Consider the following 57,671-nt stretch of genomic DNA (forward strand, 5'->3'; position numbering starts at 1 on the left):
GAATTGCAGCTGGTCAATGGCGCACTGCAGTTCCTCAATGGCGATCCGGCCACCGGCTTTAGCTACGATGCCAACACCGGGATCATCAGCTGGACGGAAACCGCGCCAGGCGAAGGTGGCACCATCACCGTGACCGCCACGCAAACCGATTTAGCCGGCAACACCTCCGGCCCTGGTAGCGATACCGCCACCGTTGCCGATGAAACCGCGCCTACTGTCGCGATTACCGGTATAACGAACGATACAGGCATAGCTGGTGACTTTAATACCAATGACAACACTCTGATTTTCTTCGGTACTGTTGAAATGGAACCTGGAAATGTACTCGTCGTCAATATTGAAGGGACTGAATATACAGTTGGTAACGGTCTAGTTATTGATGCACAAGGCAACTGGAGTGTTGACTTGCAAGGTACTGTCCTGGCCGATGGAACCTATACCGTCACAGCCACAGTTACTGATGCTGCAGGCAATAGTGCTCAAGCTACTCAAGATGTGGTTGTTGAGAACAATGCTCCTGTTATTCAAAACCCAACTAACAGTACAGTATCAGAAGAAGGTCTAGCAGATGGTCTAATCGATAACACTGGGGACGACGACACCACTGATAACGTTCAGGCTACAGGCTCAGTCACTATCACCGATGCCGATGGCGATGCAGTCACTGTTGAACTAACGGGACCAGCCGGAATATACTCTGGTGGTGTAGAGCTGCAATGGTCATGGGATAACGGAACACTAACAGGTTACGTCGGTACGATTGGCGAAAGTGACTATGTTGCTGTTATGACAGTGGCACTTACATCACCTACCAATGCCAGCCCTGATGTGTGGAATTATACCGTTAATATTCTTGCGCCTATCGACCACCCAGATACGACCGAAGAAGATGATTTACCAATCACCATAGGTATCAACGTCGATGATGGTAATGGTGGCACGTCATCAAGTAGCTTTACTGTAACAGTTGAAGATGATGCACCTGAAGTAACAGATGCTGCGCCTGTAGTAGTGAGTGACGATAACATTCCTGACACACTGACAGGTGAGTTCTCGTTTACAGGATCAAACAGCAACCACAACTCCCTTGATTTTGACGGTTTTACCGTCACCGCACGTGGTTTTACCTCTGCAACAGACTCGACATTAGTTGCTGCGCAGGTAAATAGAAGTAGCAGCGGAATCGGGGTGAACAGTGTCGATTCGCCTTACCACAATATCTCTAACGAAGTGGATTTCCGCGAATTTGCAGATGGTTCATCAGCGTCAGAAGAAATCGTCATCACTCTAGACCCTGGCACCGTAGCTTATGGCATCAAGATGGAATTCTCTGCCATGTTTGGTGGCGAGTTAGAAGTGGGAGTAGTCGACTTCTACCGTGATGGTCAATTGATAGCTAGCCAAACCTTTAGCTCCGATGCATCAGACGGCGACTATGCAGCCTTATTTGAAGTATTAGAAGGCGGCTTTGATCAATTAGTTATTAGAGCAACAGATAATGGTCTTAATGACGATGATGACAATAGTGATTTCACCATCACCTCTATCGAGTTCCTCGGGGTAACCGATCAAGCTATTGGCTATGCTTCTGGTAATGTCGATGTAGAGTGGGGCGCAGACGGATTTGGCTCACTAGCATTTGCAGGTAGTGATGAAAATGCCTTAACCACTGCAAGCGGTGAGGCGATTATTATCACCCAAACAGATAATACCTTGTTGGGTCAAACCGCCGGTGGTGACTTAATCTTTAAAGTAGAATTTACCCCTGCAACAGGCCAATGGGAGTTCTTCCAGTACCAAGCAATGTCAGCCCCATCTGATGGCGCTATTGACTTTAATGTGGTTGCTACTGATGGTGATGGCGATAATAGCCTTGGCCACTTCTCTGTAACACCAAAAGTGGATGCTATGCCTGTTACCACTGACGGAACAGCAGATGGCATTGAAGATACAGCATTGATACTTCAATGGAGTGACTTTAATGTCACTGACAGCGATACAGCCAAAGCAGACATGTCAATTAAGGCTGTCAACTTACCACTGGCAGCAAATGGTACGTTGCAGTATTACAATGGCTCAACATGGCAATCAGTTACGGTAGGCATGCTACTAACATCAGTGATGTTTGATGATGGTCATGTGCGCTTTATGCCTGCAGAAGACCAAGCTGACGGCACGCTAGGTGGTCTTGGCAATCGCGGCGATGCACTAGCAAGCTTTGATTATGTAGCAACAGATGGTACTTCAGACAGCAACCAGTCTTCAATGACCATCAATATTGATGCTCGAGCCGATAGCCCACTCCTCAATGCATCAGCTGGCGATCTAGTATGGATTGATAAAGCACCTATTGATACGACCGTACCTGGCAATGTTCAAGCTGGAGACACAGTATTTGGTGTCAATGTCGACAATGTGCATTCTGGACGCGCAGTATCTGTAAGTGGCTCAACAGACAACAACTTTATCTCCAATAGTGATGTCAATGATACCTCTGTGCTAGAAGCTGGCAGCGGCGATGATATATTAATTGGCGGCAACTTAGCAGATAACTTACTTGGCGGCGCTGGCAATGATATTTTTGTTGGTGGCGGTCAGAATGACTCAATATATGGTGGTGCGGGTACCGATACCGCGTTCTACACAGGTAACTTTGCCGACTACACCATTACCAATCATTACGACCATGCTGTGACGCCATACCTGCTTATTAACGATAGCCGTAATATTGATGCAAGCTCGGTCAATACAGCTGATTTAGAAGCCGGAGACCATTTGTATGAAGTTGAACGTCTGGTATTTGCTGATGGTATTTATCAAGTCAATCCAGATGGTTCAGTTACGCAAGTGCAAACCAAAGAGATAGCATTAGATATTTCCGCGGACTTAGCTGATACCGATGGTAGTGAATCACTCTCTGATATCACAATCACTGATATTCCTGCCGGTCTGGTACTTTCAGCCGGTAGCTATGATGTTGCAACCAACACCTGGACATTGACTCAAGCAGAGTTAGTCGGACTGAAACTGCAAGTGCCTGAAGACTACTCTGGTGCTCAAGAGTTTACCATGAACATCAGTGTTACCAGCACTGAAGGCAGCAATGGTAACGCCACGACTACAACTACGGGTGTCGGAATTTCGATTCGTGCCTACGAATATGAAGATGGCACCGATGGCGACAATGTCATTGATGGTGGAGATGGCAACGATTTAATTGTTGGCGACACCACAGGTATACAGATTGTTCAAGGTGAAAATTACAATATCGCCTTTATCGTCGATACCTCGGGCAGTATGGGCAGCAGCAACGTCAGTACAGCAAAAACTGAGCTGGCCACTGTGTTCAGCACCCTTAAAGCCAGTGTAGGTCAAGGCTCGTCAGGGATTGTAAATATTCTACTTGTCGACTTTGACACTGGAACAAAAGCTAATGTTGCCGTTAATCTTGCTGACAGTAACGCTCTGACCGTTCTCGGTAATATTCTGGATACCATGAGCAGTGGCGGCCGGACTAACTATGAATCAGCCTTTGAAACGGCAATCGATTGGTTTAACAATGGTTCAGCATCGACCAATGATGGAACTAACCTGACTTACTTCATTACAGATGGTAAGCCAAATAACCATACTATTGACAAAGATCTTGATGAAGTCATGGTATACAACGGACCAGGTCAAGGTAACAACGTCTATTTGAATGAGCTAATCGCTGGCTACCAACCAGGTCAGGAATTGAAGTACAACAATCGCACCATCGTAGATGAGTATGGCAATATCAATTATTGGTATCGCGATGATGGCGAGTGGGAAAGTTATCAAGTGGGTACACTACGCACTGATGTTAATGGTGATTACTTTGTGTCATATATTACCAGCGACTCAGGCTCTACTTCAGAAGCGCAAGCCGCGTTTACGGTATTGAGTAACTTATCTGAGGTAGAAGCGCTTGGACTAGGTTCGGGCATTGATCTTGATGATCTTAACCCTTATGACTCCGACGGTAATGCGCTGAGCAATATTAATGTCTCTGATTTAGCCGCTATCATCCTTGGTTCTGAACAACTTCTGGTTCAGGGTGATGATACGGTAGATGGTGGTGACGGTAATGACATTATCTTTGGTGACTTAGTCGAGTTCTCTGCCGACAATGTTGACGGTCAGGGTTATGCAGCGCTACAAAAATATGTGGCATTGCAGCTATCCGTAACGCCAGAGTCTCTATCTGTTAAAGATGTCCATGACTATGTCCTTGCTAACCCGGATGAGTTTGATATATCGCGTACCGATGATGGTGGCGATACATTATCGGGTGGCGACGGTAGCGATATGCTATTTGGTCAAGGTGGTAGCGATACACTTATTGGTGGTGACGGAGCTGATACCATAATTGGTGGATTAGGCGACGATACTCTAACAGGTGGTGAATTAGGCGTAGCCGATACCGATGTTGATACCTTTATTTGGCATGAAGGAGACACGGGTGAAGATCGCATTACTGACTTTGATTTAAGCAACGATAAGCTAGATTTAAGCGACCTGCTCCAAGGCGAGAATACCGGCAACCTTGCGGATTATCTCAGCTTTGAAACGGTCGGGAATACCACCACAATTAAGATCGACGCTAACAACGATGGCAGTATTGACCAGGAAATTGTATTGGATGGTGTGAACTTAGAAACCGCTTATGGCAATAGTGACGCAGCTATTATTAATGGCTTATTGGGCAATAACGGTGATGGTCCATTAATAGTTGATGGTGTTGCCACAAATAACGCTCAACAAGCATTTTCTGCAACTGAGAACAATCCATCAAGTAATGATAATGACGATAACATCCAGCATATGATTCCGTAGAAAATATGCTATTTGAACAATGGCCTGTAGCAATACAGGCCATTTTGATTAATAATTCAGTTACAAATATATAATAAAATCTTAAGGATAAGTTTTTAAGATGACCGCGTCAGCGTCTCAAAAAACTGAACAATGGACAATTTCGGCATCACAACGTGTGAATGTTGACCCCTTGTTAGACAGTCTAGTGCTTTTGACTGAATATTTCGGCAGCCCCTGTTCGAGTGAATCTCTTGCAGCGGGTTTACCGTTGTCCGGCACCGTCCTTTCGCCAGACTTAGTTCCACAAGCTGCCGGCCGCGCCGGACTTACAGCCAAACTAACCCGTAAAGGGTTAGACCAAATATCAGGGATTTTTTTACCTTGCATTTTACTGCTTAAAGATCAAAAAGCCTGCTTATTACGTGAATTGGATATCGACAATGACCGGGCTGTGGTACAAATGCCAGAAACCGGTGGCGAAGAAATTCTGTCACTCGAAGAGTTAGAAGCCCTGTATGTCGGTTACCTGTTTTTAGTTAAACAGCAATACCGTGGCGATATGGGTTTTGATTTACATCAGCACGATACTCAGAGCCACTGGCTGCTACAAACGTTAAAAGATTCAGCCCCCATATACCGCGATGCACTCATCGCCTCGGTACTCGTCAACTTGTTTGCACTGGTATCGCCGCTGTTCATTATGAATGTGTACGACAAAGTGGTACCCAACCTAGCCTTCGAATCACTTTGGGTGTTAGCTATCGGTGCTGGCATCGCTTACATATTCGACTTAATCATGAGACAGCTTAGGGCATACCTCATCGATGTGGCTGGCAAAAAAGTTGATATCATTGTTTCATCCCGATTGTTCGCCAAAGCCATTGGTATCCCACTAGCAAAACGCTCCCCTAGCGTTGGCGGCATGGCTCGGCAACTTGGCGAATTTGATAGTATTCGTGAAATTCTTACCTCTGCCACTATCACTACCTTAGTCGATTTGCCGTTTGCGGCATTTTTCATGTTAGTAATCTATGTTGTTGCCGGTGATTTAGCGCTTATACCTTTAGTGGGCAGTATCATCATTATCGCCTACACCTTAGCCGTGCAGCCTCGACTCAAAGCAGCAATAGAAGAAAGTAACAAATACGCCAGTTTAAAACATGGTCACTTAATTGAATCACTGGCATCACTTGAATCAATCAAATCGAGTGGCGCAGAAGGATTAGTGCAAAAAAGTTGGCAACACATGATCGGCCACACCGCAAACTGGCAGCTCAAGTCTAAAAAGCTATCAACTTCCGTCAACAACATTGCCAATTTTACCGTACAACTATCTGTTGTCTGTGTCGTAATTTTAGGGGTTTATCGGGTAGCGGATAATGAAATATCTATGGGTGGCATCATTGCTGCGGTTATTTTATCGAGCCGAGCTATTTCACCTATGGCGCAACTTGCCGGGTTAATGACCCGCGGTAATCATACTGCCAGCGCCTTAAGGCAGCTTGATCAAATCATGACTGAAGAGGATGAATTCGAAAACAAAGGTCACTTGGTCAGCAAGCAACGTTTAAAAGGTCAGTTGAACGCCGATCATATCGGCTTTAATTACCCAGGCACAGAAAAGCCGGTTTTACATCCGCTGAGTATTAAGATTGAACCCGGCGAGCGTGTTGCCATTATTGGTCGTAACGGTTCGGGAAAAAGTACCTTAGCCAAGCTCTTGGTCGGCTTATTCCAACCGACTAAAGGCAGTTTACGTTATGACGGCTTAGATTCAGCGCAAATACATCCAACCGATCTTAGGCGCAATTTCGGCTATCTCCCGCAGGATATCACCCTATTTCACGGCTCTATTCGAGATAACATTTTATTTGGGACGCGACAGGTCACTGAGCACCAACTTATCCGCGCCGTACAACTGTCTGGTGTTTATCAATTTACCGATATAGAAACCGAAGGATTAGATACTCAAGTTGGCGAAGGTGGCCAGTCATTGTCACGTGGTCAACGACAGACTGTTGCACTAGCTAGGGCGACATTAAACGATCCGCCAGTATTGCTGATGGATGAGCCTACAGCCAGTTTAGATGCCCGCGCAGAAAAGCAATTCATTCATGCAATGAAAAATGTCAGCAAAGACCGAACGCTACTGCTGATCACCCATAAAATGCACCTGCTTAACTTGGTTGATCGCATTATCGTACTTGATCGTGGCCATTTGGTCGCTGATGGTCCTAAAGCTGAGGTACTCGACAAACTCTCCAAAGGATTAATTTCTGGAGGAAAAAGTCATGAGTAAGCATCTCACTACCCACGATTTAGATATGGTTGATGATATCTATGGTGCGATGATGACTGACGCCCCAACCAGTCATAGGCTGATTATATGGGCGCTATTTGCTATGGCTATTTGCTTTACAATTTGGGCCTATTTAGCTGAGCTTGACCAAGTCACCACAGGTATGGGCAAAGTTATCCCCTCGTCTCAAGTGCAAGTCATTCAAAGCCTAGATGGTGGCATCATGCAAGAATTGTATGTGCAAGAAGGCATGTTAGTCACTAAAGGGCAGCCTCTAGTGCGCATTGATGATACCCGCTTCCGTTCTGATTTTGCGCAACAAGAGCAAGAAGTAGATAGCTTGCGGGCAAACGTGATTCGCCTGCGTGCAGAACTCAATAGCATCACCATTTCTGACATGGCGGCTGACTGGCGGCAGCAGGTCAAGATAGCCAAAATACCACTGCAATTCCCCAGCGCCTTGATTCAAGATCAACCGGATCTCACCCGCCGTCAATCTGAAGAATACGCTGGCAGACTGGATAACCTCAGTAACCAATTAGAGATTTTAGCTAGACAAATTCAGCAACGTCAGCAGGAAACTCAAGAATTAGCGTCTAAAATAAGTACTTTGACCACCAGTTTTCAACTTGTGTCACGTGAACTTGAACTTACCCGCCCGTTGGCGGAAAAGGGTATCGTGCCGGAAGTTGAATTGCTCAAACTAGAAAGAACCGTAAACGATATAAGAGGAGAACTTGCCACACTGCGTCTACTAAGACCGAAAGTTAAAGCATCTCAAGATGAAGCGATATTAAAACGTAGAGAAGCTGTATTTGTATTTGCAGCAGAAGCACGTACGCAACTTAATGACATGCAAACTAAACTGTCTCGAATGAGCGAAGCTCAGGTAGGCGCACAAGATAAGGTTAGCAAAGCTGAAATAGTGTCGCCTGTTAACGGCACAATAAAAACTGTTCATATCAATACACTTGGCGGCGTTGTGCAACCAGGTGTCGATATTATTGAAATTGTGCCCTCAGAAGACCAGCTGCTAATTGAAACTAAAATCATACCTAAAGATATTGCTTTTTTACATCCTGGCTTACCCGCCGTGGTCAAGGTTACGGCCTATGACTTCACCCGATATGGGGGATTAGACGGCGTTGTGGAGCACATTAGTGCCGATACAACACAGGACGAAGAGGGAAACAGTTTCTATCTTGTAAGGGTTAGAACTGAATTATCAAGTTTGACGAAAGACGATGGAACCCAGATGCCAATTATACCGGGAATGTTAACTTCGGTAGATGTCATTACTGGGCAGAGATCTGTTCTGGAGTACATACTTAATCCAATTTTAAGAGCCAAAGATACGGCTCTTCGTGAGCGCTAAACTCACGGATCTAACCAGGGGGGTTAACCATGAACATGAAAACTGTTCAACAACTAAAAGGAAGTGCTATTGCGCTGGCGATAAGCGCGCTGATGATACCAACAACCGCATCCAGTCAAACACTGGAGCAAGCTGTTGCCCATACACTCGACACCAATCCTGAAATTCGTATTGCTTTTAATCGATTTAAAGCACGTGAAGAACAGGTCAACCAAGCCATTGCGGGTTATATGCCTACCGTTGATATTTCAGCAGGTTATGGTTGGGAGCAAACCAATAGTCCATCCACTCGCCGTAAAGCCAATCAAGGTGATGTCGACGAGGATGGTGTAATTGAGCTTGAAAGAGGCGAAGCCGGTTTTAGTATCAAACAGATGCTATTTGACGGTTTTTATACTGCCAGTGAAGTTGATCGATATAGCTTCGAAGCCAGTGCTGAGCAGTGGGCACTGTTTGCTGCGGCTGAAGATATGGCGCTCGATGTTGCTAAGGTCTACGTCAACTACATTCGTACCGAACAGGTGTTAAAGCTTGCCGAGAAAAACCTTAATAGCCATAAAGAGATTTATGATCAAATCAAGCAACGCACTGACTCAGGTCTAGGTTCTATTGCCGACTTGTCGCAAATTACCGGCCGTTTAGCCCGTGCAAACGCCAACCTCATTTCAGCAAAAAATAACTTTTTTGATGCCAAGGCGCAATTTGTTCGCATTGTTGAACAACAGCCAGAAGCACTCATTGTGCCTGTGCCTGATGATGAAATGCTACCGGTCGATCTCGATAGCAGCGTCACCCTAGCGCAGGACAATCACCCCATTTTGAAGTCTGCTTCTAGTGATATTATGGCGGCGCAAAATGAGCGTTCTTCAGCGCAATCTAACTACTATCCAACAGTAACCTTAGAGCTGGACGGTAATTGGAACAATAACCTCGACGGCGAAGATGGCTACTCACAGTTTGCATCACAGAATGTTGGCGGTCATAGCAATGACCTCGTCGCGATGGTGCGACTCAAGTACAACTTGTTTGCCGGTGGTAAAGACTTAGCCAGAGAGAAAGAAGCGGCTTATAAGGTCGGAGAAGCTAAAGAGATCCGTCAACGGGCCCATCGCCAAGTTGTTGAAGGTGTTAACTTAGCTTGGAACGCCTATGAGTTATTGGCTCCACAAAAGGCCTTTATTCGTGATCATGTGGTTGCAGCAAAAGACACCCAAGTTGCATATAGCCAACAATTTAATTTAGGCCAACGCACTTTGCTTGATTTACTTGATACCGAAAACGAACTCTTTGAAGCACGCAAGGACTACCTAGAAACCGAGTACGATGAGATTATTGCAGAGTACCGAATCTTGAACGCTACCGGGCGTTTACTTGAATCATTACGTGTCACCGCGCCTGATGTTTGGGCTGGCGAGCGTAATTATGAAGGAGGAGTGCCACAATGAAGACGTTAACCACCTTACTCATAGGTATGACCATCATCAGCGGTTGCTCAATGCGAGACGTGGTCACGATGGACCAATCAACCTCTCAAGTACATGACCTTAATGATAACGATCGTGACGGTGTCATTGTGGCTCGAGAGCGCTGTAACGATACAGTCATGGGTGCCACCATTGATAATTATGGCTGCGGTAAAGTTGCCCCCATCAACGAGCGTCATGAGCTGAAAATCTTGTTCGCGAATGACTCGTATTTTATTGATGACCAATATTACGACCAAGTTGAGCAAATTGCGGTATTTATGCGTCAATACCCCAATACTAAGGTGACCATTGAAGGTCATTGTAGTAAAACGGGGTCATATGATCATAACCTAGCCTTATCTCAAAATAGGGCCAACGCGGTGATTGCAGCGCTGTCAGAGCGATTTGATATCGCATCAGATAGACTCACCGCTATTGGATATAGCTATGATCGACCAGTTGATCCTACCCATACCCCCATGGCACACAAGCGTAATCGCCGCGTGATTGCCGAGGTGACCGGTACGGATACAAGTGCAGATATGAAATGGCATATTTATACCGTTGATGAAGAAGTGAAATAATGAAAATAGTCGGAGAACATGAAAACTAGATTGCGCCTATATAGTCAGTCAAAGAAAGTTTGCCAGCTGAGCTTAGTGGCACTGACTTTAGGCATATCATGTCTTTATGCTTCTCCGACACAAGAACTTGATGCCAGTCATATCATAACAACGTTAGAGTCTCGTTATGGTGAACGCGCGGGTAAACGTGTTAATGCCTGGTTCAACGTTTTAGAAGAAGCAAAAACACTGAGCGAAATCGATAAGGTCACTAAAGTGAATAACTTTTTTAACCTTTTTCGCTTTGTGGATGACATCAAACTCTGGGGAGAAGCCAACTATTGGGCTACTCCTATGGAGTTTATTGGCGTCAATGGCGGTGATTGTGAAGACTTCTCCATTGCAAAATACTTCACTTTGCTGCAACTGGGTCTACCTGAAGATAAGTTACGCATCACTATGGTTAAGGCCACCAGTGTTAATCAATACCATATGGTATTGGCGTACTACGAAACTCCTGGGGCCATCCCTTTAGTTTTAGACAATTTAGATAGAAAAATTAAGCCGGCAACACAGCGCACTGATCTCATTCCAGTGTACAGTTTCAACGGTCGACAGTTATGGCTTAACAAAGAAAAAGGACGAGGTGTTCTAGCGGGCTCTTCAAAGCGGCTCGCTAAATGGAACGAACTCAAAGACAGATTAGGCGTAGAGCGCTTGCGTATGCCTATATTAAGATTGGAGTAGTTAGGAAATGACACTGTTTCGACAGATATACTCGTTGTTGTTTGGTTTGTTCTTAGTGGTTGTTGCGAGCTTAGGTTACGTGCAATTTACCGAGACCCAAAACTTCCTTACTAAGCAAATGGAATCTGATTTAAATAACACCAGCCATAGCTTAGGCATTATGCTCGTCCCTGACTTAGAAGCCGGAGATATTGTTGGCGCTGAGACACTGATTAATGTCATTTTTGAAGGTGGCTATTATCAGCAAGTTAAGCTGACCTGGTTAGTCGATGGCAAACAGCAAGTTTGGCAAAATCCAATAGAAATCGACGGCGTACCGCAATGGTTTATTGATTTAGGCTTTTTCAAAACCATTAAAAAAGAAAGCGTGATTACCTCTGGCTGGATCCAGTTAGCCCGCCTTGAAATTACAGCGCACCCTGGTTTTGGCTACCATGAGCTATGGCGTACCATGAGCAACGCGATTATGGTGTTCGCTATTTTGTTTTTACTTGCCATTGTACTCGCCCGAGTTGGGTTATCGTGGATACTTAAACCCCTACATGATATCGCTGAACACGCAAAGGATATTGCGCAACGCAAATTTGGCCCTGAACTCGATATCCCAAAAACCTCTGAATTAAAATCTGTGGTGACCGCCTTTAATAGCATGTCACAACAGCTTAAGCAGGTCTTTAGTTCACTAGATGAAGAAGTCACCGAGCTGCGTAAGAAAAACTTGGTAGACCAAGTGTCTGGATTGCCGAACCGCCAATACATGATGGGCCAAATAAACAGCTGGTTAAGCGAGCCTTCAAACGGTGCTTTGCTACTGGCTAAGTTTGATTGGCTGGAAGAAGTGCACAGTAAGTATGGCTACCAAGTGCGTGATGAGACCATTCGCTTACTGTCTGAGAAAATGACCCAACACTTAGATGGCGTCGCACCCTCTATCATTGCCCGAATTGCGGCCTATGAGTTTGCTTTCCTGCTACCCAGTGCAGAGCATGAACAGACCAGCAAATATCTACAGAGTCTTATTCGCACCGTAAATCAAGAGATGTCGAAAGCTGGCTGCAAGCCAAATGAGAATTTTGCCATTGGTCTGGCAGAGCGTTTAGGACAAATGACCGTATCTGACATTTTGGCACAAACCGATAATGCCCAACAAAAAGCTATCCAAGAAAACAAAGTATTCCATTGGTTTGAGACCAATGAAAAACAACTGTTTACCCGCGAGCAATGGCGCGAGCATTTGGGTAAGGCCATCTCGACCAAAAAATTCCAATTCAAATGGCAACCGGTACAATTTAATGGCAACAGAGGCGTGGTTCAGCGTGAACTCTATTGCCAGGTAACGATTGGCGATAAAGTTATCCATGCCGGCCAGTTTATGCCCTATGTTGAATTGCTGTCATTAGGCTCAATGTTAGATAGAAGTTTAATTGAAACCGTAAATGAAAAGCACCTGTTAGACCGTAATTATGAGCCCATCGCCATTAATTTGACCTTCCAAAGTCTAAGTGACCTGAGCTTCCATGACTGGTTGAAACAGTTCTTGCGCACTACGCCATTGGCTGAGCGAATGTGCTTTGACATACCCGAAGCCGGTATCTATAGCGACCCTGAAGCCTGTGAGGCCTTGTGTGCCATTATCCGTGACAGCGGCGCCCACTTTGGTATCGATCATTTCGGTCGCCAATTTGGCTCAATGGCATACCTGCAGTCACTTAGGCCGACATACGTCAAGCTGGATCAATCTTTCGCGTATTATGACGAAAGCCAACACAGCAGTGAGCTATGCCGAGCACTTGTGAACGTTGCCAGAGGACTCGACATCCAAATCATCGTCACTGGTATCCAAGAAGAGCAGCAGCTTAAACGATTTGAGCCATTAAAAACCGATGCTTATATGGGCTTTATCACCCCACCAGAGAAAATCGAGTTATAGCAATAAGCTAGGCATCGCGTGAGCAGTCATCGTGATGCCGAGCCAACAAGGCAGCAAGCAAGATAGTCGCTAAGGACGACTTGAGCACTTATACCAATCAGTATAAGAATTTGATCGACTCAGCGCGATTGTTGGCAAACGAGTTCAAAGCGAATAGCTGATGCAGTGTTAACGAGCTGAACCGTAGAACCACTATGCTCTTCACTCGTTGCAAGCCGCATGGATGCGGTGAATGTCATTAATGCACGACTATAAGGATATAGGAGGTAGAGTAACGCTGGAGCAGTTACCGAGGAGCATTTAATGACTTTGTCTCAGAACCGCGAAACTCTCGCTCGGTGACTCAATGTTTATACTGATTGGTATGATATTGAAACTCGGCATTATAGCTTGGATACAAAAAAGCCCTTCGAATTATCGAAGGGCTTTTTCATCACTATCTTTAAGAAGTGGTCGGTGATAGAGGATTCGAACCTCTGACCCTCTGGTCCCAAACCAGATGCGCTACCGGGCTGCGCTAATCACCGAACATAGGGGGAAAAGTGGGGTGACTGATGGGACTTGAACCCACGACAACCGGAATCACAATCCGGGGCTCTACCAACTGAGCTACAATCACCACTGTGTACTTTTCTTGCTAACAAGCTCTTTTCCAACTGGTGCACCCAGAAGGATTCGAACCCTCGGCCTCACCCTCCGGAGGGGTGCGCTCTATCCAGCTGAGCTATGGGTGCCTGCCTTGTTAGCGCCGCATATAGTAGGGATAAATTAACGGCGCGTCTATAGTAAAGCTAACTTTTTTTGCTCATTTGCTCAAGTTTTAGCTAATTGATCTAAATATAATCATGAAACAGTCAAAATAATGACTTGGATCTGATTTTTTTTCATGCTATTTATACCTATTAACCCCAAATCCTAGTCTAAAAAATAATTATAGCGATTGGCGGAGCCATGTTTAGGGATGACAGACACCCACACTCAGAGATTGAGGTGGGGCGATTACACAAAAGGATTGCTCGCTTAAAGGCACTTGCACTTAAGTATAAGCGCGCAGAAATAACCCAAAATGCTCTATTAGAGATATCGAACCTAGCAGCTAAGGTCAATTCGACCGAGCAGTTTTACTCCGGTATTCATAATACATTGAGCAAGCTTTTGCCTGCCGATAATTTTTTTGTGGCCATTGTTAACCCACAAACCCAGCGCATCGAACTGCCCTTTTTTATTGACGAAAAAGATTCGCACCCTAGCCTCATCTATCCCGACGAAGATATGTCACGCACGCTCTATAGCGGCCTGACTGGCTACGTACTCAAAACGGGCCGGCCACTTCTGTGCGATGAGATAAAGTTCAATCAGTTGGTTGCTGATAAACAGATCATGAGCCGAGGCACGGCTTGCCATCAATGGCTGGGTGTACCTATCTTTAATGGCAGTGAAACAGCGGGTGTGTTGGTAGTCCAAAGTTACCGCGAAGCCATTAGTTACGGTGAAATAGAAGTTGAGCTAATGATTTTCATTAGCCAGCACATTGCCGGTGTATTTGAACGTATTCAACACCAACAACAACTAGAGCAAGCCATTGAGCACCGCACTAAAGAGCTCAGTGTTGCTTATGACAAACTTAAGCAGGAAGTGTTTGAGCGCCGCCGCGCTGAACGCCTGCAAAAATCACTCTTTGAAATCGCTAACCTCTCCAACACGCGATTAAAGGTCGATGATTTCTACGCCGAGCTGCACCGGGTGATCAGTCACCTATTGCCAGCCAATAACTGTTATATCGCATTAATAGATGAGAGCGGACGTCATATCGACTTCCCGTTTTATGTATCACAGCTCAGCGCGACCCCGCCACAAAAGCGACCATTGTCAGATGGGTTAACCGAATACATTCTCAAGAATAAACGGCCTATGCTGCTCGACAGCAAAGATATCAGAACCTTGATTGAGGCCAATGAACTTTATGCTGAAGCACCGTTTTTAAATAAAACTGAAACCATCCACCAATGGATAGGGGTGCCACTGTTTATTCAAGGTATCGTTCGTGGTGCCTTAACGATTTACAGCTTCAGTATGTCGCAAAATTATCAGGCTAAAGATGTTGAGCTACTGACCTTTGTCTCACAACATATCGCCGCGGCAATTGAGCGTAAGTTATCAGCCGAGTCACTGCGCCGCAGCTATGAAGAGTTAGAAGATAAAGTCGCGCATCGTACCCAAGCTTTGGCCATGCTTAACCAAGATTTAGAAAAAGAGATAGCGCAGCGTTGCAAAGTTGAGCAGCAATTGGTCCATGATGCTAGTCACGATACGTTAACTGGCCTGCCTAACCGCGCCATGTTTATGGAGCGACTCAACCAGGCCATAAAACATGTTAGACGCCACGGACTTGACCGTTTTGCACTACTGTTTATCGATTTAGATCGCTTTAAGTTGATTAACGACACCTTAGGCCACCTCCAAGGTGACCGCTTTTTAATTGAAACCGCAAAACGATTACAGCAATGCATTCGAGACAACGACACCTTAGGTCGCATTGGCGGTGATGAGTTTGTGATATTGCTCGACAGCATTAATGAAGTCGAAGATGCCAAAGAAGTGGCCGAGCGAGTATTAACCAGTTTGTCGCGACCCTATGAAATTGGCGATCAAAGCTTTACCTCTGGTGCCAGTATCGGTATCGCTTTTAGCGGCAAACAGAAAACCGATACCAGTGAGTCATTATTACGTGATGCTGATGCCGCAATGTATCAAGCTAAGTCTAAAGGTAAAGGCTGTTATATCATCTTTGATGAGCAGTCCCATACTCAGTTAATCAAAGACGTTGAGCTCGAGATTGAACTGCGCCAAGCTATCGCCGAAGACAAACTGGCCATTCAATATTTCCCAATAATGGATTTGACCAACGAGAACGTCATCGCCATTGAACCCACACTCTATTGGTTGCATCCTCAGCTAGGCAAAATCAAACAAGCCCAACTAAATAACATTGCCGAGCACTGTAATCTAACCAAAGAGCTTGATTTATATTTACTAGAGCAGCTCAATAAAGAGTACCCACAACTGCAAGCCAGCCCACTGGCCGATACTGGCTTGCATTTGACCATCGCTAGCCAACACCTCAAACATAAACATGCGGTACGTAAGCTAAAAAACCGTCTCAAGCAATGCCTGTTTAAGCCTGAAAATGTGTGGTTATTTTTCGATGAGAAAGAGTTTGTTCTTGATACTGAAAACCATATCAATGCGTTCGATCTATTGAAAAAGCTCAACATGAATCTGGCCCTTTGTGCTTATGGCACTGCCCATAGCGCACTAAGCAGCTTAACCTTCTTGCCGCTACGCGGTCTAAAGCTTGATTCTAGCTATGTTTCTCATCTAGAGCATGAACAACATCAACGCTTGCTTAAAGCCCATAATCTCAGTGCTCAAGCGCTTGAGCTGACCTTATTTGTTGAAGGGGTGAGCAGCGATATACAGCGCCAGCAACTGCTCAATTTAGGGGTAAAAGAGGGGCAAGGCCCGGCACTTGGCCGAGCTTTTGATATCAATGGGCTGGATAAAAAAAAATTTTTGCAAGAGATATGCGCCTAACCCACCGGCCATAAGCCCGCAATTCATCGCTAGCCACAGCCAGATGGATCGCTAAGCAGAAGGTTACTTTTTAAACATATCACGCAAGTTGGCAATATTAGCCTTACCGGCTTGCACACGTTGCTGCTCACTTTGCTGGGGTTTACGGTTTTCCCAAATCAAGTCGTCCTGGGGCAACTCCATTAAAAAGCGGCTTGGCTCGCAGCGCATCACCTCGCCAAATTGACGCCGCTCGCGACAAACAATAAACCACAACTCTTTTTGTGCTCGGGTGATACCTACGTAAGCGAGGCGCCGCTCTTCTTCAACATTATCTTCATCGATACTGCTTTGGTGCGGCAATATACGCTCTTCAGTTCCCACCATAAACACATAGGGGAACTCCAACCCTTTAGAGGCATGCAAAGTCATCAATTGCACCTGATCGCCTGCTTCATCTTCACTATTGCGCTCCATCATGTCGCGCAAAGTCAGTCGCGTTACCACCTCAGGCAAAGTCATGCCTTCATCAAGCTCATCACCCTCTAACATCTCAGTCACCCAGCGATACAGCTCGGAGATATTTTTCATCCGCATTTCAGCGGCTTTGGCGCTGGTACTGGTCTCGTAGAGGTAATCTTCGTAATTAATATTTCGGATCAGATGCTTAACGGCTTCAACGGGCTCGCCACGGCTTGCATGCTCGCCAGTATCCACAATAAATTTGCCAAATTGATACAGCGACGACATGGCAGCGGGCGGCAAATGATGATTAAGCTCACTATCAAAAATGGCTTCAAACAAAGAGATCTGTTTTTGATTAGCAAAGTTGCCCACGCGCTCTAAAGTAGCTGGGCCTATGCCCCGTTTAGGTAAGTTCACCACTCGCAAAAATGCATTGTCATCATCAGGGTTTACCACTAAACGCAGGTAAGCCATGATGTCTTTAATTTCAGCGCGACCAAAAAATGAGGTACCGCCACTTAACTTGTAAGGAATACGGTTGGTCATCAACGCCCTTTCCAACAGGCGTGATTGATGGTTGCCTCGGTACAGAATCGCGTAATCACCAAATGAGGTTTTACCCACAAACTTGTGCCGAATCATCTCCGCAATGACTCGCTCAGCTTCCTGCTCTTCATTTGCCGCCATCAACACCCGCAGCGGCTCACCGTAGGCCAGCTCACTGAACAATGATTTATCGTAAACATGAGGGTTATTGGCAATCAAAATGTTAGCGGCCCGCAAGATTCGCTGACTTGAACGGTAGTTTTGCTCCAACTTAATCAAACGCAGGGCAGGAAAGTCTTTGCCCAATAGCACTAAGTTCTGCGGCTTAGCCCCACGCCAAGAGTAAATGGATTGATCGTCATCGCCCACAACGGTAAAGCGTGCTCGCTCGCCCACTAGCAACTTCACCAATTCATATTGACTGGTGTTTGTATCTTGATACTCATCCACCAGCAAATATTGAATGCGTGTTTGCCAGCGCTGTCGCACTTCAAGGTTATGCCGCAGCAACAGTGTTGGCAGTAAAATGAGATCATCAAAATCGAGCGCATTGTAGGCTTTCATATGCTGGGCATAGCGCTGATATAACAAAGCAAATAGCTGCGACTGCTCATCTTTAGCCGTCTTACGCGCTTGCTCCGGAATCATCAAATCACCTTTCCAATTGGAAATGGCGGTCATTAACGCACTCAACAGATCTTTATCACCGTCTAGCTCATTTTCGGTCAGCTCTTTTAACAGTGCCAACGTATCTTGGTCATCGAATAAGGAAAAACCTGGTTTCAAGCCAACCACTTTGTACTCGCGCTTGATGATCTCTAAGCCTAAGGTATGAAAGGTTGATATCCATAAGCCCCGCGCTTCTTTACGCCCCATCGACTGCGCCACACGCTCTTTCATTTCACGTGCAGCTTTATTGGTAAAGGTGACCGCGGCAATATTGCGCGGTTTATAACCACACTTTTGCACCAAATAAGCAATTTTATTGATGATCACACGGGTCTTGCCACTACCTGCACCAGCAAGTACTAAACAAGGGCCACTGACATAGTGTACCGCGTCATTTTGTCCGGGATTGAGCTTCATGGATACGTTATAACCAAGATAATCTAGAAAGGCTGTAAAGCAGGAATCATAGCAGAAACCACAGTGCAAACGAAAAGGTTCTATTGATTAACTGCAACTACACCAATTGTGGCTATATTTATTAACTGCGATCTCAAAAACTTAGCAAGCTAATTCTAAAATGATGCAAATTATTACTTGCGAGTGACTATACACATGACTACACTATGAATGAACGTTCATTCATTCGTGGGTGATTTATGTACAACAAACAAGACCGTATATTGCGTGCGGCAGAGAAGATCATCGCAAACGGTGGTATTCAGGGCCTGTCAATGCAGCATGTTGCCAACGAGGCCGGTGTGGCTGCTGGTACGATTTATCGCTACTTCAAAGATAAAAATGAGCTCATATTAACACTACGCCGAGATGTGTTAGCCCAAGTTGCTGAAGCGATCTTAGAGGATCATGACCAAGGTAATTTAGAGCAACGCTTTAAGCGTATTTGGATGAAAATGTACCACTACGGTAAACAGCGTACGCCTGCCAACCTCAGCTATGAACAGTATGCTCACTTGCCTGAAAGCAATACGGATGAAATTCGTCAGATTGAATTACAACTGTTTGCGCCATTGCTGCACCTTTTTGAAGAGGGGCTCAAACAGGGCAGTATTCAGCCGCTGCATCCACGCGCGCTGTATGCCTTGTCAATGGAGCCGGCGATGACCTTAGCCCGCGCTATCAGACGTGGACTCATCGAATACCAAACTGAAGAGATCGACTTGGCCTGCGAATTATGCTGGCAAAGCATCCAAGTAAAAACTGAACAACACGCTAAAGGAGCGGTTCGGACATGAAAAAATGGACAATGGTAATGCTAGTGATCGCCGTACTGGCATTTGGCTCTGTGATAGGTTTTAACCTTTTTGTTAAAGGCAAAATTGCTGACGCTATTGCAAACATGCCCGAGCCAGTATCGCCGGTGACTGCGATTGAAGTGCAATCAAGTCATTGGCAACCCACGATTAATGCAATTGGTTTTGTAGAACCTAACCAAGGGGTGACAATCTCCAATGAGTTAGCAGGCGTAGTGTCAGCCATTCGATTTGAAAACGGTACACAAGTCGAAGCCGGACAAATGCTGATTGAACTCGACTCCAAAGTCGAAAAGGCCAATTTAAAAAGTAAGCAAGTGCAGCTGCCCGCTGCCGAAGCAGACTTTAAAAGGCTCACCAAGTTATACAAGCAAAACTCGGTATCTAAACAAGATTTAGACAATAGTGAGTCTAAGTACTTAGCGCTTTTAGCCGACAGTGAAAGCCTAAGTGCCACTATCGGGCGTCGTGAAATTAAGGCTCCATTCTCGGGTTTAGTCGGTATTCGCAACGTTAACTTAGGTGAATATCTGCAAACTGGTACTGAAATCGTGCGTTTAGAAGATATTAGTACCATGAAGATTCGCTTCACTATTCCGCAAACCCAGCTATCCCGCATTGCGACTGGGCAAAAAGTGCATGTGTATGTTGATGCCTACCCCACCGAGCCATTTGAAGGGGTGATTTCTGCCATTGAGCCTGCAGTGTTCTACCAAAGCGGCTTGATTCAAGTGCAGGCCCAAATTCCCAATACTGACGCCAAATTACGCAGTGGCATGTTTGCCAAAGTGGATATCCTACTACCCGAGCTAGCAGAGCAAGTGGTATTGCCGCAAACAGCCATCAGCTTTACTTTATATGGCGACTCTGTATACATCATTGAAGATAAAGAAGAAAATAGCGAAACAGTTAAACGTGTACAACAAGTGAATGTCACTGTAGTTGAACGTGATGAGCTCAATGCACTGGTGACTGGTGGCGTTAAAGCCGGAGATGTCATCGTGACATCTGGGCAGGTTCGCCTCAGTAATAACAGTAAAGTCGATGTGACGGAGGATGATGCACTCACTCCCCCAGCCACACTGCCGCAATTATAACGGGGGGTTTGGCAATGCGCTTTACTGATGTCTTTATTCGTCGCCCTGTATTGGCAGCTTCAATCAGCTTCCTCATTGTGCTACTCGGGGCGTATGCGCTGAAAAGCATGCAGGTGCGAGAATACCCTGAAATGACCAATACCGTGGTCACGGTGACTACCAGTTATTACGGGGCTGATTCCAATCTCATTCAAGGCTTTATCACTCAGCCATTAGAACAAGCTCTCGCACAGGCAGATAATGTTGATTTCATGACATCGGAGAGCTTCTTAGGTAGCTCAAAAATTACTGTCTACATGAAGCTCAACACCGATCCCAATGGCGCCTTGGCCGACATTCTCGCTAAGGTCAACTCGGTACGCTCGCAGCTGCCTAAAGAAGCTGAAGATCCTACAGTCGAGATGTCTACTGGGTCGCAAACTTCGGTGCTGTATATCTCGTTTTATAGCGACCAAATTAACTCAAGTCAGATCACCGATTACCTTGAGCGCGTAGTGAAACCTGAGCTATTTACGATTGATGGTGTCGCCAAGGTCAACCTCTATGGCGGCATAAAATACGCAATGCGAATTTGGCTTGATCCAGCACGTATGGGGGCATTTAATCTATCCTCTACCGATGTCATGAATGTGTTGCAAGCCAACAACTATCAGTCTGCGGTAGGCCAAGCCAATAACACTTTCACTTTGTTTAACGGTACCGCGGATACACAAGTCGCCACCGTTGCTGAACTGGAAAAGTTAGTGGTTGGCAGTAAGGACGGGCTAGTGATTCGCCTTGGCGATATCGCTACGGTAAGTTTGGAGAAAAGCCATGATGTTTATCGTGCCTTGGCCGATGGCCAGGAGGCGGTTGTTGTTGGCCTCGATGTGACTCCGACAGCCAATCCGCTGATTGTGGCAGCCGATGCTCGCGCCATGATGCCGCAAATATCACGCGACTTGCCAGTTTCGATGAAAGCCCGCGTGCTATATGACTCTTCTCTTGCCATTGATGAGTCTATTGATGAAGTGATCAAAACCATTGGTGAAGCGGCGCTCATTGTAATCGTGGTGATCACCCTGTTCTTAGGCTCGTTTAGAGCAGTTTTAATCCCTATTGTCACTATTCCTTTGTCATTGATTGGCGTGGCGGTGATCATGCAAATGTTTGGCTTTACCCTTAACTTGATGACATTACTGGCAATGGTACTGGCTATCGGTTTGGTTGTGGATGATGCCATTGTGGTAGTAGAAAATGTCGACCGCCATATTAAACTGGGTGAAACACCGTTTAGGGCGGCGATTATCGGTACACGAGAGATCGCGGTACCCGTTATTTCGATGACGATTACCTTAGCGGCAGTTTACGCCCCCATCGCCCTTATGGGGGGGATTACTGGGTCACTATTTAAAGAGTTCGCCCTAACCTTAGCCGGGGCGGTATTTATCTCAGGTATTGTCGCATTAACCTTATCACCAATGATGTGCTCTAAAATCCTCAAAGCCCACAGCCAGCCAAATCGATTTGAACAAGCTGTTGAGCGATTTTTAGCAGGCCTAACCAATCGCTACAATCGGATGTTATCTGCTGTTTTAGAAAAGCGTCCGGTGATTATTGGTTTTGCGGTAATCGTATTTATCTCTTTACCTATCATGTTTAGCTTTATCCCGTCGGAGCTTGCGCCCAACGAAGATAAGAGCGTGGTCATGATGATGGGCACCGCGCCATCCAGCGCCAATTTAGATTATATTCAGTCGAATATGACCTTAGTCACCAATATGATCAGCGAGCAACCAGAAGCCGCTGCATCATTAGCATTTGTTGGGGTCCCTAACGCCAACCAGGCATTTGGTATTGCGCCATTAGTGCCATGGAGCGAGCGTGACAAGAGCCAAAAAGAGATGCAAAAGTTCTTTGGTGAACAGGTTAAAACCATTCCGGGAATGGCGGTAACCACGTTCCAAATGCCAGAGCTGCCTGGGGCATCAAGTGGCCTACCAATCCAGTTTGTGATCACCAGTTCGGCATCATTTGAGAGCTTATTCCAAATTGGTTCCAGCGTGCTGGAAAAAGTGCAGCAAAGTCCACTGTTTGTTTACTCTGAAATTAACCTCAAGTTTGATTCAGGGGCGATGAAAATCCATATCAAACGCGATGTTGCAGGCGCTTATGGCATCACGATGCAGGATATCGGTTTAACCTTAACCACCATGATGAGTGACGGCTATGTTAACCGCATTAACCTCGATGGCCGCTCCTATGAGGTGATTCCGCAAGTGGAGCGCAAATACCGCGCTAACCCAGAATCACTAGCAGGTTATTACCTTACTGCTGCCGACGGCCGCTCTATCCCCTTAGCAAGTTTGGTCGATATCGAGATGGTTTCTGAGCCAAGATCACTACCGCACTTCAACCAAATGAATGCGGTGACCGTGGGCGGTGTGGCGACTCCTGGGGTTGCTATCGGTGATGCGATCGCTTTTCTTAAAAACATTGGCGATAACGACTTACCTAAGGGCTATAGCTACGACTTTCTTGGTGAAGCACGTCAGTATGTTACTGAAGGTTCGGCATTATATGCCACCTTTGGCCTCGCCTTGGCCATCATCTTTTTGGTATTGGCTAGCCAATTTGAAAGCCTAAAAGACCCACTAGTGATCTTAGTGTCAGTGCCTTTGGCGATTAGTGGCGCCTTGATTGCGCTAGGGTGGACCCACGTTATGGGGCTATCGTCGATGAACATCTATACGCAGGTAGGATTAATCACCTTAGTGGGGCTGATCACTAAGCACGGTATCTTAATGTGTGAGGTGGCTAAAGAAGAGCAGCTACACAATGGTTTGAGTCGCACTGAAGCCATTAAACATGCGGCGACAATTCGATTGCGCCCCATTTTAATGACTACCGCAGCAATGATTGCCGGTCTGATTCCGCTGCTATTTGCGGTGGGTGCAGGCGCAGTAGCGCGATTCAATATTGGCCTAGTTATCGTCTCAGGGCTGGCTATTGGTACCGTGTTTACCTTGTTTGTACTGCCGGTGATATACACTTACTTGGCAGAAAAACATCAACCCCTGCCCGTATTTGATGAAACATTAAAGGCAGATCCTGCGCTAGCAGAGCAACCATCGCAAGCTTAATTGGCCAAGCCAAGCAAACACCACTTAGTTCGCACTAAGCGGTGTTTATTTTGGCAATCGTCAATGGCTCAGGTACAATCTACCACCATTGAGCATTTTGCACTGAAGCGGAAACCAACATGATCAACCCAAAAAAAATCGAAGAAGTTGCCAAGCAATTAAGTGATAACCTGCCAGCAGGTTTAAAGCAATTTGCTGGGGAGTTTGAGGATAAAAGCAAGCAGGTGCTGCAAAGCCAATTAATGAAATTGGATGTGGTTTCACGAGAGGAGTTTGAAGTTCAGCAGCATGTATTACTGAAGACCCGTGAAAAGCTCGAAGCACTGCAAGCTCAGGTTGAGGCCTTAGAGGCCAAATTAAACCAAGACCAATAATAAATAAAAGAGCACCGATTAAGGTGCTCTTTTATTTTGCCTCATCTAAACCTTTTGGCGGTTGTTATGATGGACAAATAACACCACGCAACTGGCAAGCAATACCAAATCTTTGACAATAAACTGACCGCTTGAGGTTAGCATCCAAAAACCGCTGTCAGTGCTATAGGCCGGCAGACTAATAATAAAGGTTTGAGTCGCAATGAAGGTCAGCGCCGCCATCAACAACCCCAGATAATAGATAGGCGTTGAAATGCGTGCCATCATTAAAGCCACCACAGCAATAAGCTCGATTACCCCAATAAAGTAAGAGCCATGTAGCACACTAAAATAATCATAAATCCAGCTAAACAATACGCTGGTGCGCATCAAACCTTCGATGCCATCGGCTTCAATTTGGGTAAATTTCATCCCGCCAATCCAGGTCAGCACTAACACGACTCCAAGCCAATTTAGCCGCAATGCCCACTGCTGTAATGTATCATTAGCGCTGTAGTACGCTGCTAAATACAAGGCCACAGCGGCAATCCCTAGGTACTTAATCAAACCTTGGCCTGCACCAATAGCTGGAAAACTACCTAAGCTGTCAATCCATACAGGATGAGTCACCAACATCAGCATGGGAACCAAAGCCAGCGCCGCATACCCATATAGCAAGCGGATGCGCCAACGTTTGGCGGGCAATAGTAGGACGGCAACCAATAACAACTGCAGTACACCAACGGCGCTACCTAGCCAGCCAATCTCAGGCAGATTAAGGTGACCTAACTGCTTGATGTAATAACTGGCATCATCACCGGTAAAGCGATTAAATGCGGTAATAAATAGAAAAATGGTTAATAAGTAGCGCGCAATCTCGCTACCTGTGTTTACGCTAAAAGTTTTCATTCGGTTCTCCTGATCTGGCTCAAGAGACCTGTGGCAAGTCAGATTACTTTCAACCAACCTACTAAAAACCTATTTTTCCATTCACATTGCCATGTTGTTGCCACAATTGATCAGCGTCTCGCCACCCTATGAATATGCTAATTTGCTGTAATAGCGACGATAAACAACAAGGAAATGTCATGTTTAAATCGCTCAATATGCAACAAAGCCCTATCAATAGTAAATTACTACTCATTGCAGTTATCGCCCTGCTGTCATTTATCCCCCTAGGCATACTGATGGATATCACTTCCGATCGCCAAGCATTGCAACAACAAGTGATTGACGATATTGGCAATAGCTGGGGCCACGCTCAACGTGTTGCCGGCCCTGTACTGGTGATGCCTTATACCTATGAGATTGTGAATAATAGTGTCGACAATAATGGGGATATTAAACAGGTTCGCAGCCACTTTAATAGTGAACTCGTCATCCTGCCAAAGCAGCTTGATCTTGATATTGCCGTCCAACACGACTTACTTTCACGTGGGATTTTCGAATCGTTAGTCTACAAAGGCAACATTAGCGGCAAAGCGCAATTTGATCTCAGCAATCTCACCGTGGCCAACCTAATACGGTTTGACTATCGCAATGCGCGGATAGTTTTTGCCGTTTCAGCTAACCAAGCCATTGATAAAGTCAGCCGCTTTGATTTAATCGCAGTAAACTCAGCGACGCAGCAGCCCACATTGGGAGAGTTAATGCCCGGCACCGGCCTGAGTGAACAACCTGGCTTGCAATCAGGCTTTCATCGTCTAGTTGACCTCAGCGACAAACACACGCAACTAGATACTGATTTTGCGATACAGTTACGTGGCTCTCAAGCTATCAGCGCCCTACCACTTGGCCAACAAACCCAACTGACTTTTGCCGCTGACTGGCCACACCCAAGCTTTAAAGGTTTACTGCCTACCTCACGCCACATTGATAACCAAGGTTTTAAAGCAACATGGCAAGTCAGTCACTTAACCCGTAATTACCCGCAGCAATTTAGCACTCAATCCCAGCAGAATTTAACGGAAGTAGAAGCCTATGCACAGCTGTTTCAACCTGTGACTCACTACGGACAAATACATCGCGCGGTGAAATATGGGTTACTGTTTATCTTGTTATCTTGTATCACCTTACTAATTTTTGAATTGAGCTTAAAACGCAATGTTAGCCTGATCCAATACTTGATGATCACCTGTGCTATGACACTGTTTTATCTATTACTCCTGTCTCTTTCAGAGCATTTACCATTTAGCTTGGCCTATGGTCTAGCGACTTTAGTTCCTATCATTTCGGTGAGCCTCTATATGGGCAGTATTATGGCCAGTAAACGTCATGGCGCCATCATGGCGGCGTTGCTCAGTTGTTTATATGCTTTGCTGTACGGCGTGCTCAAGCTCGAAGACTATGCACTGCTAATGGGCAGCGCTCTACTCGTGGTGGTGATGCTGGTATTAATGTTTATTACTCGTCATGTCCCAGAAACCGAGCAAAAAGCTCTTTTATGAGTAAAGATTAATGGATAATTCATGCTCTTAATATGGCGCGTGCTTAGCTCACGCGCTAGCCTACTATTTTTTACACTGAGGCTCAGCTTTGTCATCAACTCCTAGTGCTCGTCGTTACTGGCTACTAATGTGGTCGCTACTGCTTTCTTTGCCCGCGGTTATTTGGTTCAGCGGTATCAATCTGTTTGCCACAATGCCGCTAGACTCCCTCCTAGCACAAGGGCTTTATTGGCTTACCTCTACCGGGACCGCCCCCTATGGCGTCCTGACCGTATTGGCAATCTATGCCCTTAGTTACCGATGTTTACCTAAAAAGCACTTTACAGCGCTCGTGCTCAGTGTCGCCGTCGCGATGGTCTCATCACTGACGCTCAACCAATTTTTGAAACCATTTTTCAGCGAAGCGCGACCTAATGCAGTCCTGCTGCAAGACCAAGGTTTGCTCAATACCAAGCAGTTTTATATGCAGGAAAAAGCTGACCGCCAACAGCAAATTACAGTTGCCACTGAGCAATACTTACAACAGACCGATGCCATTGAGCTGTCAGACAATATCAAACAGCACTGGTTACATGAGGTCGGCTTTGCCTTCCCCTCTGGGCACACCTTATTTGCGGTGTCACTGAGTTTGGTGGTGAGCTACTTTTTTGTGATAGCCGGACAATGGTGGCTACCCAGCATACTCATTGTTTGGACCTGGCTGATGGGCATTAGCCGCATGGTTCTTGGCATGCATTGGTCTCAAGATGTGTTGGCCTCATCCATCATCGGTGGTTTGATCGCCCTGTTCAGTCTATATTGGGTGCTAAGGTGGCAAACACATTGGACTCGACGCTACCCTGCTACCCATAAAACATTTGATAGCGAGCTACCTAAATGAATGCTTCACAGCTTGATAGTATCGACATCCAAATACTGCGGCTCATGCAACAACACGGCAAACTGGCCAACCAAGAGTTAGCACAGCTAGTGGGCTTATCCGCTTCGCCCTGCTCTCGCCGTGTCAAAGCCATGGAAGAAAGTGGCATTATTGCTGGCTATAGCACCATTCTGAATCCGCAGGCTTTTAAGCTTAATCTCACAGCCTACGTGCAAGTGAAACTAGAGAAACATGCGCAGTCAATTTTAGAGGCCTTTGAGCGGGAAATGTTGAGCTATGACGAAGTCCTTGAATGCTGTCTATTAACCGGCAGCGATGCAGATTATCAGCTCAAAGTATTGGTGGTAGATATGGAAGCTTATAAACGCTTTCTACTAGAGAAACTGACCACTAACCATGATATTGCCGGAGTTCATTCCAGCTTTGTACTGAAACAAGTGAAGAGTCACAGCGCAATTCCATTGCCATAAAGTCTGCGTTAAGCCACAAATTCAGCAGTTAGGCGCTGTTTTTACTCCCCGATAAAATTGCGCCTATTGTTCACCATACAGAACCAGAGCAAGAAATAACGACCAAACGCCAGATATACGCAAAAATTCACTATCAAACTCCTTACTCACCCATTATGTTTGCGAATAAACACAAACTAATAGCAATAAACAAGCGTTGACCTTAGTAATTTTCACTCTATGATGCCTGCTCTTCATGTTAAAGAGACCCGTTACAATGAGCAGTCATCAGCAAACTCACTTTAGTTCTCGAATCGGCTTTATTATGGCCGCAGCAGGCTCTGCTGTGGGTGTGGGCAATATTTGGGGCTTTCCTACTCAGGCGGCTACCCACGGTGGAGGCGCTTTCCTACTCGTCTATCTGATTCTAATCGTGCTGCTGGGTTACCCTATGTTAATGGCTGAGCTAATGATTGGTCGCCACGGCCAAACCAACCCCGCCGACGCGATGGCTAAATTGGGCCGCAGCCAAACTAGCCGCAGTATTGGTCGGTTTATCGGCTTTGCCTCCATTATCACGGCCACATTAATCTGCACTTTTTACACAATTTTGTCAGGCTGGTTTGTAAGCTTTGCAGCGGCACCGCTAGCACAAATGGCAGGTGCCGACGGCGTTGCTGACTGGCTGATGCAGTTCTCTTTATCACGTAATTTAATATTTACCCTTATCTTCACGGCAATGGTAGTTGTGGTTATTCGCCAAGGAGTACAACGAGGAATTGAACGTTGGTCAAAGCGCTTGATGCCGTTGCTGCTGGCCATACTGATTTTAGGCGCACTGTACATCATGACCTTACCCGGTGCGACCGCCGGCCTAAGTGCCTTGCTCATTCCTGACTTCAATCGAGTTTGGGATGCAGATGTGCTGATGGGCGCCCTAGGGCAGACCTTTTTCTCACTCACTGTGGGGACAGGCGCAATGATGGTTTACGGCGCCTACCTTAACCGGCAAGAGAACATCGGTAAATTAACCGCTTATGTGACTTTGACAGATACCAGTGTGGCGTTTTTAGCGGCCTTAATGATTATCCCGGCCATGTATGTTGCTCAACACAATGGCGTGCAAATATTTGCCGAAGATGGCAGCTTACTCAACTCCGACACGCTAGTCTTTACCGTTCTTCCGGCGTTATTTGAAACCCTCGGCGGCTATCTGCAATATGTGATTGCTATCGTTTTCTTCTTACTGATGACAATCGCAGGCTTAACATCGGCAATCTCCATTGTTGAAGTGCCAACCAGCTATTTAGTAGAGAAAACCCAGCTGGGTCGAGACCGAGCCACGTATTTGGTTGCCACAGTGATCACTTTGATGTCGACCGTCATCGTGTTCAATTTCGAACAGCTATTTGGTTTAATCATTACCACCACGACTGAGCGAGCACAACCGTTTATCGCCCTTGGTATTGCCATTTACCTTGGCTGGATCTGGCATCGAAATAGCTTGATTGAAGACATTGCTCAACAACAAGGTGCGGATACCAGCAGTCGCTTTTGGAAACTGTGGCCTATTTACGTGAAATGGGTTTGCCCCATTCTTATCATTGCCATTATTGCCCAGCTAGTCTTGGGCTAACAGCGAAATACCCGCTAACGCATCGCACGCCAACAAGCACTAACAATGGCTCATTTTGGCGTGTAATGCGATATCACCATCTGCGCTGCAGATTCTGCTATCTGTTGCTGCGCCGCCACATCAGGAAAAGGTTGGCCTTGAATCAGTTGCGGCCAGAAGCAAAAACCCTTAATTAATGCGGTAAACTGGGTCAGGACAAACTGGCTATCTCTAGCCGTCAACGCCCCCGCATCAAGAGCAGCAATAAACCATGCCTCTAGCGGCGACTCTTGTTGGCTGAACTGCGCCATTGCCTGTTCTATCAACTGGGGTTTATGGATTGCTTCAGCGATGATGACTTTGGCCATATCTTGAAAAGCGAGCTCACTTAACATAGAAATTTCCGCCAGGGCCAGCTGTGTGAGTTGTGCGGTTAAATCTTGCTCTGGGCTAAACTCGTCACATTCAAAGGTGCATAACGTCGCCATCATGTTGACAATAATGGCCTGAAAAAGCGCCTCTTTACTAGGGAAATGGTTATACACCGTGCGCTTTGAGGCACCGGCGCGCGCGGCAATATCATCCATGCTCGCGACCCCAAAACCACTTAGTTTGAATTCTTGCGTCGCCGCTTCAATGATGTCCAAGCGCTTTTGCTCTGAACGAGAAGATTTTTTGTCTACTATTTTCAATTAATTAACAGCCATTATCAATATTGTCACCAGCTATTTTACACTGATCAGTTTACTTTTCAAAATTACAAAGTAAACTACCCAGTGTAGTTTGCTTGAGGTAAAAATTAGTCATCATGTTAAAAGCGATTTTATTAGCAGTTGTTATTGGAGGTTTTATGCTAACGGCCAACTTATTTTCATCTACAGCAGAAAAAGATCTGACGCTGGTAGGCGCTCACCATACCGACAAAGGCTTTCAAAACACCGCAAAAGACTTTAGTAATGACACTGCGATCTTGCCGCTACTTGGCCGTTATATCACCGAGAAACGTACCGATGCCGCACCACTAAAAGCTATTCCGGTCATCACATTGCAGCAACAAGATCTGTTAGATATTCCTGTTGATCGCGACACGGTTATTCGCCTCGGTCACTCAACAATTTATCTGCAAATAGCCGGTCAACGTTGGCTTATCGACCCAGTATTTAGCGAGCGCGCGTCGCCGTTTTCATTTGTGGGCCCCAAACGCTTCCATCAGCCGCCGATAGCACTGTCACAACTACCGGACATCGACGGCGTACTCATTAGTCATGACCATTATGATCATTTAGATAAGGACACCATCGCGCAAATACAGCATAAGGTACAACATTTCGTGGTGCCGCTGGGTGTCGACAAACATTTGTTAAAGTGGCAAGTGCCAGCGGCAAAGATCACCGCTTTAGACTGGTGGCAATCAGCGCAGTTTGACAAGCTCAATATCACCGCGACTCCCACACAACACTTCTCGGGACGCGGTTTACTCGACAGAGATGAAACCCTCTGGGCGTCCTATGTCATCAAAGGACCAGACAGCAATGTCTATTTCAGTGGTGATCCAGGTTACTTTGACGGTTTCAAAGAGATTGGTCGTCGTTACGGTCCGTTTGATCTCACCATGATTGAAACCGGTGCTTATGATAAAGATTGGTCAACCATTCACATGTCACCACAACAAAGCTTTCAAGCACACCAAGATTTGGGAGGCAATGCAATGATGCCCATCCATAACGGTACTTTTGATTTGGCGTTTCATAGTTGGTATGAACCCTTAGCGCGCATTCAAGCGTTAATTAGCGCTCATAACGACAACCAAGCTGACACGGTAAATAAAGTGCAATTACTTACCCCAAAAATGGGTCAAACATTGGCGGTCAACAATTTTCCCCACACCCAATCATGGTGGAAAAATCTAAACTAATAACTAAAGTAACAAGTGGCGATAAACATCTATTGCCACTTGTCATCAAAAACTTAATTAAACCAATATAAAACATAAATTATTTATTTATGGTTGTTTAGCTCAACAAATAAAACAGTTTAATTCATCTTTAAGATATCGACATATAATACCAATCAGTATAAACATTTAGTCATTCAGCGAGAATTTAGCGGTTCTGAGGTAAGGTCCTTAAATGCTCCTCGGTAACTGCTCCTGCGTTACCCTACCTCCTATATCCCTATAGTCGTGCATTAATGACATTCACCACATCCATGTGGTTTGCAACGAGTGAAGAGCTATAGTTATTCTACGGTTAAGCTCGTTAACACAGCATCAGAATCGCTAAAACTCGCCATTCTGGCGCGTTTTAGGCTGCCAACTTCTGCGTTGAATAATTTCACAAGGGAACAACCATTGTTTCAATCATTCGCCTTGAATTAGTGTGCCCAAAGCGCGCTGAGTAGATCAAATTCTTATACTGATTGGTATAATAATTTAGTATTAACATATCCCGCCCTATTATAAACAAGCTAAACCAAAGCATTAGTCCGCATTAACTATGGCCTTACAAATAGCCATGATGCCAATACATACAGCAAATAAATCAGTATTTAGTATTAAATTACCCAGATTTAGAATTTATCAACTTAAGATAAAATTATTCTCATTTCTAATTACTTGCCTATACTCTATAGCGGTAATCACTTTCACGAAAAAATGATTATTTATAAAACCTAAAACAATAACACTATAACTAAATTACTCATGTAGTAACCATTTACCCTGGTTGAGTAACAATCCCTATTGATTAAATAAGGGTGTGTCGTAAAACCCATAATGGAGTAACACATGAAACCTCTATATCAGTGTATTTTTGCAATGGTCGCACTAATACTGATAAGCCTACCAGTGCACAGTGCTAACCTAAGTAACCCGCAGCAAGTTAAAGATTGTAATTTCAGCAAGAGCGCCAATTGGTGGCAGCAAGGCTATGATAGTTTGCCGAATAATATCGCCAATAACCCTGTCACCGGTGACCCGGAGTTTTGTGAGTTCTACCAGTTTGCAGAAGATTGGTTCCTGTACCTGATCTCACCACAATCAGCTAAAACCAGCCAGGCCAACTGGGAAAATACCAGCCGATTTCCACTTCTAGAGTTAAGCGGTACTAACTCTTGTGATAAAGACGCTCCGGCGCACTCCTTTAATCTGCGCATGATCAAATCAGCCGATGACAGTTCGCCGTTTCAAATGCCAGAACGAATCGATCAGGCCGGTGCCGATGCCATCTACGATCAGCAAGGTAATGTGGTGTTTTATGAAATACGCTTTTCCCGCAACCTATGTGATGTTAAAGCCATTCAGTCGCAGGCAAACTTTCCTGGTAAAACACTAGAACTGAAAATGGCTTGGCGAATCATGACGGCCGACGATGATCCACAACAGTACTATCAAACCACCGCCATCATTAATGACCAACCGCAGCAGCTAGGACTCGTTGGCTGGCACATCGTTATTACTGCTGACAATCACCCCGAAATGGTTTGGGTTACGGTAGATCACAGTAATAATGCCGTGGTGTGCGATCAAATAGGCGCCCAGCAATCTGCTTATGACTTTACCAGCCAGGCTTGTGCTAAAAACATCAAAGATTGTAATAACCTCAATCAATCCCTAAAGTCTACTTCCATTAGCTTACCCAGTGACGTTCAGCCCAATGATATCTGCCAGGTGTTCCCGTTTGGCACCCAAGCTAGCACCGATACAAGCAGCCGAGACTGGCTCAACATCGCCCTCATTGAAAAGCTCAATGACAGCCTACAAAACCAACTGCTAGCCAGTGCCAACCTTCCCACCAGCATGAAAGTTTGGAAAAACTATCAAGTTACTGGTGCGCTATGGATATCGGATATTAATAAAAGCTCTAGCGATACCAGTAACCAACGCGGCTCATTAAAATTAGCCAATACCGTAATGGAAACCACCTTCCAAGGTGATCCACACACTGGCGAAGGCACACTCAACTGTTTTGTGTGCCACAACTACAATGCCCCGGACTCAGGTAAAAGCAACACCGCCTACGGCGCAAATTTAAGTCACATCTTTGACGATGTCATTGATGGGCAATGCCAAGATTTCCAAGCCAAATCAGTCATCAACAGTCAAAGCCAAGCAGAAGCAGCCTGTCCGCAAGTGTGTAATGCACAGTCGCTAACTTGGCACGGACAGTGGACCAATCAAGATGCCAAAACCAGGGCTCAACTGCCGATGACCGTCTGTGGCTGCTGCCCATAACCTCACCTTCAAGTTAAAACATAATCATAGGCTAACCACTGGGTTAGCCTATTGTGCTAATGATAAATGCATGGAGCAATCATCATGTTCAACATAACTTTTGGTCACAACGACCATCCACGAACTTCACCTAGCCTGCCCCAACATGATTCACCATCTGAGCAAGAAGCTCGAGAAATACAACTTGCCGAAGCCAAAACAACCTATATTTGGGATACTGACGTGGCAAGTGTTAAAGGTGTGCCGATGGCAGAGTCGGTACCAGAAGCGGATAAACCAACCATAGCTTGGTTCATTAAGGTCATTGAAGTGGCGTTGCAAGTGGTTGAAAATACGCTAGCTAACTCTATCGAAGATGACGATAGCGATGATTTAAGCACCTTAGGTCATATCCGCGATAATCTAAACGGTGTCCGCCAAAAATACCAAGATCAACAACAGCCATCAGCGGCTAGTTGGCTCACCAATGTTTTAGTAGAAGCCAGACATTTGCTCAATCTCAACTTCAGCAATGTCAGCGCTGAACTTAAAACACTGCAACTGATTGTTGAGCGTCACCAAGACAAAATATCCAATAGTGCCGACAATACGCTTGCGGCCTACAAAGAGCTGTTTAATACCATAGCGCTCAGTGATGTTGCAGAACAATTCCAATCAGATGCAATGTTCGCCTACTACCGTGTAGCGGGTCCTAACCCAATGCTGATTACCTGCATCAGCGAAGTCCCTGCTAAATTTCCGGTTACAGACGACGGTTACCAGCAATACATGGGCGATAGCGATTCAATTGCAAAGGCCTTGAGTGAGCAAAGATTATTTCTACTCGACTATCACGAACTGCAACTGTTGGTCGATAACCCTGGTTTCTACGATGGCCTTGCAAAACAACTGTTTGCACCACTGGTATTACTGGCACGTCCCATCAACAGCGATGCCTTGGTACCTGTAGCGATTCAGCGTAGCCAAGATCCGCAGCAAAGCGAAATTGTCTACGCAACGGAAAACCCACAAGACGAGCAATACTGGCCGTGGCAAACCGCTAAAAGCATCGTCGAGATGTCTGAAGGTAACTACCATGAACTGTTTGTTCACTTAGCACGTACTCATTTGCTCATAGAGCCCTTCGCCATCGCCACCCAACGTAATCTCGCTAAAAGTCACCCACTTAATGTGTTGCTTACCCCGCATTTTGAAGGCACTTTGTTCATCAACAACTCCGCCACCGGTAGCTTAATTGCTGAAGGCGGCCCGATTGATCAGATTTTTGCCGCTGAGATCACCTACAGCCAACAAGCCGCGGGCAATGACCGTTTAGCCTATGACTTTTACGCCAATATGCTGCCCAATGACCTAGCTCGCCGTGGGGTTGCCGATGCCAATATCTTGCCTAACTACCCTTATCGAGACGATGCGCTTTTGATTTGGGAGGCAATCAATCAATGGCTAAATCAATACGTTAATATTTACTATCAACACGATAGCGACGTTATTGGTGACACTGAACTTGCGGCTTGGACAGCGGACGTTATCGAGCAAGGTAAGGTTGCAGGCTTCACGACGATTGAGAATAAAGCCCAACTGGTTGAAGTGTTAACAATGGTCGTATTTACTGCCAGTGCCCAACATGCCGCAGTGAACTTCCCCCAAAGCAGTATTATGACCTATGCTCCGGCGGTATCTGGTTCTATCTGGGGTGACCAAGATCCACAAGGGGCTAACGAGCAACAATGGCTAGCAACCATGAGTCCATTAAGCCTTGCCAGTAAGCAACTTAACTTTTTGCATTTACTGGGTGGTGTGTACTATCGCATGCTGGGCCATTACCAAACCAATGACTTCCCTTATTTAGATTGGTTTGAAGATCCAAAAGTCAGTGGTGAAGATGGAGCACTGAGCCGCTTTCAGCAACATTTACAAGAGATTGAACAGCAGATAAACCAACGTAATCGTCAGCAACGTGATATCCCTTATACCCACCTGTTGCCGAGCCGTATCCCGATGAGTATCAATATTTAAATCCACATACAGCAAGGCCGATAATCATTATCGGCCTTGTTTCGTGGTGTAACACCCAGCGGTTTAATGCAGCAGCTTTACTTTAGAACATCTTGCAACGCTTTTAGACACAGGGCGACATTTTCGCGACGAGCACCAAAACCCATCAAACCAATACGCCAAGCTTTACCAGCAAGCGCCCCTAAACCGGCGCCAATTTCTAAGTTATAGCGATTGAGCAACTCGCTTCGAACTGCAGCATCATCCACACCATCGGGAATATACACAGCGTTTAATTGCGGCAGGCGGCTTTGCTCGTCTACCACAAAAGTTAATCCAAGCTCAGTCAGCCCAGCGCGTAACTCTTGGTGCATCTGTGCATGGCGCTGCCAGGCATTCTCTAAGCCTTCTTCGGCCAATAAACGCAGTGATTCATGTAGCGCATAGAGCGCATTTACTGGTGCCGTATGATGGTAACTGCGTTTACCGCCAGCAGCCTGATCGCCACTCCAATAACCCATCACTAAGCTTTGATCTAAAAACCAGCTTTGTACGGGTGTACTGCGGGCCGCTAATTTTTCCACAGCCTTAGCTGAAAAAGACACTGGCGAGAGCCCGGGCACACAAGATAGGCATTTCTGACTGCCAGAGTAAATGGCATCAATGCCCCACTCATCAACTTTAAGTTCAACACCACCAAGTGAGGTCACTGCATCTACAATCGTCAAACAATCATGTTGCTGAGCTAATGCACATAACTGTTTGGCATCAGATAATGCCCCAGTAGAGGTCTCTGCATGCACAAAAGCTAAGAACTTGGCATCGCTGTGCGCTTGCAGCGCCGCTTCTACATCAGCCACACTGACGGGTTCACCCCAAGGGTTGTCCACCATCACCGCCGTAGCACCGATACGTTCGACATTCTGACGCATGCGCTCACCAAATACCCCGTTGCGACAAACAATGACCTTTTCCCCCGCTTCAACCAAGTTAACAAAGCAGGTTTCCATGCCCGCGCTACCTGGGGCAGAAACCGCCAAGGTCATGGCATTTTCGGTCTGAAACGCATACTGAATCAGGGCTTTAAGCTCATCCATCATGGCGACAAATAGCGGGTCAAGGTGACCTATGGTTGGTCGCGATTGAGCGGCCAGCACTTCAGGGTAAACATCGGAAGGACCTGGACCCATCAATGTTCGACGTGGGGGAGTAAAGGCTTTGATTTGCGGTGCTGCTAACATCTTAATTCCTCTGCAAGGTAAATAGGCTGACTCATATCTACGATTGGTTTACCTCAAAAGCCGGTAAACCCATTCCCTACGTATTTAGTCTCAATAGGCGCTGTTATTGTTATTTGAACCTCATAGTAAGCACTGCCATGGCGTTATACAACTGGACTTATGGCTACTGTTGATCGGCACCTGAGCATATTTCAAACTAGTGTTTGAATTAGCAACATAGCATAAAAAAGGGCGCAAATGCGCCCTTTGATCTCAGTAAGTTGGCTTTATTCTCGATTATCCAAAAACAACCGATACGCTGGGCTTTGGGTTTCTTCTTGATAGACAAAACCCAACTTGGTCAAAAACTGCTGAAACGCAACATCATCAGCGTCTGGCACTTCAAACCCAGCCAACACACGCCCATAAGCAGCGCCGTGGTTACGGTAGTGAAATAAGCTAATATTCCACTGGCTTTGCAAAGTCGTGAGAAACTTAAACAGTGCACCTGGATGCTCTGGAAACTCAAAACTAAACAACCGCTCATTGAGCGCTTCAGGTGGATGACCGCCCACCATATAACGTACATGCAGCTTGGCAGTTTCGTCGTTAGAGAGATCTTGCACTTCAAAGCCATCACCGTTGAGATTGGTTATGATCTCATCGAGCTCCGTTTGCCCGTTAGATAAGCGAATACCGGCAAATACCACCGCACTGTCACGACTAGAGAAGCGGTAGTTAAATTCGGTCATTGCCCGCTTTTCCAATAACTCACAAAAGCGTAAGAAAATACCCGGCCGCTCCGGTACTTTGACCGCCAAAATGGCTTCTTTCTGCTCGCCTAACTCACAACGCTCAGACACATAGCGTAAGCTATGAAAGTTGACGTTTGCTCCACTTAAAATGGCCGCCACTTTCTCGCCCTTGCCTTGATCGCCAACATACTTCTTTAAACCCGCTAATGCCAGTGCACCAGCAGGTTCAGCAATCGCGCGGGTATCTTCAAAAATATCTTTAACAGCGGCGCATATTTCATCTGAGGTAACGGTCACCACATCATCAACATATTCGCGCGCCAGTTTAAACGGCTCAGCACCAATCTGTTTTACCGCCACACCATCCGCAAACAGCCCGACTTGGTCGAGTACCACTCGACTATCGGCATCTAGCGCCGCTTTTAAGCAAGCTGAATCTTGCGGTTCTACACCTATAATTTTCACCTGTGGCATTACCGCTTTGTAATAAGCCGCTATCCCGGCAATTAACCCGCCGCCCCCCACAGGCACAAAAACCACTTCCAGATCCCGTTGTTGCTGCACCATCTCCTGCGCCACCGTGCCTTGGCCGGCAATCACCGCTTCATCATCAAACGGGGCAACATACACCCGGCCCTCCGTTTTCGCTATTTGCTGCGCGTGGCCATTGGCCATATCGAATGATTGGCCATGCAACACCACAGTACCGCCGAGACGACGCACCGCATCGACTTTGATATCGGGTGTGGTTTCTGGCATCACAATTACCGCGCTAATACCTCTCGCAGAGGCCGACATGGCAACGCCTTGGGCATGATTGCCTGCCGAAGCACACACTACGCCGCGCTGGCATTCTTCACTGCTCAGTTCAGCAATGCGATTGTAGGCACCGCGTAACTTAAACGAGTGCACCGGCTGCATATCTTCACGCTTGAGGAATACTTGGCACCCAAGCCGCGCTGATAGCTTATTTAAGCTAGACAGTGGCGTCACTTTGGCAACATCATAGACCGAAGACAACAAGATCTTTTGCAGATAATAATGTGCTAAATCCAACTGAGTTTGCGAGGCAAGTGCCAACATATTAATCCTCCAGCTTACTGGTATCTCTTACTGCACCTTTATCGGCACTTGTAGCTAGCATTGCGTAAGCTTTTAACGCTAAAGACACCTGACGCTGACGGTCAACTGGCTTCCAAGCTTGCTTGCCTTTGGCTTCCATCGCTGCGCGGCGTGCGCCCAGTTCAACTTCGCTAATCGCCAATTTAATACTGCGCTTAGGAATATCAATCTCAATTCTGTCACCGGTCTCAACCAGTGCAATGGTGCCACCAGCTGCAGCTTCAGGCGATACGTGACCAATAGACAACCCTGAAGTACCACCAGAGAAACGACCATCGGTGATCAACGCACAAGCTGTGCCGAGCCCTTTCGATTTCAGGTAACTGGTTGGGTACAGCATCTCTTGCATGCCTGGGCCACCTTTGGGGCCTTCATAACGAATCACCACCACATCACCCGCCACGACTTCGCCACCTAAAATGCCGGCTACCGCATCATCTTGGCTCTCATACACCCGCGCCGAACCATTGAAAATGTGATTCTCTTCTTCGACACCCGCGGTTTTGACAATGCATCCATCTAGGGCAATATTGCCCGACAGCACGGCTAAGCCACCTTCTTGGCTAAAAGCATTTTCGCGGCGACGAATACAGCCTTGCTCGCGGTCATCATCGACGCTATCCCAACGGCACTCTTGGCTAAACGCTTTCGTTGTTGGGATCCCAGCAGGGCCTGCTGAGAAGAATTTGCGTACTGCCTCATCTTGAGTCTGGGCAATATCATACTTGGCCAATACGGCTTTTAGGTTTTCACCCGCCACATGGCTAACTTCATTGTGCAGCAGGCCTGCGCGGTCGAGTTCACCTAAAATACCCATGACGCCACCGGCACGGTGCACATCTTCCATATGATATTTAGGTGTCGACGGCGCCACTTTACATAAATGCGGCACCTTGCGAGACATACGATCAATATCTGCCATGGTAAAGTCGACCTTGCCCTCTTGAGCAGCGGCAAGCAGATGCAATACGGTATTACTTGAACCGCCCATAGCAATATCCAGCGCCATGGCATTTTCAAACGCTTTAAAATTAGCAATATTACGCGGCAATGCTGACTCATCGTCATGTCTGTAATAACGCGTGGCCAAATCCATCACTCGGCGACCCGCTTCTAAAAAGAGTTCGCGGCGATCTGCGTGGGTCGCAAGCATAGAGCCATTACCCGGCAGTGATAAGCCAAGCGCTTCAGTTAGACAGTTCATCGAATTAGCGGTAAACATACCTGAACAAGAACCACAGGTCGGACACGCGCTACGCTCAATTTTCTCGCTGTCTTCATCTGACACGCGGTCATCTGCCGCAGCTACCATAGCATCAACCAGATCAAGCTTGATCAGTTGATCAGATAACTTGGTCTTACCCGCTTCCATTGGGCCACCTGAGACAAAAATAACTGGAATATTCAGGCGCAAAGCGGCCATTAACATGCCCGGGGTAATTTTGTCGCAGTTTGAAATACACACCAAGGCATCGGCACAATGGGCATTCACCATGTATTCAACACTATCGGCAATCAGCTCGCGCGATGGCAAACTGTACAACATACCGCCATGGCCCATGGCGATACCATCATCAACGGCAATGGTATTAAACTCTTTGGCGATACCGCCAGCCTCTTCAATGGCCCCTGCAACCAATGAACCCATATCTTTTAGATGCACATGTCCGGGAACAAACTGAGTGAACGAGTTCGCGATGGCAATAATCGGTTTACCAAAGTCATTATCTTTCATTCCTGTCGCACGCCATAACGCGCGAGCGCCCGCCATATTGCGGCCTTCGGTACTCGTAGCTGAACGTAATTTTGCCATGACACTAATTTCCTGTGTAACAAAGGTGGCGTCACCTTTGGATTAAATTGGTATTAAATAGGTTGACCAAGCAAGGCTTAAAGTGGTTCTAACCAGCCCCATTTATCTTCTGTTTCACCGTTAAATAGGCCAAAGAAACTTTGCTGAATCTGCGCAGTAACGGGACCACGCTTACCTTCACCTACATCAATGCGATCGACACTGCGCACCGGCACTATCTCGGCCGCCGTCCCTGTCATAAAAATTTCGTCTGCTAGGTATAAAAATTCACGCGACATCGCTTCTTCAACGACCTCATAACCTAGCTCGCGCGCCAGTGTAATGATGGTATCGCGGGTGAGCCCCATCAGAATAGCCGCGGTAGCAGGAGGCGTATACAACTTTCCTTTCTTTACCACGAAAAGATTGGCACCAGCGCCTTCGCTGACTAGGCCATTAACATCTAAGGCAATGCCTTCGTCAAAGCCGTTGCGTTTTGCTTCGGTAGAGATTTGAATTGAAGACAGGTAATTGCCTCCCGCCTTAGCGCCAGTCGGAATGGTATTGGCCGCCAAACGATTCCATGATGTCACCGCCACATCAACGCCGCGTTCCATGCTGTCTTCACCTAAATATGCTCCCCATGGGAATGCCGCGACTAACAAGTCACACTGGGCATCACTTGGCGGGGTAATTCCCATGCCAACATCGCCGTAGAAAGCAAGAGGACGTAAATATGCGCTACGTAAGTCATTGGCTTGCACGCTGTCTTTACACGCTTGCATGGTTTGTTCAAAAGTATACGGAATGGGCATACGGTAGATTTTGGCTGAATCATATAAGCGTTGCACATGGTCCGTTAAGCGAAAACCTGCCGGACCTAAATGCGTATCATAGACACGGATACCTTCAAATACTGACGATCCATAATGCAATGCATGAGACATCACATGTACCTTGGCATCGCCCCAAGGCATTATTTGTCCGTTAAACCATATTAATTCTGCTTTCTTCGCGGCCATATTCTTTATTCCTATCCTTTAAACGATTAAGCACTGCTGCTTTAAGACTGTGGCTTAGTCGCTTCGACCTTGCACTCGGTTACATCAATAAGTTTTGTCAGCTGATGGGTCAGTAGCTCAACGGCTCGCTCACTTCTGACTTGCATATCGACCAGGGTCTGCCCACTGTCGTTAATGCCCATCGTTAAATTAGTTAACCTAAAGCCTCGATGGCGCACCACGCGCAATACGCGCTCAAGCACTTCAGGTTGAGATTGTAAGGTTAACGCTAGGCTGTAATTCATGTTTGTTTCTCCATCTCATCCATCATGTCGCGGTTACACGCCCCTGGTGGCACTAGCGGCCAAACGTTGTGGGCCTCATCAATACGTACATGCAACAAAAATGGTCCGTCACTGTTAAGCATTTCATCTAATGCGGCATCCACTTCATGTGCTTGAGTAATGGTGCGACCTGGAATATCAAATGCTGATGCCATCGTGACAAAGTCTGGATTATCACTGAGGTCCGTTTCGCTAAACCGCTCTTCAAAGAACAGTTGTTGCCACTGTTTCACCATGCCCAGTTTTTGGTTATCGATAAGCAGTATTTTCAGCGGAATTTGTCGGCGCTTGATGGTGGTCAGCTCTTGGACGTTCATCATAAATGACCCATCACCCGATACTGCGACTACCGCAGCATCTGGACGAGCCACTTTGGCACCTATCGCCGCGGGTAAACCAAAGCCCATCGTGCCTAAACCAGCACTTGATAAATGATCTTCTGGTCGTCTAAACCACATGTGCTGTGCAACCCACATTTGGTGTTGGCCGACATCACAGGCCACCACGCTGTCTTGGGGTAACTTGTCTGCCAAGCTCTTGAGCATTTTAGGGGCAAAAATCAAAGAACCTGGACGGTCGTATCGCCACTGATGCGCTTGTTTTAGCGTTGCAACTTCATCACACCAAGGGGCAATATTCATTGGCGTCACCAATGCCGGCAAGATCTGGCGCAAATCGCCCGCCAGTGCCACATCGGGGTGACGTAACTTACCAAACTCTGCAATGTCGATATCCAGATGGATCACTTTGGCATGCTCTGCAAAAGTAGCTAAGCGCCCAGTTACCCGATCATCAAAACGGGCACCAACCACAATCAGTAAATCGCATTCTTGCACCGCGATATTGGCAGCTTTACCACCATGCATGCCTAACATGCCTAAGTAACTGGGTTCATCATGATTGATGCTGCCCAAGCCCTTTAAGGTGGCCACAGATGGTATGCCAGTTTGCTTAATAAAATCACGCAACTGCTCTACCGCACCCGCCATGCCTACGCCGCCGCCAACATACAACATTGGCTTGCTGGCACCGCTAAGTAATTCACGGGCTTGGGCAAGTTGAACTTGCTCCACTGTCAAATGCTACTCAACCGCTTGCAAAGGGGTTTTGTATTCAAGCTGGGCAATCTGAATATCTTTGGGGATATCAACCAATACCGGCCCCGGACGACCTGATGCTGCAATCTCAAATGCCTTATACAAGGTTGGGATCAGCTCGTTGATATCGGTCACCATAAAGCTGTGTTTAGTACAAGACAGCGACATACCCAATACGTCGATCTCTTGGAAGGCATCGGTACCAATCACCGCAGTAGAAACTTGGCCGGTAATGGCCACTAGTGGTACAGAGTCAAGTAATGCATCAGCTAACGAGGTCACCAAGTTGGTGGCGCCAGGACCGGATGTCGCAAAACAAACACCGGTTTTACCACTGGCCCGCGCATACCCCACAGCCGCAAAAGCAGCACCTTGCTCATGGCGGCTAAGCAAGTGCTCAACAGGTGCGCCGTAAAGGGCGTCATAAATTGGCATAATCGCCCCACCTGGGTAACCAAACACTGTGGTAACACCATGTGCAGCTAACACCTTTATGACTGCGTCTGCGCCTCTTATCATCTGCCCTTGTTCCATCTGCTCTATCCTGCGTTTATTTGGGTTGGGGTTTACAAAGCCTGAAAAACAAAAAACCCCCGGTCCTTTCGGAGCGGGGGTTTTTGTTGCAATCTTTACCTAGTTAGGTTTGTCGATGCGCCAAGTGAAGCCCCCGCTGTGATTTAATAATCACGACGGTAATAATCTCAATAATGAGTAGGGCGACTTGGTTAAACATAAGTATCGATATTTCCTAAATAGTGTCTTTGCGTTATCTGGTAATGGTTGAGTGTTTGACTCAACAACCCTTTAATCAATACCACAAAGACCACAATTTACACAACCAAAAATGTTTTATTACCGCAGAACAATCAATTTTTGAGGCTAAACAACCCAGCCAAAATCAACCATTACCGCGATATTCCTACTCAATCCAGTGAGATTATTGCCAGCGGCTTAGCCTAGCTAAGCAACTGTTATGTATAGATTTGAGGTTTGATACCAATCAGGTCAACCGTTAAAGCTGTAACCTGATTGGACACCATCTAACCTTTTGGTTTGTTTAAATTAGCTTTCTTCAACAATACGCTTCATTTCTGTCATGTAGCCACGTAGTTCAGCACCCACAAATTCAACAGAAGTATTGCGAATCGCGTCATTGACTTCGATAAGACGCACGTTATCGACACCGTTACCACTGTCGGCTAAACCACCACCTAGGTACTCACTTGACATGTTTTGTACGTATTCACGTAACATAGGCACTGCGGCATGGTTGAATAGGTAGCAGCCATACTCAGCGGTATCTGAAATCACCACGTTCATTTCATAAAGACGCTTACGGGCAATGGTGTTAGCAATCAATGGCGTTTCATGCAGTGATTCATAGTAAGCAGATTCTTCGATGATACCCGCTGACACCATAGTATCGAACGCTAGCTCTACGCCGGCTTTGATCATGGCAACAAGGAAAATACCTTTATCGAAGTAAGTTTGCTCATCGATATGCTCATCACATGCTGGCGCATTTTCGAAACCTGTTTCGTTGGTCTCGTTACGCCATTTTAGTAGGTTGGCATCATCGTTAGCCCAATCTTCCATCATGGTTTTCGAGAATTCACCACTAATGATGTCATCCATGTGCTTTTCAAATAGCGGCGCTAAAATACCTTTTAGCTCTTCAGCCATTTCAAATGCTTTAACTTTGGCAGGGTTAGACAAACGGTCCATCATGTGAGTAATACCGCCGTGCTTAAGTGCTTCAGTGGTTGTTTCCCAACCTTGCTGAATCAACTTAGCGGCGTAGCCTGGATCAACACCATCAGCAACCATCTTTTCATAACCTAAGATGGCACCGGTTTGCAGCATGCCGCAAAGAATGGTTTGCTCACCCATTAGATCCGATTTCACTTCAGCGATGAATGATGAGTGCAATACGCCTGCACGGTCACCACCGGTGGCACTTGCATAGGCTTTAGCCACTTCAAAACCATCACCTTTAGGGTCATTTTCTGGGTGCACTGCAATCAATGTTGGTACACCAAAACCACGCTTGTACTCTTCACGTACTTCAGTGCCTGGACACTTAGGCGCCACCATAATTACAGTGATGTCTTCACGTACCTACATACCTTCTTCAACAATGTTGAAGCCATGAGAATATGATAATACTGAACCTTGCTTCATGAGCGGCATAACCGTATTTACAGCGTCGGTATGTTGCTTATCTGGAGTCAGGTTAAGTACTAAGTCTGCATCTGGAATTAGCTCTTCAAACGTCCCAACGCGGAAACCGTTACCAGTCGCTTTTTGGTAAGAGGCACGTTTTTCTGCAATCGCTTGTGGACGCAATGCAAAAGAGATATTCAAACCTGAGTCGCGCATGTTAAGGCCTTGGTTTAGACCCTGTGCACCACAACCCAAAATAACAATGTTCCAGCCTTTGATGTAGTCACAGCCTTGGCTAAATTCACTACGATCCATAAAACGGCACTGAGCCAATTGTTCTAGCTGCTGACGTAAGTTCAGAGAGTTAAAATAGTTAGCCATCTGATGTTCCACCTGTAATAAACAAATTTAGAAACTGGCTTAACCCACTGGGCCAAGCTGTGATTAAAATCACTATACCCCATGCATATGATTGCTTAAAATGATATATTCGAAATGTAGTATTGCAAAAAATGCAACACCAAGTTAATCGCTGAGGCACGCTATGGATATCCGCACCATTAAGTTGTACTTACATTTGTCTAACAGTTTGCATTTCGGCAAAACAGCCCAGCAAATGCATGTTAGCCCATCGACCTTGAGCCGAGCCATGCAGCGCTTAGAGGAAGAAGTGGGTGCCAAACTATTTCAGCGTGACAACCGCAGTGTGGCCCTCACCAATGCGGGAGTGGAATATCGTCATTTCGCCGAGCAGATGCTCGACCAGTGGACCAAGCTTAAAACCCGTTTAGACCCTAAACAAGATCTGCTCCGTGGCCGCCTAAACCTATACTGCTCAGTCACAGCGGCATACAGTCACCTACCTGCATTGCTTGACCGTTTTCGTCATGAACACCCGTTGGTAGAAATTACCCTGCATACCGGTGATGCCGCAAACGCGGTAGATATGGTGAGACAAAATCAAGCTGACATCAGTATTGCCGCCCTGCCAGAGTCGCTGCCAGATTCGGTTAACTTCACCAAAATCGATGATGTCCCCCTGTCTATCATCGCCCCAACCTTCAAATGTAAAGTGCAAGAACTCCTCAGCGAGTCCTATATCCCTTGGGACAGGTTACCGTTTATTATTCCGGAGTTTGGTCCCGGCCGTCGCCGCATCGAAACTTGGTTTAAGCAGCTAGGCCTAAATGCCAACATTTACGCACAGGTATCAGGCCAAGAAGCGATAGCCTCAATGGTGGCGTTGGGATGTGGGGTGAGCATTTCACCCGAAGTGGTGATTCAAAACAGCCCTGTGCGTGACCGAATTCAACTGTTAACCTCGCCGGTGCCCATTGCCCCGTTTGAACTCGGTTGTTGTTATCGCGTAAACCGCAGTGATGAACCGATATTGGCGGCATTCCTTAAAGTGCTATAGGCCTAACAACTATATTTAAGCTCGTCTTATTCAGGCTTTGCTATACTCTGAACACCGCACCCTAAGTAGCTTAATTCATGGATCGATTATGCAAGCTGATTGTGCTGGCAATCTTGAGTTTGTCACTCCCAAATGCCAGCGCCGAACAGGAATTTATCAAGCCTAATCTCACCTTTTGTGTTGAAGATACGGAGTTTCCTCCCTACAACTACTTTGAGCGAGTCAACGGCAACAAACAAGCCACCCAAGGCTATGATGTTGATATATTGGCTGAGGTTTTTGCTGAAACCGGTATTGAGTATAAGATTGTTGCCCTGCCTTGGCGCCGCTGCTTAAAAGAGGTCAGAGAGGGGCTTATCGACGCCGCAATGAGTGCCTCGCTTAATCCGCAACGAAAGCGAGATTACATTGCAACGCAAGCCTATTATGCGCTAACACCAAGCTACTTTTATCTACAAAGCGATTACGCTAATCCACCGAACATTGGCCATCTTGATCAACTGCTGTCACTGGGTCATGTATGCGGTATAAAAGGTTTCAACTATAGAAACTTTGGTTTAACCCAAATACAGCAGATTGACGAAATCAATGATTTAGCCCACCTTCCGGACATGCTCAAACGAAACCGCTGTGAGTTTTTCTTAGCGCGGAAAGAAACCTTGTTAGGCACCTTAGCGGTAAATAAGCTGCATCAATTTGATAGTTTAATTCAAAGTCAGCCGGTACCCAATGTTCGCTTAGAGCCTTTTCATATGCTGATCTCAAGAAAATCAGCCTATAACCATGTAATTGAAGAGCAATTTAATCGCATTGTGTCCGAGCTACAGCAAAGCGGTGAAACAGACAAAATATTGCAACGTCACTTAAACAAGCTCAAAAAGATGAATCAGTAACCGCTTTGCAGCTACTTAGGTTTGTAGGGGCAGTAATTAGGCTTAGGGCCAATTTTAGGGTGATTGCGACAAGTTTCGGGGCGTTTAGCATAGATGGTACACCGCCGTGTTTTAGCATCTAAGTACAAACAATCGTCATTGGACATGCGGGCCAGAGTATAGATATCAGCCTTGTGATTGTAATTACTGACAATGCGCGCTTTTTGCAGGCGCTTAGCGATTGATTTGCCACTTTCTTGCGCTTCAAACTCATCCACCAGCTCCATGCGCACCAAATCTGCTACGCTCACCTCAACAGGCAGCGTACAGCAAGTCGCTTGGCAGCTATCGCATAGGTTTTTGCGATACTTACTCCAAGTCGATAAATCATCAATATTGAAATAGCTGGGGTTACTGTTACGTTTTGCCACGAACTTGCCATCTTTGCACTATAAAATCTGCGCGCATTATAAGATAAACCTCACCGCTGACCTAGCCCAAGGCAAATATCCAACCGCAGTTTTTCTTCTATACTTATTCCCTACAAGCTAATCAAATGAGCGGAGGACCGCGTGATATTTGCCATTTGTCTAGTATTGCTAGGGTTATCAGGGTTACTCGCTGCCATCATTCCGACCTATCAAATGTGCGTATTACACGAACAGCACAAAGGTTGGCAATTACTGATGAGCATGATCGCCATGTTCATCTTCGGCTATATCGGCTTTATCTGGTTACTGCTGCATCGTCCCGCAGCCACATTAGAGATGATAGTCGCGGCAGTATTTGCCGGCGGCGGCATTTTTGTCTGGCTAGTCACCAAGATGAGCCGACAAACTTTAGCAAAATTACTGCAAACCATTAATGACAAAGATTACCAAGCTAATCACGATTTACTCACTAGTTTGCCCAATCGCAATCGATTTTATACACAACTTGATATTATGCTGGCCAATACCTCAAACACCTTTAGTTGCATTATGATGGACTTAAATGAATTTAAAATCATTAACGATACCCTCGGCCACGAAGCGGGTGATGAAGTGCTAAAAGAAGTCGGTAAACGTATCGCGTATGTCTGCCCACCGCAGTCGTTATCGGCACGCCTAGGCGGTGATGAATTTGCGGTAATATTACCCAATACTAATAGCCAACTTGCCAGTGAGACGGCATTGAAAATTAAACAGGCTCTGTTGCAAGATATCCAGTTTGACCAACACCGCCTCGCCGTTGGTGTCAGTATTGGCATTGCCGAATTCCCACGTAATGGCAGCGATAGACGTAGTTTGATGAAAAGTGCCGATATCGCTATGTATCATGCCAAAAACCATCATACCCCGTTCACGATTTTCGGCTCACCAGTGACGGCTAAATGATTCAAGTCGGCGATTAGCCACAGAGTAACTATTTTGCTGCTACACTCAATAGCGTCTTGATTTGTAAATTAATCACAGTAAACAAAAGGATTTGTTTATGGCTATAGCCTGTGTCAGTACACGCGCCAATAAAGGGGTGGAAGCCCCAGCGGTTACCGTAGAAGTCCACCTCAGTAACGGCTTACCTGCATTTAATCTGGTTGGCCTACCAGAAACTTCAGTTAAAGAAGCGAAAGAGCGAGTCCGCAGCGCAATCATTAATGCTGGGTTTGAGTTTCCCATGAAGCGTATCACCGTCAACTTAGCTCCCGCTGACCTGCCTAAACAGGGCGGTCGCTATGATTTACCCATCGCTATCGGCATTTTAGCGGCATCAAAGCAGATCCCGATGCAATCACTTAACGACCATGAATTTGTTGGCGAACTAGCTCTATCCGGTCAAGTCCGCTACTGCCAAGGACTGTTGCCGGTGATTGTGGATGCCAGCAAACAACACAGTAAGCTGGTTATGCCGGTAGATAATCGTCAGGAAACTGAACTGGTCGGTTATCAACACTGCTACTTTGCCACTCATCTGCAGCAACTCAGTGAATATTTACATGGCCAATCACTGCTGCCCAGAATAGATAGCCAAACCCACTGGGTGAGTGAAGAACCTAATGAGCAAATGGGCTGTCTTACCGATGTGATTGGCCAGTACCAAGCCAAACAGGCTTTAGAGATAGCCGCAGCGGGGCAACACAACTTACTGATGTTGGGCAGCCCTGGTACCGGCAAAACGATGCTCGCCAGCCGAATTATCGGCCTACTGCCCGATCTTAACTACGATCAAGCTCTGGAAGTCGCCGCAATTCACTCGGTAGCCGGTCAACCGCTATCAGTGCAACGTTTCTATCGACGTCCATTTCGAACGCCACACCATACCAGCTCAGCCACGGCGCTGGTCGGCGGTGGGACCATTCCCAAACCGGGAGAGATCTCCTTAGCTCATCATGGTGTGTTGTTTTTAGATGAGATCGCCGAGTTCCCTCGTAAGGTACTTGATTGTTTGCGTGAACCGATGGAAACGGGAGAAGTCACCATATCTCGCGCTGCCGCTAAACTAAGATTCGATAGCCGCTTTCAGCTCATCGCGGCCATGAACCCCAGCCCATGTGGTGATGTAAATCAGTCTCGGGCCAGCAGTGATCAAATCCAGCGCTACTTATCTCGCCTATCGGGGCCATTTCTCGATCGATTCGATCTGACCATTGAAGTCCCTAAACTACCTGAAGGCACCCTGACAAAAACCGACAACAGTGGTGAAACCAGCGCCGAAGTGGCGCAGCGGGTACTGCGTGCCAGAGAGATCCAACTGCAACGTTTTGGCGTGCTCAATAGCCAGCTCAGTGGTAAGCAGCTAAAACAAGCGGGCTTCCAGCATGCCGACCTGCAATTTTTAGAACAAAGTGTGCATAAATTAGGGTTGTCAGTCCGTAGTTTTCATCGACTCCAACGGGTCGCTCGTACTATTGCGGATTTACAGCAAAGTCAACAAGTTTGCCGCCGTCACATAGCCCAAGCGCTAGGCTATCGCGCCATGGATCGATTACTCAACAGCTTAAACAGTCCCTATTAATTGTGCTAAACACCAGTTAATCCCACTGGATAACGGACATTTAGGCGAATAACCCTAACTTAATCGTCTTGTCGATTGAGTGAAACGCGCGCAAAGAGTAATATAGTCGACCAAAATTTTCATTGGGGATGAAATGGGTCGCGTGTTAACAACAATCAGAGGCAGTGTGGTTTTCTGCTGCTTAGTCATCAATACTCTGTTTTGGGTTACCCCCATTTTATTTATGAGTATATTTAAACTGATCCCTCTGACAAGCATGCGCAAGCTGTGCAGCTACATCCTCGACAACTGTGCCAGTGCATGGATTTCGGTCAACTATGGCATTGAGAAACTCTTCCATCCGGTTGCGGTCAACATCAATATTGACGGCGAGCTGTCACCAAAAGACTGGTACATGGTGGTCGCTAATCACCAATCTTGGGTCGATATTTTAGTGCTGCAACGGGTATTGAATCGTAAAATTCCGTTTTTAAAGTTCTTTTTAAAACAAGAACTCATCTATGTGCCTGTACTTGGACTTGCCTGGTGGGCACTCGATTTTCCATTTATGCGCCGCTACAGCACGGCACAATTGCGAAAGAACCCTAAATTACGCGGTAAAGATATTGAAATTACGCGCCGAGCGTGTAATAAATTTAAGCACAAGCCTGTCAGCATTATGAACTTTGTTGAAGGGACTCGCTTTAGTGATAGCAAACATAGCAAGCAAAACTCGCCGTATCAGCATTTACTTAAGCCCAAAGCGGGGGGCATGGCTTTTGCGTTATCAGCAATGGGAGAGCACATTCATAAGCTAGTGAATGTGTCGATTTATTATCCTGAAGGAACACCAAGTTTTTGGCAGTTTATCAGCGGCCAAGTCAAACATATTGATATCAGCATACGCGTCAGCGAAATCAGCGACACCATGCGCGGCGACTATGTGAATGACCGGCAGTTTAAAATTGCCTTTCAAGAGCAGCTAAATACATTGTGGCAAGATAAAGATGCAGAGTTGAGTCAACTTGCCCAGCAACACGTACAACCAAAGGTATAATTTTCGCATGTTTAACTTTTTGCCCGGCCCCGTTCTTTTCTTACTAAGTAGCGTTTTATTAGTAATAAACACCGTGGTATGGAGCAGCTTTATTATTATCGGCGGCTTGATCAAGTTTGTTATGCCGATTCGCGTTATACGCACAGGGCTAAGCCATTTAATGAACCGGTTCATGTGGGCTTGGGCACTCTGCAATGGCGGCATCTTATTTCTTATCGCCAAAATCGAGTGGGATGTCGAAGGTCTGGAGGGACTTAAACCTGATGGCTGGTACTTGCTCATCAGTAATCACCTAAGTGGTTTCGATATTGCCGCGCTCACCTACGTACTGCGTAATAACATTCCAATGTTAAAGTTCTTCTTAAAAAAAGAGCTGCTCTATGTCCCCTTTATGGGGCTTGGCTGCTGGGCGCTAGATATGCCGTTTATGAATCGCACCAGCCCTAAACAGCTGAAAAAGAACCCTAGACTCAAAGGGAAAGACTTAGAAACAACCCGACGCTCTTGCGCTAAGTTTAAGTACACCCCCACCTCTATCATCAACTATGTTGAAGGCAGCCGGTTTACTAAAGAAAAACACGCTCGCCAAGGTGCGCCATACCGCTATTTATTGCGTCCCAAAGCCGGTGGTATTGCATTTACCCTTTCTGCAATGGGTGAGCAATTTACTAACTTATTGAATGTCACTTTAGTTTACCCTGACGCGCCAGACGACGTACTGGCCGGCGTAATGCACGGTAAGGTAAAACGCATTGTTGTGCGTATCGAAACCCTGCCTGTTCCTGAAGTGGATGACAAACGTTACTTCAATGATGCCGAATGCCGGGCGCAGTTCCAGCGTTGGCTAAATGGTATTTGGCAGCAAAAAGATGAGCAAATTCATCAGATATTGCTTAAACATGATTCACACCAGCTGGTGAAAGATAAACCCGCCAACGTCAATTAAAAACAGATTGGTTTTTGAATCATCGTGACATAAATAAGGCACCTTTCGGTGCCTTATTATTATCTATTCAACGGACGCTATCGCTTAAACTGGGGCTAATCTCGGCACCAAACGCACCCAGTCACCTGGAGCGGCTAGTTTGCCTTTTTGAATATCGGTTAGCACCTGATAGATTCGACGAGTATGCGGCCCGACTTCACCATCACCCACGGTCACAACACGATTGTCTTCAAAAATGTACGAACCGACTGGAGAAACCACAGCTGCGGTACCAAAGCCACCAGCTTCGATAATCTCGCCGGCTTCAATGTCGGCAAGGAATTGGTCGAGCATCACCGTTTCTTGACGCACTTCGCAGCCCAGTAACTCACCCAACTCTAATATCGATTGCGAGGTAATTGACTTCAAAATGGTGTCAGTGAACGTTGGGATAATAATGGTGCCGTCTTTACACACATGAAAGTGGTTCATCGCCCCCACTTCTTCAATCTGCTTATTATTAGCATCAAGATACAGTACTTGCGCCGCGCCATATTCCGCCGCCGCTTTACCTGCTTTTAACGATGCAGCGTAGTTACCAGCCGCTTTAGAAGCTCCTGTCCCCCCGCTCACCGCGCGATGAAAACGCTCACTGATTAGTAGGCGAATGGCTTTATCAAAACCGTCAGAGTAGTACGGACCGCTTGGACTTAAGATCACGCAGAAGGTGTACTGCTCACTCGGACTGACCGATAAACGATCTTCGGTAGCAAATAGGAATGGGCGAATATATAAGCACGCGCCATCTTGCATTGGGAACCAAAGTCTATCGACATCAATCAGAGCGTTGATGGCCGCAAGCTGTTTGTCTTCATCCAAACCTGGAATACATAAGATATCGGCAGAGCGATTAAGTCGCTGCGCATTTTTATCGAGACGGAAGGTGTAGATCTCACCGTCTTCATGCTTAAAGGCTTTAGCACCTTCAAACACCGATTGGCCGTAGTGCAGCGCAATTGCACCCGGTGCCACTTCAAAAGGACCGTAAGGTACAATCCTTGGATCTCGCCACTCCCCATCGCGATAATCCATTAAAAACATATGGTCAGTTCTGAGGTTACCAAAGCCAACATTTTCCGCTGGCTCAAACTGCTCAGTACGGCGTTCAGACGCAGGTTTTAAGTTATAGTTTATTTGCATTGTATACCACCTTGATTACTGACCTAGCAGACTATGGATGCACTAAGCTAAAGTCAAGCCAAAACACCTTAACCCTTAGTCTACTCATCTTGGTGGTAACGCATTGCCATGACGCCACACACTCAGATAAGAATCCTTGTGTTAGCTAGCAAGTCTCAAAAAAGCTTCAACAGATGGTGATGATAAGTCTTGATATTCCCCGTGCGCAGGACTATCAATAACTTAAATTTCAATTCGGCTACAGCTAACCGCTTTACCTGTTGCTAGACAGGTTTCACATGTACGCTGTTTACCATCTCCATGATCTAAGAATTGCTGTACCCGCTGGCTCAAGTCCTGCATCATTTCCTGAGTAATTGGACTTCGCCATTGGTAGCGATTCATTAAACGACTAATATGACGTAACCCATCGGTCGCATCGGGGCTTAAGTACTTCTCATCCATCAAACCACTTTGATAGGAGGAAGTCGCCCCGGCGAGAAAGAAATAGAGCATCTGGGTTAAATCCTTCACTTCTTGCTCGTTAGCATGTAACTCTCCAGCAGCCACCGCATCTTCCAATGGGTTGCGGATACAGCTCCAGAATAAGTTTACTCTGTTGCGTAAAATAGCTATTTTTTCAGGACTAGCTAATTGCCAAAACATGCTATTAATCGACACTACTCTTAATATATTAAATATTGGGCTTCTCTTAACTAACTCAAAAGTAAAAAGAAGTGGCAATACAGCTCGTTCATGAATAGTTAAATAAGGATTATCTTTAATAAAATCCGGCATTCTTGAGGAAGTTGTATTGCGTAAAAACAAACAGACTAAAACGTCCTCTTTTGATTCGAAATATTTATATAGTGTATTAGTTGAACACTCTGCACCTTTAGCTATCTGAGCAAACCTAAATGAAACAACACCTTGATTATCAATCAATTTTTCAGAAACATCCAGTAACTGATTACATCTAATTGCATCGATTTTATTTCCTGGACAATGCATATCCACCTCGTAATATTGAGTGTGTTCAAGTTTATATTACGGCCATTAAACGCTTTTTATACTTAAAAGAAACATTTTCTTGAACAGTGCCACAAAAAAGATTCTCCCCCCATATAAAGTGTGATTTTGCGCATGTTTGGTTAAATCATGAAGGCATATTGTTACCCCAAGTTAATCGGAGGCAACAATATGCAAACAAGACGTTCATTTTTAAAATTTGGTGCGAGTGCAGCCACTGTAGGTGCGCTTGCCCCTTTAACTGCACATGCCCAATCAAACCAAGTTGAATGGGATGAGTCCCATGAAGTCGTCATCGTCGGTTCTGGCTTCGCAGGCTTAGCCGCTGCAGTAGAAGCGGCGAAACTTGGCGCGAAAGATATTGTCATTTTTGAAAAGCTTGGCGTATATGGCGGTAACTCAACATTGAATGCTGGCCAAGCTTGCTTTGCCAATACCGACCTGCAAAAGAAACTAGGGATTGAAGATAGCGCCGAGCTGATGGTTCAAGACCAATTAAAATCGGGTCGCGGTTATGCCAGTGAAGAATTGCTACGCCACAGTGCTGAGCTCGGCCCCTACATCTATCAACTCACCAAAGATTGTGGTTGCGTTTATCGCGACCACATCATCAATACAGGCGGTACAAGTGCAACTCGCAGTCACCAAGTCATCGAACGCAGTGGTGCAGGTTTCATCCGCCCAATGTTGAAAACGGCTCGCAGCTATGGGGTCAAAACTAAAATCCGCCATAAGTTTGAGCACCTCATTACTGCAAAAGACGGCACAGTTCTAGGGATTCAAATTCGCAAAGGTTACCACTTCAGCCATGAGGACTCAGGCAAACTCATCAATGTAAAAGCCGAAAAAGGTGTACTCATTGCTACCGGTGGATTCGGCGCGAACGTCTCTTTTAGACAAGCACTTGATCCAAATCTTGGTGAAGAGGTCGGCTGCACCAACGCCCGAGGTGCCACCGGTGACGGCTTAGTTGCAATGCTCGCTGAGGGGGCGATGCCTGTGCATTTGAGCTTCATTCAATCTGGCCCTTGGGCATCACCAGACGAAGGTGGGTTTGGCTACGGTGCTGGTTTCTCTCTGTACAACTTCCCCCACTCAATTGCCATCGACCGTAACACGGGGCAGCGCTTCATGAACGAGACCGCAGACCGCAAAACACGCGCTGATTTAGAAGTTCAGCGTCGCGACAAAGACGGCAACCCTAATCCAGCACTATTGATCGCCCCTAAACACGAAGCAAAAAAAGATCCTTCAATGGAAAATGTACTGCGCTACAACGTTGCATGGGAATTCGATAGCGTCGAAGCCATTGCCAAGCATTTCGACCTACCACTCGCGGCACTGAAACAACAAATTAACGATTGGAACCAATACGTTAAGCAAGGTGAAGACCCGCAGTTTGGCAAACGGATGAATATGAGCACCGGCATCTACCTTACCGCTCCGTTTATCGTACAACGACTTTGGCCCAAGGTTCACTACTGCCAAGGTGGTATTCAAATTAACACTAAGGCCGAAGTGATCGCAGCCAAAAATGGCCTTCCTATCCCCCGCTTGTATGCAGCCGGTGAAGTCTCCGGTGGCGTCCATGGCGTCAGTCGCCTCGGTGGCTGCTCTACCCCTGAATGCATGGCCTTTGGTGTTACCGCTGCCCGTTCGATGATGAAAGCTTAAGGATTCACTATGAAACTAATCACCCCGTTAATCGCCCTCGTTATTAGCAGTGCTATAGCCTCGACCGCCATGGCAAGAGATCAGCGCGAGTATCACCAGATGGTTTATGACTCTGGATGCAAAACTTGCCATGACCAGGGACTTAAAAGCTTCCCATCTGACACGGCCTGTCTGCAGTGCCACGATATGAGTGACTTGGCGAAACAAACTGCTCGAAAAGGCCACGATGCCAAACAAAATCCCCATGACAGCATGCATTACGGCCAAGAAGCCCCTTGTATGGAGTGCCATGGTGAGCACACCAAAAAGCAAGCCATCTGTATGGACTGCCACAATTTCGACTACCCAAAATTTAACTAAAACTTGTAATTAAAAAAGGAAATGATGATGAAAAACTTACTAACACTTTCTGCTGTTCTACTTTCAGGTTGCGCCATCGCTGCCGACAAACCAGCAGATCAACCTTGGCACAATGAAAAGCCAACGTTATCAACAATCAATGCGCCAACCAAAGTCATGCCCATGGTGTGTAAGCAAGAACAAGCCATGGCTTACCTTAAACAGCTGCAAAGCGGCGATAAGGACATCTATACCATTAAATCAAACGATCACGGCGGCACAGGGGCCAATGAATCAGGCTGGTTAACTTGGCGCGTTGATGACCCAAGTAACTTAATTCCATGCCCTGAAGGCGGTGCGGCAGCCACAGAAGTGGGAATGTGCTGGAAGGAACTAAATGATGAACCAACCGTTATCGGTTTAGTGCGTGTCGCGCCGGGCACAGCCGCTCCTCACTATCATAGAGAAATGGAGTGTTACTACGGATTGAGTGGTCAAGGTCTCACCTGGGCACAAGAGCGCATGCAGCCTTTTGGCCCTGGTGACTATATCGAGATCCCAAGTAAAGCCATTCACTACACCCCCAATACTTATGACGATCAAGATTTGATCTACATGTACTGGTTCCCGCTTGATGGCAAATTCTCAACCTTTAAGTACCAATGGCCACAGGATGTTGGACCTGGTGAGCAACTAATGTTCGACTTTGTTCCTTACACCAACTCTAAGTTGGTTCGTTCTGGCAACGGTGGTTACGGCTGGGATGTCGTCCAAAAGTCT

The 57,671-nt window shown here is 46.2% G+C and carries 39 protein-coding genes, 3 tRNA genes and 2 pseudogenes (1 of these 44 running past the window's edge); 28 read left to right on the forward strand and 16 right to left on the reverse strand.

Annotated elements, in window-relative coordinates; translation table 11 throughout:
* The 7 genes from L865_RS23695 to L865_RS0112875 all read left to right on the forward strand — a co-directional run.
* Positions 1–4,857, forward strand: a 4,857-nt coding sequence (locus L865_RS23695; protein WP_051484589.1) for a beta strand repeat-containing protein, incomplete at its 5' end; no start/stop codon positions are given.
* A 100-nt stretch (positions 4,858–4,957) separates the two neighbouring features.
* On the forward strand, positions 4,958–7,138 hold the full coding sequence (locus L865_RS0112850; RefSeq protein WP_028773625.1) for a type I secretion system permease/ATPase: 2,181 nt from the start codon (positions 4,958–4,960) through the stop codon (positions 7,136–7,138).
* Positions 7,131–8,513 carry an HlyD family type I secretion periplasmic adaptor subunit gene (locus L865_RS0112855; RefSeq protein ID WP_028773626.1) on the forward strand — a complete coding sequence of 461 codons (1,383 nt, stop codon included), beginning with the start codon at positions 7,131–7,133 and terminating at the stop codon, positions 8,511–8,513. Before L865_RS0112850 ends, L865_RS0112855 begins: the two co-directional genes overlap by 8 nt.
* A 29-nt stretch (positions 8,514–8,542) precedes the next feature.
* Positions 8,543–9,958 carry a TolC family outer membrane protein gene (locus L865_RS0112860; RefSeq protein WP_028773627.1) on the forward strand — a complete coding sequence of 472 codons (1,416 nt, stop codon included), beginning with the start codon at positions 8,543–8,545 and terminating at the stop codon, positions 9,956–9,958.
* On the forward strand, positions 9,955–10,563 hold the full coding sequence (locus L865_RS0112865; RefSeq protein ID WP_028773628.1) for an OmpA family protein: 609 nt from the start codon (positions 9,955–9,957) through the stop codon (positions 10,561–10,563). Before L865_RS0112860 ends, L865_RS0112865 begins: the two co-directional genes overlap by 4 nt.
* Before the next feature lie 18 nt (positions 10,564–10,581).
* Complete coding sequence (locus L865_RS0112870) at positions 10,582–11,289, forward strand: transglutaminase-like cysteine peptidase (protein WP_028773629.1); 708 nt, start codon at positions 10,582–10,584, stop codon at positions 11,287–11,289.
* Between the two features lie 7 nt (positions 11,290–11,296).
* The gene (locus tag L865_RS0112875; RefSeq protein WP_028773630.1) at positions 11,297–13,219 is read left to right on the forward strand and encodes a bifunctional diguanylate cyclase/phosphodiesterase; all 1,923 of its coding nucleotides are present in this window, start codon (positions 11,297–11,299) and stop codon (positions 13,217–13,219) included.
* 450 nt (positions 13,220–13,669) lie between these two features.
* On the opposite strand, the gene L865_RS0112880 is transcribed toward L865_RS0112875, so the two are convergent.
* From L865_RS0112880 to L865_RS0112890, 3 genes are all read right to left on the reverse strand, one after another.
* Positions 13,670–13,746, reverse strand: a tRNA-Pro gene (locus tag L865_RS0112880).
* A gap of 16 nt (positions 13,747–13,762) precedes the next feature.
* A tRNA-His gene (locus L865_RS0112885) sits at positions 13,763–13,838 on the reverse strand.
* A 38-nt stretch (positions 13,839–13,876) separates the two neighbouring features.
* Positions 13,877–13,953, reverse strand: a tRNA-Arg gene (locus L865_RS0112890).
* Positions 13,954–14,170: 217 nt separating this feature from the next.
* Between L865_RS0112890 and L865_RS0112895 the strand changes: the two genes are divergently transcribed.
* Entirely contained in the window at positions 14,171–16,813 is a 2,643-nt protein-coding gene (locus L865_RS0112895) for a bifunctional diguanylate cyclase/phosphodiesterase (RefSeq protein WP_028773631.1), read from the forward strand.
* Positions 16,814–16,876: 63 nt separating this feature from the next.
* Here the strand turns inward: L865_RS0112895 and rep are convergent, their stop codons facing one another.
* Positions 16,877–18,889, reverse strand: a complete 2,013-nt coding sequence (gene rep, locus L865_RS0112900) for a DNA helicase Rep (protein ID WP_028773632.1) — start codon at positions 18,887–18,889, stop codon at positions 16,877–16,879.
* A gap of 239 nt (positions 18,890–19,128) precedes the next feature.
* On the opposite strand from rep, the gene L865_RS23700 reads away from it, so the two are divergent.
* The 4 genes from L865_RS23700 (at position 19,129) to ubiK (ending at position 24,336) form a co-directional block, all read left to right on the forward strand.
* Entirely contained in the window at positions 19,129–19,725 is a 597-nt protein-coding gene (locus L865_RS23700) for a TetR/AcrR family transcriptional regulator (protein ID WP_051484590.1), read from the forward strand.
* The gene (locus tag L865_RS0112910; protein ID WP_028773633.1) at positions 19,722–20,840 is read left to right on the forward strand and encodes an efflux RND transporter periplasmic adaptor subunit; all 1,119 of its coding nucleotides are present in this window, start codon (positions 19,722–19,724) and stop codon (positions 20,838–20,840) included. The genes L865_RS23700 and L865_RS0112910 overlap by 4 nt, the downstream gene beginning before the upstream one ends.
* A 14-nt stretch (positions 20,841–20,854) precedes the next feature.
* Positions 20,855–23,962 (forward strand): multidrug efflux RND transporter permease subunit, encoded by a 3,108-nt coding sequence (locus L865_RS23705; protein ID WP_037471118.1) that lies wholly within the window; start codon positions 20,855–20,857, stop codon positions 23,960–23,962.
* 119 nt (positions 23,963–24,081) lie between these two features.
* Positions 24,082–24,336, forward strand: coding sequence for a ubiquinone biosynthesis accessory factor UbiK (gene ubiK, locus L865_RS0112920; RefSeq protein WP_028773634.1), 255 nt, complete (start codon positions 24,082–24,084; stop codon positions 24,334–24,336).
* A 45-nt stretch (positions 24,337–24,381) separates the two neighbouring features.
* Here ubiK and L865_RS0112925 read toward each other — a convergent pair whose 3' ends face one another.
* Complete coding sequence (locus tag L865_RS0112925) at positions 24,382–25,224, reverse strand: DUF417 family protein (protein WP_028773635.1); 843 nt, start codon at positions 25,222–25,224, stop codon at positions 24,382–24,384.
* Between the two features lie 179 nt (positions 25,225–25,403).
* On the opposite strand from L865_RS0112925, the gene creD reads away from it, so the two are divergent.
* From creD to L865_RS0112945, 4 genes are all read left to right on the forward strand, one after another.
* Entirely contained in the window at positions 25,404–26,762 is a 1,359-nt protein-coding gene (gene creD / locus L865_RS0112930) for a cell envelope integrity protein CreD (protein WP_028773636.1), read from the forward strand.
* Between the two features lie 88 nt (positions 26,763–26,850).
* Positions 26,851–27,642, forward strand: coding sequence for a phosphatase PAP2 family protein (locus L865_RS23710; protein ID WP_157577561.1), 792 nt, complete (start codon positions 26,851–26,853; stop codon positions 27,640–27,642).
* Positions 27,639–28,112 (forward strand): Lrp/AsnC family transcriptional regulator, encoded by a 474-nt coding sequence (locus tag L865_RS0112940; RefSeq protein WP_028773637.1) that lies wholly within the window; start codon positions 27,639–27,641, stop codon positions 28,110–28,112. Before L865_RS23710 ends, L865_RS0112940 begins: the two co-directional genes overlap by 4 nt.
* A gap of 256 nt (positions 28,113–28,368) precedes the next feature.
* Positions 28,369–29,727 (forward strand): sodium-dependent transporter, encoded by a 1,359-nt coding sequence (locus L865_RS0112945; protein ID WP_028773638.1) that lies wholly within the window; start codon positions 28,369–28,371, stop codon positions 29,725–29,727.
* 50 nt (positions 29,728–29,777) lie between these two features.
* Here L865_RS0112945 and L865_RS0112950 read toward each other — a convergent pair whose 3' ends face one another.
* Positions 29,778–30,398, reverse strand: coding sequence for a TetR/AcrR family transcriptional regulator (locus tag L865_RS0112950; RefSeq protein ID WP_245608435.1), 621 nt, complete (start codon positions 30,396–30,398; stop codon positions 29,778–29,780).
* Positions 30,399–30,556: 158 nt separating this feature from the next.
* On the opposite strand from L865_RS0112950, the gene L865_RS0112955 reads away from it, so the two are divergent.
* The 3 genes from L865_RS0112955 (at position 30,557) to L865_RS0112965 (ending at position 35,953) form a co-directional block, all read left to right on the forward strand.
* Positions 30,557–31,621 carry an MBL fold metallo-hydrolase gene (locus L865_RS0112955; protein WP_037471133.1) on the forward strand — a complete coding sequence of 355 codons (1,065 nt, stop codon included), beginning with the start codon at positions 30,557–30,559 and terminating at the stop codon, positions 31,619–31,621.
* 870 nt (positions 31,622–32,491) lie between these two features.
* Entirely contained in the window at positions 32,492–33,937 is a 1,446-nt protein-coding gene (locus L865_RS0112960) for a mannan-binding lectin (protein WP_028773641.1), read from the forward strand.
* A gap of 84 nt (positions 33,938–34,021) precedes the next feature.
* Complete coding sequence (locus tag L865_RS0112965) at positions 34,022–35,953, forward strand: lipoxygenase family protein (protein WP_051484592.1); 1,932 nt, start codon at positions 34,022–34,024, stop codon at positions 35,951–35,953.
* Between the two features lie 77 nt (positions 35,954–36,030).
* Here L865_RS0112965 and L865_RS0112970 read toward each other — a convergent pair whose 3' ends face one another.
* From L865_RS0112970 to ilvC, 7 genes and pseudogenes are all read right to left on the reverse strand, one after another.
* Positions 36,031–37,173: a pyridoxal-phosphate-dependent aminotransferase family protein gene (locus L865_RS0112970; RefSeq protein WP_028773643.1), complete on the reverse strand. Its 1,143-nt coding sequence runs from the start codon at positions 37,171–37,173 to the stop codon at positions 36,031–36,033.
* Positions 37,174–37,439: 266 nt separating this feature from the next.
* Positions 37,440–38,990, reverse strand: a complete 1,551-nt coding sequence (gene ilvA / locus L865_RS0112975) for a threonine ammonia-lyase, biosynthetic (protein ID WP_028773644.1) — start codon at positions 38,988–38,990, stop codon at positions 37,440–37,442.
* A gap of 1 nt (position 38,991) precedes the next feature.
* Entirely contained in the window at positions 38,992–40,842 is a 1,851-nt protein-coding gene (gene ilvD, locus L865_RS0112980) for a dihydroxy-acid dehydratase (RefSeq protein ID WP_028773645.1), read from the reverse strand.
* 77 nt (positions 40,843–40,919) lie between these two features.
* The gene (locus L865_RS0112985; RefSeq protein ID WP_028773646.1) at positions 40,920–41,843 is read right to left on the reverse strand and encodes a branched-chain amino acid transaminase; all 924 of its coding nucleotides are present in this window, start codon (positions 41,841–41,843) and stop codon (positions 40,920–40,922) included.
* Between the two features lie 41 nt (positions 41,844–41,884).
* Complete coding sequence (gene ilvM, locus L865_RS0112990) at positions 41,885–42,127, reverse strand: acetolactate synthase 2 small subunit (RefSeq protein WP_028773647.1); 243 nt, start codon at positions 42,125–42,127, stop codon at positions 41,885–41,887.
* A pseudogene (ilvG, locus tag L865_RS23715) lies at positions 42,124–43,797 on the reverse strand (acetolactate synthase 2 catalytic subunit). Before ilvG ends, ilvM begins: the two are co-directional and overlap by 4 nt.
* A gap of 528 nt (positions 43,798–44,325) precedes the next feature.
* Positions 44,326–45,807: pseudogene (gene ilvC / locus L865_RS23720) on the reverse strand (ketol-acid reductoisomerase).
* Positions 45,808–45,970: 163 nt separating this feature from the next.
* Here ilvC and ilvY point away from each other — a divergent pair.
* Together ilvY and L865_RS0113015 are read left to right on the forward strand one after the other, a co-directional pair.
* Positions 45,971–46,843, forward strand: coding sequence for an HTH-type transcriptional activator IlvY (gene ilvY, locus L865_RS0113010; protein ID WP_028773648.1), 873 nt, complete (start codon positions 45,971–45,973; stop codon positions 46,841–46,843).
* 77 nt (positions 46,844–46,920) lie between these two features.
* Positions 46,921–47,736 (forward strand): substrate-binding periplasmic protein, encoded by an 816-nt coding sequence (locus L865_RS0113015; protein ID WP_028773649.1) that lies wholly within the window; start codon positions 46,921–46,923, stop codon positions 47,734–47,736.
* An 11-nt stretch (positions 47,737–47,747) separates the two neighbouring features.
* Here L865_RS0113015 and L865_RS0113020 read toward each other — a convergent pair whose 3' ends face one another.
* Positions 47,748–48,146 (reverse strand): YkgJ family cysteine cluster protein, encoded by a 399-nt coding sequence (locus L865_RS0113020; protein ID WP_037471120.1) that lies wholly within the window; start codon positions 48,144–48,146, stop codon positions 47,748–47,750.
* Between the two features lie 141 nt (positions 48,147–48,287).
* Here L865_RS0113020 and L865_RS23725 point away from each other — a divergent pair, with 141 nt between their 5' ends.
* The 4 genes from L865_RS23725 (at position 48,288) to L865_RS0113040 (ending at position 52,691) form a co-directional block, all read left to right on the forward strand.
* A complete protein-coding gene (locus tag L865_RS23725) occupies positions 48,288–49,091 on the forward strand; it encodes a GGDEF domain-containing protein (protein WP_051484593.1) in 804 nt (267 codons plus the stop codon).
* Between the two features lie 97 nt (positions 49,092–49,188).
* Positions 49,189–50,709 carry a YifB family Mg chelatase-like AAA ATPase gene (locus tag L865_RS0113030; RefSeq protein ID WP_028773651.1) on the forward strand — a complete coding sequence of 507 codons (1,521 nt, stop codon included), beginning with the start codon at positions 49,189–49,191 and terminating at the stop codon, positions 50,707–50,709.
* A 133-nt stretch (positions 50,710–50,842) separates the two neighbouring features.
* Complete coding sequence (locus L865_RS0113035) at positions 50,843–51,745, forward strand: acyltransferase (protein WP_028773652.1); 903 nt, start codon at positions 50,843–50,845, stop codon at positions 51,743–51,745.
* Between the two features lie 7 nt (positions 51,746–51,752).
* Positions 51,753–52,691 (forward strand): acyltransferase, encoded by a 939-nt coding sequence (locus tag L865_RS0113040; protein ID WP_028773653.1) that lies wholly within the window; start codon positions 51,753–51,755, stop codon positions 52,689–52,691.
* Positions 52,692–52,775: 84 nt separating this feature from the next.
* On the opposite strand, the gene L865_RS0113045 is transcribed toward L865_RS0113040, so the two are convergent.
* Together L865_RS0113045 and L865_RS23730 are read right to left on the reverse strand one after the other, a co-directional pair.
* Positions 52,776–53,870, reverse strand: coding sequence for a branched-chain amino acid aminotransferase (locus L865_RS0113045; protein WP_028773654.1), 1,095 nt, complete (start codon positions 53,868–53,870; stop codon positions 52,776–52,778).
* A gap of 222 nt (positions 53,871–54,092) precedes the next feature.
* Positions 54,093–54,860 (reverse strand): TetR/AcrR family transcriptional regulator, encoded by a 768-nt coding sequence (locus tag L865_RS23730; RefSeq protein WP_037471122.1) that lies wholly within the window; start codon positions 54,858–54,860, stop codon positions 54,093–54,095.
* A gap of 189 nt (positions 54,861–55,049) precedes the next feature.
* On the opposite strand from L865_RS23730, the gene L865_RS0113055 reads away from it, so the two are divergent.
* The 3 genes in view from L865_RS0113055 to L865_RS0113065 are tightly spaced (at most 27 nt apart) and all read left to right on the forward strand, a layout consistent with a single transcriptional unit that may run on beyond the window.
* Positions 55,050–56,552, forward strand: coding sequence for a flavocytochrome c (locus L865_RS0113055; RefSeq protein ID WP_028773655.1), 1,503 nt, complete (start codon positions 55,050–55,052; stop codon positions 56,550–56,552).
* Between the two features lie 9 nt (positions 56,553–56,561).
* On the forward strand, positions 56,562–56,912 hold the full coding sequence (locus L865_RS0113060; protein WP_028773656.1) for a cytochrome c3 family protein: 351 nt from the start codon (positions 56,562–56,564) through the stop codon (positions 56,910–56,912).
* A gap of 27 nt (positions 56,913–56,939) precedes the next feature.
* A protein-coding gene (locus L865_RS0113065) for a cupin domain-containing protein (protein ID WP_245608436.1) crosses the window boundary here: on the forward strand, positions 56,940–57,671 show its 5' portion. It continues 6 nt past the right edge of the window; 732 of the gene's 738 nt are visible here — the first part of the coding sequence; the start codon lies at positions 56,940–56,942; its stop codon lies beyond the right edge, outside the window.

This window comes from Shewanella waksmanii ATCC BAA-643 (genome assembly GCF_000518805.1).
Lineage (GTDB): Bacteria > Pseudomonadota > Gammaproteobacteria > Enterobacterales > Shewanellaceae > Shewanella > Shewanella waksmanii.

What these genes read in the sequence shown, in the direction of transcription:
- L865_RS0112865 (WP_028773628.1), top strand. Translation starts at nt 9,955, where the DNA reads ATGAAGACGTTAACCACCTTACTCATAGGTATGACCATCATCAGCGGT.
- L865_RS23705 (WP_037471118.1), top strand. Translation starts at nt 20,855, where the DNA reads ATGCGCTTTACTGATGTCTTTATTCGTCGCCCTGTATTGGCAGCTTCA.
- creD (WP_028773636.1), top strand. Translation starts at nt 25,404, where the DNA reads ATGTTTAAATCGCTCAATATGCAACAAAGCCCTATCAATAGTAAATTA.
- L865_RS0112910 (WP_028773633.1), top strand. Translation starts at nt 19,722, where the DNA reads ATGAAAAAATGGACAATGGTAATGCTAGTGATCGCCGTACTGGCATTT.
- L865_RS0112965 (WP_051484592.1), top strand. Translation starts at nt 34,022, where the DNA reads ATGTTCAACATAACTTTTGGTCACAACGACCATCCACGAACTTCACCT.
- L865_RS0112895 (WP_028773631.1), top strand. Translation starts at nt 14,171, where the DNA reads ATGTTTAGGGATGACAGACACCCACACTCAGAGATTGAGGTGGGGCGA.
- ilvY (WP_028773648.1), top strand. Translation starts at nt 45,971, where the DNA reads ATGGATATCCGCACCATTAAGTTGTACTTACATTTGTCTAACAGTTTG.
- L865_RS0113015 (WP_028773649.1), top strand. Translation starts at nt 46,921, where the DNA reads ATGGATCGATTATGCAAGCTGATTGTGCTGGCAATCTTGAGTTTGTCA.
- L865_RS0113040 (WP_028773653.1), top strand. Translation starts at nt 51,753, where the DNA reads ATGTTTAACTTTTTGCCCGGCCCCGTTCTTTTCTTACTAAGTAGCGTT.
- L865_RS0113060 (WP_028773656.1), top strand. Translation starts at nt 56,562, where the DNA reads ATGAAACTAATCACCCCGTTAATCGCCCTCGTTATTAGCAGTGCTATA.
- ilvA (WP_028773644.1), bottom strand. Translation starts at nt 38,990, where the DNA reads ATGTTGGCACTTGCCTCGCAAACTCAGTTGGATTTAGCACATTATTAT.
- L865_RS0112940 (WP_028773637.1), top strand. Translation starts at nt 27,639, where the DNA reads ATGAATGCTTCACAGCTTGATAGTATCGACATCCAAATACTGCGGCTC.
- L865_RS23730 (WP_037471122.1), bottom strand. Translation starts at nt 54,860, where the DNA reads ATGCATTGTCCAGGAAATAAAATCGATGCAATTAGATGTAATCAGTTA.
- L865_RS0112850 (WP_028773625.1), top strand. Translation starts at nt 4,958, where the DNA reads ATGACCGCGTCAGCGTCTCAAAAAACTGAACAATGGACAATTTCGGCA.
- L865_RS23700 (WP_051484590.1), top strand. Translation starts at nt 19,129, where the DNA reads ATGTACAACAAACAAGACCGTATATTGCGTGCGGCAGAGAAGATCATC.
- L865_RS0112855 (WP_028773626.1), top strand. Translation starts at nt 7,131, where the DNA reads ATGAGTAAGCATCTCACTACCCACGATTTAGATATGGTTGATGATATC.
- L865_RS0113055 (WP_028773655.1), top strand. Translation starts at nt 55,050, where the DNA reads ATGCAAACAAGACGTTCATTTTTAAAATTTGGTGCGAGTGCAGCCACT.
- L865_RS0112875 (WP_028773630.1), top strand. Translation starts at nt 11,297, where the DNA reads ATGACACTGTTTCGACAGATATACTCGTTGTTGTTTGGTTTGTTCTTA.
- L865_RS0113045 (WP_028773654.1), bottom strand. Translation starts at nt 53,870, where the DNA reads ATGCAAATAAACTATAACTTAAAACCTGCGTCTGAACGCCGTACTGAG.
- L865_RS0112960 (WP_028773641.1), top strand. Translation starts at nt 32,492, where the DNA reads ATGAAACCTCTATATCAGTGTATTTTTGCAATGGTCGCACTAATACTG.
- rep (WP_028773632.1), bottom strand. Translation starts at nt 18,889, where the DNA reads ATGAAGCTCAATCCCGGACAAAATGACGCGGTACACTATGTCAGTGGC.
- ubiK (WP_028773634.1), top strand. Translation starts at nt 24,082, where the DNA reads ATGATCAACCCAAAAAAAATCGAAGAAGTTGCCAAGCAATTAAGTGAT.
- ilvM (WP_028773647.1), bottom strand. Translation starts at nt 42,127, where the DNA reads ATGAATTACAGCCTAGCGTTAACCTTACAATCTCAACCTGAAGTGCTT.
- L865_RS0113035 (WP_028773652.1), top strand. Translation starts at nt 50,843, where the DNA reads ATGGGTCGCGTGTTAACAACAATCAGAGGCAGTGTGGTTTTCTGCTGC.
- L865_RS0112870 (WP_028773629.1), top strand. Translation starts at nt 10,582, where the DNA reads ATGAAAACTAGATTGCGCCTATATAGTCAGTCAAAGAAAGTTTGCCAG.
- L865_RS0112925 (WP_028773635.1), bottom strand. Translation starts at nt 25,224, where the DNA reads ATGAAAACTTTTAGCGTAAACACAGGTAGCGAGATTGCGCGCTACTTA.
- L865_RS0112985 (WP_028773646.1), bottom strand. Translation starts at nt 41,843, where the DNA reads ATGGCCGCGAAGAAAGCAGAATTAATATGGTTTAACGGACAAATAATG.
- L865_RS0113030 (WP_028773651.1), top strand. Translation starts at nt 49,189, where the DNA reads ATGGCTATAGCCTGTGTCAGTACACGCGCCAATAAAGGGGTGGAAGCC.
- L865_RS0112955 (WP_037471133.1), top strand. Translation starts at nt 30,557, where the DNA reads ATGCTAACGGCCAACTTATTTTCATCTACAGCAGAAAAAGATCTGACG.
- L865_RS0112970 (WP_028773643.1), bottom strand. Translation starts at nt 37,173, where the DNA reads ATGTTAGCAGCACCGCAAATCAAAGCCTTTACTCCCCCACGTCGAACA.
- L865_RS0112860 (WP_028773627.1), top strand. Translation starts at nt 8,543, where the DNA reads ATGAACATGAAAACTGTTCAACAACTAAAAGGAAGTGCTATTGCGCTG.
- L865_RS0112945 (WP_028773638.1), top strand. Translation starts at nt 28,369, where the DNA reads ATGAGCAGTCATCAGCAAACTCACTTTAGTTCTCGAATCGGCTTTATT.
- ilvD (WP_028773645.1), bottom strand. Translation starts at nt 40,842, where the DNA reads ATGGCAAAATTACGTTCAGCTACGAGTACCGAAGGCCGCAATATGGCG.